The sequence below is a fragment of the Sessilibacter corallicola genome (assembly GCF_021290925.1).
GTDB classification, from domain to species: domain Bacteria; phylum Pseudomonadota; class Gammaproteobacteria; order Pseudomonadales; family Cellvibrionaceae; genus Sessilibacter; species Sessilibacter corallicola.
Window position 1 is genome coordinate 1499460 of record NZ_JAJSLX010000001.1, and the last position, 57671, is coordinate 1557130.

Consider the following 57671-nt stretch of genomic DNA (forward strand, 5'->3'; position numbering starts at 1 on the left):
CAACTGTCTATGAGTATCTATAACGGGGTGAGTTCACTACTTGAAACATTATGGACTATTGGAGTCAGCTGTGCGGTTGGTCACCTATCTGCCTAAGTACATTCACAGTTAACGTATATTAATTTTTACAACAGCCAAACATACATTCTGGATTTTTCTCTCAATACCACTTCAAACTTTTTTGTTGCTCTAACAAAGTTACTGATTTCTTGTAACCGTTGCCTTCCTGTGAAAACAGGGCATCACTTTTCAAGCACATAATCACTTTACTTAGATTTTCCCAACCGTCTTCTTCTAATCAATTAATAATGCAATGCGTTTTTTCTCAGGCATTCCTTGGCCCGCAAATTAATCACTTATCAATAAGGTTGGCTATCAAATGGGGATCATGATACGTCGGGCCTACAGCCGATTTACCGGTATTACTGCTTATCATTGGAATATGGTACCAAAGTGCTATACAGGGCAATTACCGATTTGGTTTACTGTAACTATCGAATGATTCACAGAAACAGGAGACTCCACTGCATGAGCAAAGATTATGACACCTATCAGGAAGGGCTTAAAATTCGGCGCGAAGTGATGGGAGATGCCCATGTAAACCGTGCAATGGATAATGCATCGGAATTTAGCATGCCACTGCAGGATATGGTGATCAGAAATGCCTGGGGTGAAGTTTGGGTTCGCGACGCTATTAGTAAAAAAACACGAAGCCTGGTTACCGTTGCGACCCTCGCAGCGTTGAAAGCTTCCACGGAGCTAAAGGGTCACGTTAGGGGTGCTCTGCGAAATGGATGCACAGTGGAAGAAATTCAGGAAGTATTACTTCATTCAGCGGTTTATTGCGGAATGCCGTCGGGCATTGAAGCTTTTCGTGCGGCCGAAGAAGCCATCATCGCCTGGCAGGCAGAAGTCGAGCAGGAGTCTGACCAGAACACCTAACTAGACACTTTAAATAAAAAGGAATTCACCATGCTAAATGCGGCTGCAAAACCTTTTGTAAAACTGGTAGAAAAATATTTGCCAGACCCATTTGTGTTTGTACTTATCCTGACAGTGCTGGTTATGGGATCAGCCATCCTGCTGGAGCAACAACCAGTCACCGTCGTCTTACAGCAATGGGGAGGCGGGTTTTGGGGATTACTGACCTTTTCTATGCAGATGCTACTGGTGTTGGTTTGTGGCCACATGCTGGCCAGTACTAATCCGGTAAAAGCAGGTCTGAATAAACTTGCCGCATTGGCCGCCTCGCCGGGCCGGGCAATTATCCTTGTCACCGTGGTATCCATGGTTGCCAGTTGGCTAAACTGGGGTTTTGGCCTAGTAGTGGGCGCCTTATTTGCCAAAGCAATCGCCAGGCGTGTTCAGGTTGATTATCGCTTGCTGGTTGCGAGTGCTTACTCAGGTTTTGTGATTTGGCATGGGGGCCTGGCAGGCTCCATTCCACTGACCATTGCTACTCCCGGACATTTTAGTGAAGACACCATTGGCGTAATCAGTACCAGTGATACGCTGTTTTCAACGCTTAATTTAACCTTACTGGCTATTCTTATTATTGTTATCCCGCTGGTGAATCGAGCTATGATGCCGCCAAAGGACGAAGGGATATATGTTGATCCGCAGCAGTTGGAAGAACCGCAACTGAATAAGCAGGAACATGAACTAAATCCGGCTGAAAAATTAGAGCAAAGCCGATTGTTAGGTGGGATAGTCGGTTTAGCAGGGATCGCCTACCTAGCGTTTTATTTTAATGACGGCGGTTCGCTTAATCTCAATATTATTAATTTTTTGTTTTTATTTTTGGCGATCTTACTGCACGGTTCACCGGCGCAGTTACTGCACAGTTTACAAAAGGCGATTCAGGGAGCTACGGGTATCGTTCTGCAGTTTCCTTTTTATGCTGGCATTATGGCGGTGATGGTGCAATCAGGTTTAGCCCGCGATTTATCTCAATGGTTAATCAGTTTTGCCACGGCAGACTCCCTGGCAGTATGGAGCTTCTTAAGCGCGGGTATTGTTAATATGGTCGTGCCATCGGGTGGCGGCCAGTGGGCAGTGCAAGCGCCTGTTATTTTGCCTGCCGCAATTGAGTTGGGTGCAGATGTTAACAAAGTTGCCATGGCGGTAGCCTGGGGAGATGCCTGGACTAATTTGATACAGCCATTTTGGGCACTGCCTGTGCTGGCGATTGCTGGATTAAAAGCCAGAGACATAATGGGATTTTGCCTAGTTCAGTTAATCATCACAGGCGCCATTATTAGTGCGGTGTTTATCGCCATGTAAGTAACTGGGCATATCGTTGCGCCAATCAATCATGCCATTGACCGAATCAGTTATTTACCTTGAAGGTTAGCTTTTTATCGGGAGAAATGTAGGGTGTGATTGGTTTGGCGCTTACCATTAACCTTTTACAACAGCCGAATATACATTCTAGATTTCTCTCTCAATACCACTTCAAATTTTTGTGTTGCTTTAACAAAATTACTGAGTTTTTTGTAACCACTGCCTTCCAGTGAAAACAGAGCATCACTTTTCAAGCACATACTCACTTTACTTAGATTTGCCCAACCGTCTTCTTCTAAACAATTTAGGGTAGCACTTTTTAGTATATGAATAGCCGATTCCATGTGTTCAACGCTATTGTTCACGCGTACGTTTATGTCTGATTTACTGCTAGGCAACTCAATATTATCGTCGTTATTTTCTATGTAAATAAAATGCGAACAGGCTTCAACGAATGAGGGTAATGTTTTCTTTTCTCCAAAGCCGTAAACGGTTTTACCAGATTCTTTCAGCCGAACTGCCAATGCCGTAAAATCGCTGTCGCTACTCATCAGAGCAAAAACATCGATGGAGTTTAAATGCAAAAGATCCATAGCATCGATAATTATTGCGCCGTCGACGGTATTCTTGCCAGTAACGTATACCGGTGTTTGAATTTGACGAACTGCGTGTGAATTCAGTGAATTCTTCCAATGACTGTTAGAAGGTTGGCTCCAATCTGCATGGGCGTGTCGTACATCAATTCTACCCAATTTAGAAAGCTCATTAATGACGCCATCCAATGATTGATGACGAGAGTTTTCACAATCAATTAATAATGCAATGCGCTTTTTCTCAGACATTCATTGACCCGCAAATTAATCACTTATTAAAAAGGTGGATTATTAAAGAAAATAACTTGCTATAAAAGATGTATTCGTCGCTAAAAGCGGGGCAGGAAGCACGGGGTAATCCGCGCTTAAACTTGAGGGCTGATTTTTCATAGCAAGCAGATTGATTACCGTTGTAATTTCGACACCCAAAGGATGGTGGTTAATTATTGCTAATCAATCTGCTAGTTTTATCAGTATTTACCTAAAACGAATATCTCCTAAATGAAGAGAACGATAACGAATTCGTATATGTAATTTTTTAGATATTAACCAAATTTAATTTCTGTTAATGCTGAGCTGATGGGTGCATTTAACAGAATCAATCGTTTGCTGTTCGATGACTTATTCATAGCTTCCATCATTTCTAAACCTTCTTGCGCCGTATTTAAACTGTATGCGCCGTTATACAAATCCAAATCGTTCATTGGGTAAGAACGATGATTTTTTCGGTAAATAACAGCGTTAGCAAAGTCTGTGTACAAGTTACCGAAGGCCTCAATAAAACCCGAAGGATGTCCCGGTTTGTAGCGATTGTATCGCGGCGCGTTGGCGGTATAGCAAAAACTGCCACGCTCAACGATTTCTCGGCGGCCATCGCTGTAATTAATTAACAAGGTTTCGGGTTCACTTTGCTGCCAACTCGCCGAGGCGTGTTCACCGTATATTCTAAACGACAATCCATTTTTCGAACCCAACGCAGACTTACTCACCCAAGTACGCGCGTGAAAGCAGTCTTCGTATTCAATCAAGGATGAAACGTCATCTACCACATTGGGATAGCGGCCAAAATTATTTTGCTCGGCTCGCACTGAAATCGGATGCCTTTTGGTTAAGAAGTAAATCATCTGATGAACGTCGGTGGTTAAATCCAAATGAATGGTAGGAATATCACCATCGCAGGCGTGCCAAGATTTCGATTCCGAAGGCTTCGCGCTTTTAGCGCCGCGTATCATTGATTCTTGCGGCATTTCTATTTGAATTTGCTTGAGCTCACCCAGCTCCCTGCGCAAAATTCGGGTACGCAATTCTCGCACCATTGGGTAGGCAGAATAGTTGTAGGTCACACACAAAAAACCGTTGGTTTTTTCCAACACCGATTTTATGCGGTATAAAGAGGCTAAATTATAAGTGATGGCTTTTTCACAAATAACCGGAATACCTAACTTTAACGCCGCAATTACCATGTCTTCGTGTTGGGGCGTAGGCGATAAAATGGCTATTGCGTCTATATTGCCAACTTCTTGATTTAACAGCTCTTGCCAACTGTCGTAAACCCGATCTTTATCGACACCGTAGTGTTCACCGCTTTCAGCGTTGATAGAAAACTTTGAACTGAACGCGCCGCAAGTCAGTTGCCACGCCTTATCCATTTGGCTAGCACACACGTGAGTGTAACCAATGGAAGAATTCACACCGCCGCCAATCATTCCTAACTTGAGGGTATTTGTATTCATAAATAACCTTTAAAAAATAGCTAGATTGATAATATTTTTGAATTCACCTACCTAGAAGGGGGAGGTAAAAATCGCTGCTACATTGAAATTTATTATTGAGAGCTTGCTCTGAAAACATCTTGTGTATTATTAGGTTCGCATTTATCGGGTCAGACAAATGCGAGAATTCTTTAGACGATACGAATGGAATGTAAAAGTATAGGTGAGTTTGAAATACTCGCCATTGCTGATTGATAGAATTTACGAATTAAAAAACACTGGTTATGACATTGGTTATTAGGTTTAGACACTTCAAAAACAACGCCAACGCTCTGCCTGGAATATCGCCTGAACTAGCATATACTTATTTATGTAAAAACACATTGCATTCTTCTTTCACTGTTGATTCACCAATGCAGAAGCAACTTCATGAACTTTAATAATAAAAAATATTGTATCTACGGCACCGGAGGGTTTGGTCGAGAAGTGCTGGCGTGTTTAACTGACCTATTGTCTAGCACCGGCAGCAACACAAAAGACAACGCAGTATTTATGGTAGCCGATCAATTTTATAATCAACCCTCAGTTATGAATGTACCCGTCATAAAGGAATCTGAGTTTACCGCTGACAAGTACAAAGTGATTATCGCAGTGGGTGATCCTCACGCCAGAAAAAACATCGTCGAACATTTACCACAAAATACCGAATACACCACTCTTATTCATCCGAGCGCCGTTGTTTCCCAGTGGGTTGAAATCGGAGAGGGCAGTGTTATCACCGCCGGAGTCATCATAACCTGCAACATAAACATAGGCCGACATGCGCATTTAAACTTACACTCCACCGTTGGTCACGATTGCAATATCGGCGACTATTTAACAACGGCACCAGGGACTAACATCAGCGGTAATTGTACGCTGGGTGATTGCGTTTACTTTGGAACAAACTCTTCGGTCCGCCAAGGCGCCAGGATTTGCGACAACGTTACTGTCGGGATGGGAGCCGTGGTGGTAAAAGACATCGATGAACCAGGAACCTATATTGGCAACCCGTTGAAAAAATTAGAGAAAAAATAACGCCAAATATTACGACGCTATTCCTGTTTTACTGACCGAGCTTATCAGCTGTTCTCGATCAGAAACGTTCCACAGTTGTTTATCTTCTGCTTGAATAGTTTCGTGGTTTTGATAAACCCAATAACACAGCTCAGCAAGGTCTTCGACAACATCGTCGTTGCTGGCATCAAATAAAAACTGATCAATGTTTTTATCCAATAAATATTGGCTTAGCTCAATGCGTAATGCTTCATTCTCTATTAATTGAATCGCCGCTGCTTTGTATTCATCGATAGAATTGGCGCGGCAAAACTCAGGCAAACCAATTCTAGAGCTGAGTTCGGAATCAATATGACTGTGTGTTTCCGGTCCGTCTAAGCAAATCACTGGAATAGCCAAGCGCGCGCAGTCGATAAATCCATTGGTATTACCAAACGGAAATGGACTGAAGGCAATATCACAATTACTAAGAACGGCCATGTAGTTTTTGTAGGGCATATTTTCATACACCGTACACGGCAGTATTTCGGTTAAACGCAACTTAATGGCCGCGTAGTTGATGCCCGACATATTTGGAAAAAAATGAAACTCAACATTTTTCTTAGTGGTTTCATAAACATACTTACAAATGCTCAGCACAGCCGGGTTCAGCTTGTAAGCAATGCTCGGTACGGCTATTTTTAATGTCTCTGGATTCTTATTAATGTGTGGGTAAATATCGCAATTGAGCGACCCCAAGCTGAACGCGAGAGTTCCCTTTTTAACTTCCACCCCGGTTTCACTCCAACGGCTTGCATCACCGGTAAAGCCTTCTTCGCCAACAAAATAGTCGATATTCTCGCAATGACTGGTTGCCGGATGTCCCATGGTCATCATTTGAATCGGCGCCAACCGATATTGCGCACAGCTTACCACCCAGGCTTCCATACCAATGCTGGGATAAAAAATAATATCCGGTGCCTGTTTTACGATGGCGCCGATAATCGGTTTGATGTCTACTACCACCCCTTTGTTTTCTAAAATGACGGTTTCGTCAAAATCGGCGATGGATTTTTTATCGAATCGTTTGGGCAGCGACATAAAAACCGTTTTAAAGTACTTATTAAGTTTTGAAATAGCACGACCGTAACACCGATACATGGCGTGATCCGACGTATAACGCTCGCAGACAACTAAGATTGTCGGCTTATCTTTTAAGACACGCTCTTTAGAAATAAACGGTTGTTTTGCTCCATTTTTTTGGCAGTAGTTTTTTACGATCTTATTGAGATGGATTTTAATGTTGTGCTTTTCTGGATTGTTCATATAACTGCAAAACATCCAGGTATTTACCAGACGAATCATCGCAGTATCGGACGGTACGATGGAAGCAAACTTCTCGCCGTGATGGAGCAGCGAATTGCGAGCGTGATCGGACGTTTCGGTCAACACCATCTCGTTATCGAGTAAACTTAACCAAAACAAGAAAGCCAACTCTTTTGGCAAAGCATTCAGTAATTCAGTCAAAATCTCAGCGCCGGAGTTGGCGCTACAGGCGACCATGACTTTTAAGAATTCAGATTCATTTTTATAAGATACTTTGTCATCAGCGGTTTTTTCACCGATGAGCGCAAGTATATGAGACATGTCGGCAAAATCGGTGGCAGCAAACACGGTGTCGAGATACCGCTTAAACAACATCAAATACTCAAAACCTCCGCGACTGAGCACCAATCCCGGATCAGATAGCAATGCAGTAACGGCCGCACAAAAGCGCGTCAAAAGAATTTTAGAGCGGCTTTTGTTTCGGTTTCTAATTGCGCCACCGTCGTCTTGCAGCGTGACAAAATCCCACGTTTTTTGCTCAAACCCTTGCAAGGCTTTTAGCAGCAACAGTGTTGCGTTCTCGTAATCTCGGTTGTATACCGCACGCTCTAAATCTTCAAGGTCGTAGGTTTTCTCACAAACGTGTGTGTCAGAACTCATGGGCCACTCTCGGTAAGCGTCAAGAAACTGCCGTTTAATGTTAAAAATAGAAGTTTAGGCGTTAGAGCAGCATCTATGCCACGCAACCAATGGCCGCGATATATCAGGTTTTAATAGTATTTAATCGCGAAGTACTCTATGGTTGGAGGCCCTTTTTATCGGTTTTTAGAACCTATTCAAAAACGAACTCAACCAGGCTGTAGTACCTTCATCTTAATAAGGTAGTTTGATGATCGCTGAATTTTCTTATCAGATTTTATTACTGTTGTTTTTTGCCGCCGTATTTGCAGGCTTTATTGATACATTAGCCGGTGGCGGCGGATTGATTACCCTACCAACTTTGATACTGGCAGGGATTCCGCCCATTTCGGCACTGGGCACCAATAAACTGCAAAGCAGCATGGGCACGGCAACGTCTTCATTATTAATGTTAAGAAAGCGAAAGGTCACATGGGATGAAGTCAAACCATTAATGCTAACGGCATTTATTGGCTCGTGCTTAGGTACGGCAGCCATTCAGTTTGTCGATTCACAAGCATTGTCTTTTATTATTCCGGCGGCACTTTTAGTCATTGCGATTTATTTTTTATTTTCGCCAACACCAACGCAAGATAAACAAACACCCCAGGTATCTCAGTCAACCTTTAAAAACGCGATTGTACCTTCGGTGGGGTTTTACGACGGTTTCTTTGGTCCAGGCACTGGCTCATTCTTCGCGCTCGCCGGAGTTACCGCCAACGGTAAAGGATTGATTAAAGCCACCGCGATGGCAAAACCTCTTAACTTCGCCACCAACATCGCCTCGCTGACTATTTTTATTGTACTTGGAAAAGTCGTGTGGGTGGCGGGATTATTGATGATTACCGGTCAGGTACTCGGCGCTTGGGTGGGTTCGCATTTCCTGCTAAAAACAAAACCTATTTATATTCGAGGTTTAATTGTATTAATTTGCTCAGCCATGCTCATTCGATACAGCGTTGATCAGGGCTGGCTGAGCAGATGAGTATAACTACCGAGTTTTATACGGATTCAAGCACTTCGCTCATTTCATTTAAGGTGAAATTAGCCACTGCGCCGTCAACTGCTTCCATATACGCTTTAAGGTGATCGTTGTTCATGTGTGCTTGCCACAACTCACGGGATTCCCATTTTTCAAAAAATAAAAATATTTCTGGGCTTTGGTTGTCTTGATGCAGATCGTAGGTAATACAACCTTGCTCGGCTCTGGTTGGTTGAATCAATTTAATAAGTTCGGTTTTTACCAAGTCGACTGCTTCAGGCTTGGCTTCAATTTTCGCGACAATGGTGAGTACGGTATTCATGGTTAATTCTCTAAAATAAAATTGAAAAGATTATGATCAAAAACCTTCAAGAACAATTTTTCCAACGGTGGAATTTGTCTCAAGCTTTCGATGTGCATTTTTTAGATTCTCGGCATTGATGATTCCACCGTGTTCACCTACGGTGGTTTTAATATGCCCGGCATCAATTAATTGAGCCAGCTCGGTGAGTAACTCGTGCTGCTTAATCATATCGTGGGTATTGAACATTGAGCGCGTGTACATAAATTCCCAATGCAACGATATGGATTTTAGTTTCAGTTTTTTAATGTCGATGGAATCAGCAGGGTCGTCAATCAGTGCGAGCTTTCCTTGCGGTGCCAGAACATCAACAATTTGATCAAAGTGTTGATCGGTTTGATTCAAGCTAATCACATGGGTTACTGAAGGTATATTCAACGCGTTTAAGTGCTCTGAAAACGATTTATGGTGATTAATCACATGATCAGCACCCAAACTTTTCACCCATTCCACGCTCTCGGTACGAGAAGCCGTACCAATCACGGCAGCGTTAGTCAGTTTTACGGCCAGTTGGGTCAAAATGGAACCCACGCCACCGGCTGCGCCAATAATTAAGATGGATTCATCACTTGTACCTTTTGGCGCAGAAGGTTGAATTGCGCTGATGTTTAAGCGATCAAACAATAATTCCCACGCGGTAATCGCCGTTAAAGGCAAGGCGGCCGCTTCGGTATCGGTGAGCGTTTGCGGTTTTTTACCGACAATGCGTTCATCCACCAATTGATATTCGGCGTTCGATCCCGCGCGCGTCAAATCACCGGCATACCACACCTGATCACCCACACGGAAGTTTTCCACGAGATCACCAATTTCCACCACTTCACCAACGGCATCCCAACCCAAAATACGATACTCATCGCCGTCGAGAGGCGCCATAGCTCTGCGCACTTTGGTATCAACAGGGTTCACCGATATCGCGTTCACCTTGATTAACACATCACGCCCAGAGGCTTTGGGTGTCGGCAGTTCAATATCAATAAGGGATTTGTCTTGGTCGATATCTCCGGGGGAACGGTAGCCAATCGCTTTCATGGTGGTATCTCTTTTGTTAGTTGAACAACGGGTAAGCACGGTCTGACTGTGCAATCACGGGATGCCGCTATTATCAAACGCCTTTTACGTGCTATAAATAGGGTAATCATTGATTAATAATCAAAATATTTTTGATAATGAACCTAGAAGACCTGTCTTTATTCATTCAAACCGCCGACAGTGGCAGCATTACCAAAGCCGCCGCCAACTTAGACATCAGCACGGCAGCGGCCAGTGCCGCCCTTAAACGTCTGGAAAAACAACTTGGTGCCACCTTGTTTATTCGCTCTACTCGGCATTTGCGCATCACCGAAGAAGGCGAGCGCTATTTAGTGCACACCCGTAACGCCCTAGAGAGCCTCAGACTCGGCCAGGAATCAATGCAATCACTGAAAGGTGAAATCTCGGGGAAATTGCGTATTTCGGTACCTTCGGATTTAGGCCGCAACCTGTTAATGCACTGCTTTGATCGTATTATTGATCAGCATCCGAAATTATCGGTGAATTTAATTTTGGGCGATTCCATTACCGACTTTTTTATTGACCGTGTTGATCTTGCCATTCGCTACGGAACCCTTGAAGACTCTTCATCAGTAGCCTTTAAACTCGCCGATCTAGAACGCGTTTTATGCGCCGCGCCCAGTTATTTGGCAAAGCATGGCATGCCAAGAACACCTGAAGAGCTTCACAATCACAACTGCCTTTGCTTTCAATTAAATAATCGTATTTACAATCAGTGGGAATTTTCTCAAACCGCAGAAACTGACACTAAAAAAATTATCGTAAAAGTTTCTGGTAATCGAACCGCCAATGATGGCGAGCTGGTGAGACGTTGGCTTGTTAACGGTAAGGGGATTGGTTACAAATCCAAATTTGATATTGCCGAGGATTTAAAAGACGGGAAACTGGTTCGGTTATTACCCAACTATAAAACCGCAACAACAGAATTAAATTTAATTTGCCCCAATAAAAATCGAATCACACCATCTGTATTACTCATTCGCGATTTATTAAGAGAAGACTTTATTAAATTATAATTATCAAGCACAAGCTTTATATTCATTTACAAGTCATCACGAAAAAGAAAATCACGCCAAAATAAAAACGTTAAAAATAATTAAACCGTCTTACGGTTAACACTTTAAATAACTGTAAGAAATTGAGTTTAATCATATCGTTATTTTTACATTAGCTCATTTCAAAAAATTGGCTGTAACATTTGACAGCACTGTGCATAACACACCTCATACACAATTTTTTTTGTTTTAGCATTTTTGCAATCCTGTTGAGAATAAACGCTCATGGTTATTTGACGTTGTCCCGGCAAATTGATTAACAGAGCGAAAAATGACGATAAACAACGAAAGACGATTATTCGAAAATGCCATTCAGGCATTAGAAGCAGAAATTGCCAATATTGGCGCACATTTAGTTATTGATTCGTCTGCGCGCCAGTCTTACTCCAGAAAAATAAAAGCGATGGCGAATGAACTTAGAGTACAAGCATCTTCTGGAAGAATATCTTGGGTGGACGCGGCAAATACAGCGAATGAAACTCGCAACGCGATAATGGAAATAACAAGAAGAAGGAGTACGCCTGTCGGTAAAGCGCTGGCTCATTCAATTAAACAACAGGGTAAAACATTAAATGAAATAATCGCCAAAAAAGTCATTAAAGTTTATGGACCTAAAGTGTCGTTTCATGACTTGACCGCGCAACAGCAAAATGCGATTTATGCCGAGGTCGTAAAGTCAGCCGGAAAGTCTAACCCGAAAGTTAGCGCAACCATGAAAAAACTCTCGTATGCAGGACGAAGTTTAATATTTCTTTCAATTGCGTTATCTGTATATACTGTTGCGACCGCTGAAAATAAAGTAGGAGCGGCCGGTAAAGAAGCTGCATTAACTGGAGCTAGCATTGCCGGAGGGATCGCTGGTGGCGCAGTGGCTGGCCTGGCTTGCGGTCCAGGTGCACCCGTCTGTGTTACTGTTGGTGCATTCGTCGGTGGCGCTCTAGCAGCGATCGGAATAGGTTTTGCCTGGTAGTTATCAGTATGAACATTATAGAATCATCGCAAATTAGTTCTGCGTTAACTCGCGAAGCCACCGAAACCGAATCACCCAATATTCAAGTTAGCATCGCTCAGGCAGCACTAGACGTTAATATCGAAGGCGCTTGTGTAGAAGCCTGTATTCAACTCCAAGATGAATATCTGATCTTTACCACCAACGATTGCCCGTTCGAAGAAACCTTAAATATTTATTTAATTGATGCCGAAAACAACGTTGTTGATTCAGCATCGATTTATTGGATGTATTCAACCGGCATGTTTTCGGACTTAACCATAAAGAACGCTAACACGATTGGATTTACATTTTTTAAAGATACACCGTGGACTTTAGAAGTCTTCGAAAAACCCCAAATGATGGTGCCGTATATTTCGGAGCCTAAAGGAGTTTTTCGAAAAATGAAGTTAAAACGTCGGTTTAGAATTTCTGAAAAACAGTAAATGTGGCTTGGTTAGCTGTGATGTTTATTGAACTTACATCTCTTCTTTAACAAAAACCAACAACTGATTATTCGCAGGCATGGCGTTATCTTCCACTAACTTTAAACCTTGCTCTTTGGCCAGCTCTTGAATCGCTTCTATATCGCGAACACCACTTTCTGAATTTCGATTTTTCAACCAAATATCAAACTTTGCGTTACTCGGTGTGGTAAATTCGCCGCTGTATTTAAAAGGTCCGTAGATAATGAGTGTTGCGTTTTCATTGAGAACATTAGAGAGACCAGCAAAAAAATGTTTTACCGAATCAAAACTCATAATGTGTAAAGTGTTGGCCGTGTAGACGGCATCGACTTTTAATTCAGGCCAACTGCCGGTTACATCAAGTTCTAATGGACGAGAAATATTATCGCCATTGTATTCACCTAACCACTGATTAATACCGGGATGATTTTCTGTAAGGTCGGATGTGTGCCAATGCAGATGAGGTAATTCACCCGCGAAATAAACGGCGTGTTGGCCGGTGCCAGAACCGATTTCCAGCACGGATTTTTTATCGGATAAAAGCCGTTGTAATTGAGCAAAAATCGGTTCGCGATTATTAATACTTGCTTGGGAAATCGGTTTTTCTAAAATCACAGTGTTATCTCTTTTCATGAGCCAATATTAAATGGCGCTCTGATTAATTCATGACATTTTATTCTGGCGTATCGCGAGTGAATACCCAAGTATTACCTTTGGAAAGTTCACTGTTGTATTGATACCCTTGAACGTTAAAATCTTTTAATCCTTCCGCCTCGGTTACTCCGTGCTGAATAGCCCAAGCACTCATTAAGCCTCGAGCTTTTTTGGCGTAGAAGCTGATAATTTTGTACTCGCCATTTTTTAAATCTTTAAATGCGGGCGTAATAATCTCGGCGTTGAGTACTTTTTTGTTCACGACTTTAAAGTACTCATTGGACGCTAAATTTACCAAGGTATCGGTTTTGAGTTTTTTCAATTGCTCGTTTAGCGCTTCGGTGACTTTGTCACCCCAAAATTCGTACAAGTTTTTACCGCGACGATTATCAAACTTGGTGCCCATTTCCAATCGGTAGGCTTGCATTAAGTCTAACGGTCTAAGCAAACCATAGAGACCCGATAAAATCCGCAGGTGTTTTTGCGCAAATTTAAATTCTTGTGCGTTGAACGATTCTGCCTGTAAACCTGTGTACACATCGCCTTTAAACGCAAGTACGGCTTGCTTGGCATTGTCTTTGGTAAACGGTTGCGACCAGTCACGGAAGCGATCAAAGTTAAGCACGCCAAGTTTGTCGCTGATGCTCATCAAGGTTGAAATGTCGTGCGGAGCGAGTTCACGCAACTCATCGATAAGTTCGGCTGAGTCTTCCAAAAAGTCGGGTTGGGTCGCTGTTTTGGTCACAGGCGCGGTGTCGTAGTCCAGCGTTTTTGCCGGTGAGATAACCATTAACATAGTGATGAATTCCTGGTGTTATTCGGGCGCTAGAATGGATTGCCACCAATTTAATGGCGTGGTGCCGTCTTCGGGATCGTAGACGTTACCGTACATCCACATGCCTGTGTCGGCCACGTATTTATTGAGCAGCTCTTCTATTTTTGTGAATCCGCAGGATACATGAATGCTGTAGACGTAAAATCTGGGGGTTTCGATATCCAACTCACCACCGAGCTTTTCCAATGCTGGCGTCAGCTCTTGGGAAATGTCTGCTAGCTTGTCGCTGTAGATTCGAATGCACAGATTGCCGGAGCGCTTGACCAGCTCGAAGGAATCGCCGTTGCGTTTTAGGGTATCGCCGCGAGCGATGCCTTTGACAAAGGCCGGGGAGGTAACCAGTTGGCAGGTGTCGTCTTCGTTGATTTTCACTCGCAGACGCTCAACCACGGTTTCTCCGTCGGGGCGGGTTCCTGCGAACATTTCGATGACTTGCAGTGCTTGCATATTGCTCTCTTGAAGGGTTTGTGACCGCGAAAAACCAGCGGCGCGAAAAATTTACCGATATTATACCGATTGCTAAAACAATCTCGCACAATCCGGTCTAAAATAACGGATTGGTTTTTTAGGTATCTGATAGATAAGTACAGAAAAAGAGGGATCAGACAGTGCGTTTACGCAAGCTTATCGGTGCGGGTTTAATCGCCTTAACACCATTCATTCAGAGCTGTACGGTGAATCCGGTGACCGGAGAACGTCAGTTCAGCATACTTTCTCAGTCGCAAGAAATCTCCATCGGTGAACGCCAGTACATTCCTGGCCAACAGAGCCAAGGCGGTGTCTACACTCTCGATCCAACTCTGGGTCAGTACGTCTCTCAGATCGGCCAAAAATTAGCGCGAGTGAGCGATCGCCCTGATTTGCCCTACGAATTTGTGGTCCTGAACAACGATGTCCCCAACGCCTGGGCACTACCGGGTGGAAAAATTGCGATCAACCGGGGGCTTCTGTACCACATCACCGATGAATCGCAATTGGCTGCGGTTATCGGCCACGAAATTGTTCACGCCGCCGCTGGTCACGGTGCGACTCAGCACAGTCAATCGATCTTGCTCGGCGGCTTGGGTTCTGTGATCCAAGCGGTGGGCAGTAATTACGGTTACGGCAGTTTGACCCAACAGGGCGTTGGCCTTGCCACCGCTGCGATTTCAGCACAATACGGCCAGGGGCAAGAACTGGAAGCCGACCGCTACGGCATGGATTATATGGGTCGTGTCGGCTATGAACCACTCGGAGCAGTAGAGCTGCAAAAAGCGTTTGTTAAATTGTCAGAAGGGCGTAGCACTAATCCGTTACAGGCGTTTTTACAAAGCCACCCCCCGTCACAGAATCGCGTTGCCGCCAACTTAGCTAAAGCACAAACCATGGAAAGCGGCGCCCGCAATAAAGCGGCATACGACAGAGCGACCGCTCAAATTCGCAAAGACAAACCTGCGTACGACTTGCATACAAAAGCGCTATCGCTGGCGGGTGAGAAGAAATTTGATGAAGCCCTAAACCAAGTCAACCAAGCCATCAAAAAACAGCCCAAAGAAGGTTTATTTTGGACAACCAAAGGCCAAATTGAGCTGGAATTAGAGCGTAAAACATCGGCCAAAAAATCCTTCGATAAAGCGATCTCTTTGAATAACCAATATTATGCGCCGTATTTGTACCGTGGAATCGTTTCCGTTGATCAGAAAAATTACGCTGCCGCGCGCAGTGATTTAATTCAAAGCAATCAATGGTTACCCAATCCGTACGCGACGTTTTATCTGGGCGTTAGTAATGCCAAGCTTGGCAATATCGAACAGGCCCGAAGCAACTTTACCGAAGTCCAGCAATCCGGCGGCGAACTGGGCGAAGCTGCTACGCAGCAGCTAGAGCAGCTAGGTAACTGATCACTTTCTGCTCGAACTTTTCTGGAGTTCGAGCAGATTCGTTTTCTTTGTCGTTATTGGTCTGTAATCTTTCAACACCAATCGACATTTCTCACCCCCTTATCTCTCAAACAAACACCCATCAACTTTATTATCAATAAAAGCTTACTTTCAGCTTATTTACTCACTGGCATTCCCCGTTAGACTCAGCTTGCTTGTACCACTAACCATGATGAGACTTTACGATGAGAATTTTATTGGGTTTACTTTTTGCTGTCTGTATTTCTAGCGCACACGGAGCATCAGAGATTGTCAGCACCGTAGATACGGTGCGTGTGGATAATAATGGCTGGGCATTCATTCGATTCACCTCGCCGCTGGGAATGGAACCTGCCAGCTGTATCCAGGATCACCCCAATCATTTATCGTTCGATACGAAGACCGATGCAGGCAAGGCTATCTTGAGCTTGGCGCTAACCGCGCACTCCACCGGCAAGCGAATTTTCGCGCGAGGCACAGACACCTGCGAAGGCTACGGAGTGATTGAAAATTGGAATTTCGGCTGGATCATGAACGAATAAACCGCTTCTAACACAAGGTTATTTCAAAAATTGATGCAATTCAGACAGGAACTTGTCGTCTTCGAAGATCGAGTTATGGCTTGCTCCATCGATAACCGTGAGCTGCTTTTCGACGGCTAGAGCATCAAACGTGGCTTTTGAATGCTCTGGCGGAATGGCTTTGTCTTTACTGGCAATAAAGACCTGGGTTGGTGCCGAGATTGACGGTGCCAACCCATACAAATCGAACTTGTGTTTTAAATATTGTGCAATAAAAGATGAAAACTGGCTTTGAACAATCTTTTCAATACTGAATAACGGGCAAACCAAGACTAACTTCTCAACGCTTTTATTAGCGGTTACATACCCGGCTACCGCACTGCCCATGCTAAAACCCACCACCGAGATTTTCGCGCTTGGGTGCTCGGCTTTCACGAATTCATAAATGCTCAACCCATCTTGATAAAACTTTTCCTCGCTCGGTTGCCCCTCGTTTAACCCGTAACTGCGGTAATTAAAGGTGTACACACGACTCACTGGTAGCTGCTCCAGCACAGACTTTACCGACAGAACATCTTGGGCATTGCCTCCAAAATAGATCAGCACATGTTCGGATTCATCGAAACTAGCGGGCAGATTCCAGCCCATCAAACTGATCTCGTCATCAACCGCCAAATCAAGACGATACTGTTCATTGGCTTGGTAGGTTTCGAGGTTGGGGCGAAATCCTGGGAATATGAGATGTTCTTGATTTTTAACAACCCAAACACCTAAAAAAACCAACATCGTAACAACTGCAAACAACACCCAGAATTTCATTTATACTCCGCACCACTTCAAAACCGAACACCAATAAGGGATGTATTTTACTGGCCGTTCAAAGAGGAACATGTTTTCAATTTGAATACAAATATTTTTAAACATGAATGTTTTATTGAAATGAACGATCTTTTAGAGCCTCACCATTATTGGGGTGGACTATTCTTTTAGTCTGTCGATGTTCGTCATAAATCTTTCATCAAAACGACACACAATAGGCCTTATTTAGATTCAATGCTTCCAGCTGGAAGTCTTCGCAGACGTAATTAGAAACGATTCAATTTATGACAACTGATACATCCGCAAACAACACGCCCAATTCTCAACCAATTCAATCAAACTGGCGTGAGTGGGCTTTCGTTGCCGCTCTTGTCTATCTTCTGTTAGTTGCTGTTTCGTTAATTGGCGGAGGGTTCAAAATATCCGCAGGGGAGCGCGCAAAGGAGCTGTTTGAATTTGCCAGCAACCCAATCACCGGATTGGTGATCGGCACCGTAGCTACCGCACTCATTCAATCATCGAGTACCGTAACGTCGATTATCGTCGGGCTGGTTGCCGGCGGCATGCCGGTGAGCATCGCCATTCCGATGGTGATGGGTGCTAATATTGGTACCACCATTACCAATACCATCGTCAGCTTAGGTCATATCAAGCAAGGCGAGGAGTTCAAGCGCGCGTTCTCGGCAGCAACAATTCACGACTTTTTTAATCTACTGTGCGTGGTTATCTTTCTTCCGCTCGAAATTGCTTTCGGCTTTTTGGAAAAAATAGGGGCCTATTTTTCTACCATGCTGGTTGGCGGAGATTCAGTCTCGATGAGTGGATTGAATTTCATGAAAGCCATTGTTAGCCCACCGGTTGGCCTCATTAAAGGCTCGATATTATCGCCACTGCCAACCACTGCTTCCGGTATCATCATGATTATTCTCGGAGTGGTACTTATTTTTGTTTCGATTACTTTTATTGGTAAGTTGCTCAAAGTATTAATGGTCGGCAAGGCCAAAGAAATATTGCACTCTGCGGTGGGTCGAGGTCCGGTTGCAGGCATCGCTTCGGGAACCGCTATGACGGTACTTGTGCAATCTTCATCAACTACCACAAGCTTGATTGTTCCCTTGGCCGGAACCGGCGTATTTTCTATTCGCCAAGTTTATCCATTCACTCTGGGTGCTAATATTGGTACTTGCATTACTGGCCTGCTGGCTGCAACCGCTATCTCTGGACCAAATGCAGTTTTTGCGATGGAGATAGCATTAGTGCACCTATTTTACAATTTACTTGGTGTTATTCTGATTTACAGCATTCCTGTCTTACGAAATATTCCGATAATGTGTGCGAATTGGCTTTCAGATGCCGCCGTCAAAAATAAATTTTATATTCTTTTATATATTTTCACCGTGTTTATGATTATTCCTTCTGTTTTGGTATTTGGAAGCAAGGTGATCAGCGCATAGATAAAGAATAACCAATAGGAGTACTGTGATGGATTCTCTAGAACAACAAAAACTAGACCTACATGAAAAAATCGCTATGTTAGAAGGTACTCTCGTTGAATTAAAATCAAAACTCAATGAGATAGAAGAACAAGAACAACACGAAGCGATCGACCATCTGGAAAAATACTTAGAAGAGCTAAATCATCATTATTCTCATTTACAAAGTGTTGGCCAAATACTGGTAAAAGAGTTGCACAAAGTTTTTCATTAATTTTATAAGCCGCCTAATTCAGGCGGCTTTTTATTTCTCTAAACATTCTAAACACCTCTCAATTTAATTCGCATCTTTCATAGCTCGTCACTAAACACAAACGTTACGCCTTAATTTTTTAACGCATACAAGAATCAGTTAGATTTTTTATTCGTTTTCATGTCGCACAGTTATTTCAAACGAATCCTCCGTATACACAGTAAGATGAAATTCAATGGGCCGACAACACACCTGGCAATCTTCAATGTAATGGCAGTCGCCATCGGACGGATCGATAATAACGACTTGCGGTTCACCACAGTAAGGGCAGTAAATTGTTTGCTCGGGTAACTGTTGCAATTAACACAACTCCTTTAGTGACTGATCGTTATTTAATTTATTCACCGCTTTCGATATTATTTGGCAGACGCCAATACTAATATTCATTGGAGCCACGCTCTTCTATTTCGATTCGAACAAATATCGAAACCATTAAAAGTACCATTTCGATTTTATACATTATTAATATTTTTACATCGCGATTGTTTATAAGTTCTAACACAGTTTTCAACGCAACGAATAATTACTTTTTTTGCGCCCAGCGATTTAGGCTGCCGCAAAAGCCATTGCTATAAATAAGGATAACAATATGGAAATGACCAAACTTATTTTGGATTTTATTAAATCATCGCTTTGGCCAATTGTCGCGGTAATCGCATTGATCAATTACGGCGAACAATTAATGGGCATAGTATCGACGCGTGAAGTGGATGTTTTTGGTGTAAAAATCGGGCAAAGCGTTTCGGCACTATCGACAAACCATTCCCAAGAAATAGCTGATTTACGCAATCAAATTTCTCAACAAGACGGCAACTTTAACGATAAAGACAAAGAATACTTATTGAGCCGATTGGAGCGTCTTAATAATCACGTCCAAGAAGAATTATTTGCGCTGCAATCGCAATCAAAAAATACAACACCAACGCCTGAGCAAACCACGCAACCATCTAATGATCGTACTCTGGCAAAAAATGCGGAAACCCGTGGCTTTCAAGCCTTGTTAGACCGAGACGTAGTGGCCGCCATTGGCGCGTTTGATGAAGCCCGCAGACTTTGGCCGGATTATCACAACGTGAGCGAGATCTACACGTTGCTTAACCACGAACGCGAAGAGCTGTCCTCAGCCGCAGGCTGGGGGCAAGTGTGCGAGATTATTTTAGAGAAGTACGCCTGGGGAATGCCGGTAGAATTTCGAGACGCGTTGCGCCTGAGCATTAACAATTAATAGTCAGGTCAACTAATGGGCAGGTCAACGCTAAAATATTAACGCGGATTTAATAAAACACTAGAGCGTTTTTCGCTCCAGTGTTTATTGCTGGCAGTAGCTTAAGATTCGCTGACTTGGCGTTCCATCTCAGAAACACTGGTATGACGAACGTCCAATCCTTTAACCAAGTAAATAATGTGCTCGGCAACATTGCGGGCGTGATCGCCAATACGCTCTAGGGAACGCAGCGCCCACATCACATTCATCACGCGACCGATCGAACGCGGATCTTCCATCATGTAGGTGATCAATTCACGGGTGGAGGATTTGTACTCCCGATCCACCAGTTTATCTTCACGAACAACGGTCATTGCTGCATCAACGTCAAAGCGAGCAAACGCATTCAGCATTTGATCGACCATCAACAACACGCTTTTCGCCAAATGGCGCAACTCGACGTAACCCTGCGAACTCTGGCCTTCGTCGACCAGGGCAATCGCCATGGTGGCGACTTTATTGGCTTCGTCGCCCATGCGCTCAAGGTCACGGGTGATTTTGGATACAGCTAAAACCATGCGCAAATCCGATGCCGCAGGCTGGCGACGCGCTAAGATTAGGGTGCAATGCTCATCCAGTGCAATTTCGCGAGCATCGACTTCATCTTCGACAGTGGTTACCTTTCTGGCCAAGTCACTGTCGGCGTTACTGATTGCGGAAATAGCATCTCGGATTTGCTCTTGCACCATCCCGCCCATTTCCAGCAGTTCCGTACGCAAATCTTCGAGATCGGCGTTGTACTGGCGGGAAATGTGTTGGTCTAAGTGCAATTTATCCATAGCTTTAATAGCCTCTTTTTTTAATTATTAGCCAAATCGACCAGTGATGTACGCTTCGGTCAACTGATGATCTGGGTTAGTAAACACCTTTTCAGTCTCATTTACCTCTATCAACTTACCGAGGTGGAAATACGCGGTGCGATTTGATACACGCGCGGCTTGTTGCATGGAGTGAGTCACAATCGCAATGGTGTAATTTTCACTCAACTCTGCGATCAGCTCTTCAATTTTTGCTGTCGCGATCGGGTCCAATGCGGAGCAGGGCTCATCCATCAAAATAACTTCTGGGCTTACAGCAATGGTTCTGGCGATACACAAACGCTGTTGCTGACCGCCGGAAAGTCCGGTGCCTGGCGCGTCCAATCGATCTTTCACTTCGTTCCACAAACCTGCTTTTTGCAGGCTGGTTTCGACGATTTCGTCCAGCTCTGTGCGCTTAGACACCAAACCGTGGATTCTAGGTCCGTAAGCGATGTTGTCGTAGATCGACTTAGGAAATGGATTGGGTTTTTGAAACACAATTCCGACCCGAGCCCTTAAAGGTACCACATCTAACTTGGCTCCGTAGATGTCTTCGCCCTCAAGATTGAGATCGCCTTCAACACGACAGCCTTCGATGGTGTCGTTCATGCGGTTCAAGCAGCGTAAAAACGTTGATTTACCACAACCGGACGGGCCGATCATCGCCATCACTTCGTTGGTACCAATATCCATACCTACATCAAAGATAGCTTGTTTTTCGCCATAAAAAACGTTGACGTTTCTCATGCTGAGCTTTGCATTATCAACAAACGGAGTGCCAACGGTTTGATGATTGTCGCCGATTGTCTCAGCAGTGTTGGTTGCCATGTTCATAGAAACTGTTCTTAACCTTTTAACGACTGTCTATTTCGTAATTACGTCAAATTTAAACTCGTGTTACCAGCGTCGTTCCAAACGACGGCGCAACAACACTGCGATGGTGTTCATTAAAATCAAAAATGCCAGCAATACTATGATGGCACCAGAGGTTCGTTCTGTAAAAGCGCGCTCTGGACTGTCTGACCAAAGATAAATCTGTACCGGCAATACTGTTGCTGGGTCCATAATTGATTGAGGAATATCAACGATAAACGCCACCATACCAATCATCAACAGCGGTGCGGTTTCACCCAACGCCTGCGCCATACCGATGATGGCACCGGTTAGCATGCCCGGCATTGCCAGCGGTAAAACGTGATGCAAAATAACCTGCATCTTGGACGCCCCCAAACCCAAAGCGGCTTGGCGAATGGAAGGCGGCACAGATTTGATCGCCGCGCGCGAGGAAATAATAATCGTCGGCAAGGTCATCAAGGTAAGCACAAGACCACCCACCAGCGGAATCGATCGTGGCATGCCAAAGAAATTGATGAAAATCGCCAAACCCAGCAAACCGTAAATAATGGAAGGAACCGCAGCTAGGTTGTTGATGTTGACCTCAATGAAGTCGGTAAATTTGTTCTTCGGTGCGTACTCTTCCAAATACACAGCGGCGGCAACGCCAATAGGAAAAGACAGTACCAGCGTCACTAACAGGGTATACAACGATCCCAACAAGGCGCCTCGAATACCGGCCATTTCTGGCTCGCGAGAATCGCCCGAGGTAAACAGTACGCGGTTAAAGCGAGACTGCATTTCGCCAGAATCGAGTAGGGTGTTTACCCAGCCAATTTGCTTATCGTTGAGGCGACCCGTAAAGGGCTCGGCGTCGTTTTTACTTTTTGCGTAGGTATCAATGTCGTCGTCGGCCAACACCCAAAGGGTGAGCTGTTCGCCGAGCTTTTCCGGGTCGTTTTTCAGAATCTCCTGTAATCGGAAGCCGGCACTGTTACTCACCAAACCGTAGAGCTTACGACGATCACCGCGCTTTTTAACGTCGGGGAATTTATCGCGTAAGGCTTTGCGAACAACGCCCTGATAATCCGCCAGCGCCAATTGGGACTCATCGGTTATGTCGGTGATGTCCAAATCATCGGGGTCTAAATTGACCGTCAGTTGAATGTAGTGACTGGTGAATGCGCCCGCGCCTTTGCTGACAATGTCGGTAAAGAGCACAAGTAGACAGAGTAATCCGAAACCAATGGAGGCAATACCAAAGATTTGGAAACGCTTCTCAGCACGATACCGCTTTTGCAGGTTGCGGTTAACCAGATCGATAGTGCTTGGTTTATTGCTATTCATATTGTTCTCGGTACTTCTTAACTACGTGGAGGGCGATGAAGTTCAACGTTAATGTCACCAAGAACAACACCAAGCCTAAAGCGAATGCCGCAAGGGTTTTCGGACTGTCAAACTCTTGGTCACCGACGAGCAAGGTAACAATTTGCACAGTAACGGTGGTTACCGATTCGAGAGGGTTAGCCGTGAGATTCGCAGCCAGGCCCGCGGCCATCACTACAATCATGGTTTCACCGATCGCGCGACTCACCGCCAGCAAAATACCGCCGACGATGCCGGGCAGAGCAGCTGGGATAACCACTTTTTTAATCGTTTCCGATTTTGTTGCCCCCAAACCGTAAGAACCATCACGCAGTGAATTTGGCACCGCGTTAATTACGTCATCCGATAGCGAAGACACGAACGGGATAATCATAATGCCCATCACGCCACCGGCAGCCAATGCACTTTCAGAAGAGACATTCTCAAAGCCAACACCTTCTAAGAAACTGCGAATGGTAGGAGCCACGGTGAGTGCGGCAAAAAATCCGTAAACCACTGTTGGAATACCGGCGAGTACCTCAAGCATTGGTTTAACAATGGCGCGAACACGGCGATCGGCGTACTCGGACAAATAAATCGCCGACATAAGACCGGTTGGAACAGCAACCAACATGGCGATGGCCGAGATTAATAAGGTACCGGCAAACAGAGGGACCGCTCCGAATGATCCAGAACCGCCAACCTGGCCGTCGTGGATTGCCGTTTGTGGGCTCCAGTGAGTGCCAAACACAAAATCAGTAACGGGAATAACGCTGAAGAAACGCAAGCTTTCGAACAGTACCGAAAACACGATGCCAACCGTTACCAGCACGGCAACAAAAGAAGAGAGCAGTAATAAAGACTGGAAGACTTTTTCGACAAACTGTCGGGCTCTAAGCTCAGGACTGACTCGCGTCCAGGCAATAGCACCAAAAATAACGCCGAAAATAAGCACCAACAGCGCGCGCGCCATAGCGTTAACGCGGTTTAAATCAACGAGTCGCTCTGCGGCTTGAATGATTGCAGGATCGCTAACTTCAGTGAGGGAACCAGGATTAGCAGCGTAGTTTTGAATGGAATTAATCAGCAAGCCAAGCTCGGATGATGTCAATTCCGACGAATTCGGCAGCGACTGAACAATAATGCGCTCAATAATAACGCCGTCGAATATCGACCATATCACCAGCACCGAAATCGCCGGTAATGCACACCAAAGGCAAGCCATCATACCGTAGTACAAAGGCAATGAATTCAAATGGTGTTGGCCACCAAGCGCTTTCGCTTTTGACAGCGACCGGCGACGGGACGTGTAAAAAATCGCCGCACTGAGCGCCACCAGGGTCAGCAGTAACGTGGTTAAATTCATGGTTCCTCAAAAATTGTTGCCAATCAAATCGTCTTTAGCACTCAGACAATATTGCGAAAAAACTCAAGCTAAGCTGTTTTCTCGTGTTTTCTGAAAGGTGTCATTTAACTGGAGTTCAAGCTTTTAAAACAAAACAAAGCCCAGTGCGTGAAATCACTGGGCTTTGGCGGCAATTCAAATTATTGCACCTAACTGCGTAAGGGGTAGCAGCTTATAAAACGAGATTGTTCAATTGCTTAACATCGCTACCAACGGCTTTTCGCTGATCATCTGGCAGAGGGATCATACCTTTTTCAGCCAAATAACCTTCTTCACCCCAAGCTTTGTTGCTGGTGAATTCAGCGAGATATTCTTTAATGCCAGGAATGAACTTGATGTGTTCTTTCTTAACGTAAAAGTACAGCGGGCGAGAAACTGGGTAGTCGCCATCAGCAATTGCATCAAAGGTTGGCTCTGAGCCATCCACCAATGAGCCCTGAATTTTATCAGCATTTTGGTCTAGGAAGCTAAAACCAAAAATACCGTAAGCGTTTGGATTGGCGTCGAGTTTTTGAACGATTAAGTTATCGTTCTCACCGGCCTCGATAAATACGCCATCTTCACGAATGGTATGACACAACGCCTTAAATTGGTTTTTATTTTCTTTTTTCAGTTTCGCCAACCAATCAAAAGACTTACAACCGGACTCCATCACCAACTCTACGAATGCATCGCGTGTACCTGAGGTCGGCGGTGGTCCCAATACTTCAATTTTAGTATTAGGTAATGAAGCGTCGATATCGCTCCACTTTTGGTAAGGGTTATCTTTAAGCTCACCCGGAGAACCTTCAACCGGTATCTGCTTAGCCAGCGCTAAGAACAGGTGCTTGCGTGACACATTAAGCGCGCCGCCTTTGATGGAGTTACCCAAGACGATACCGTCGTAACCGATGAGAACTTCAACAATATCGGTAACGCCGTTACCCATACATTGTTTAAATTCGCTTTCTTTCATACGGCGAGAAGCGTTGGTGATATCCGGAAAACCGACGCCCACACCTTGGCAGAACAACTTAATGCCGCCGCCAGAACCTGTCGCTTCGATTTTTGGCGTTTTAAAGTTAGTAGATCGACCAAAACGCTCCGCTACCACGGTTGAGAATGGGTAAACCGTAGACGAACCAACAATTTCAATATAATCACGCGCAGCATTGGCTGTGTTCACTATGCCTGCGCAGGAAGCGGCAAGAATAGCCGCCAAAATAGATTTTCTCACCGAGGTGCTCCTAAATTTATTTCTTATTGATACCCAGTTTTTGATCGATAGATAAAACAAAGGTATTAAAACTTCGCGCAATTTGCGGCAAATATATTTCAGAAATATTAAAGTAATGTTACAGCCCTGCAATAAAGCAAAATATGTCTAAAAATCTGCGTTAAGCGCTACTGGGATTAAGCTAAAAACCCATAAAACGGAGAACTAGCGCCCCATTTATTGAATCACTAATTACAGAGCAGCACGTAAAACCTGTGCCAAGGGAAAAATAGCAACTTTTTACGACACTATTGTGTACTTTTTCAACCCAAAACCCTAAATCGCTCGCACCTAGCACTCATGACACGAGAACACACCAGTAAGAGTCACTTGTCTTTGGGGTTAATTGTCGGTTCCTATATACTTTCGGCAACAATTGCGGCCAAATTTCAGTATTGAGCAAACCCATTCAATCGGCCCTCTAGAATCTTTGTGAAAAGCAGCAAACTATGGCTGAACAGCTCTCGAACACCCCCAAACTAGCAACGTCTTTGATTCAGCTACTCGATAAATTCGCCTCAATCACCGGTCGAGTCAGCGCCATAGCCATCGCGTTTATGGTGATTATTACCGTGGCCGTTGTGATTTTAAGGTACGGTTTTTCGATGGGTTCGGTCGCCGCACAAGAGTCGGTAACCTATCTCCATGCCTGGCTGTTTATGTTGGCGATGTCCTACGGGCTTAAATCCGACTCCCACGTACGCGTCGATATTTTTTATCGCAATTTCAGCAAAACATCGCGCAATTGGGTGAATGCTATTGGCGGTTTAGTGTTTTTATTGCCGATGTGCGCAGCACTCGTTTATTACGGCTGGGATTACGCCGAACGCAGCTGGGCAATACGAGAAGTCTCTGTAGAAGCCGGTGGTATACCGGCGGTTTTCTTATTGAAATCGCTGATTCCAGTGGCCGCCTCTTTACTGCTGCTGCAATGCCTAGCCGAAGTACTGGCGAATACGCTGGAATTAATGGGCTACGCTCCCGAACGCAGTGCCATCGAACGCTAATCAGTAATCCCTAATAAAGTCGCACCAATACCGCACTATTTATTTGTCGAAACGGAATCCTGCTTACCTTGATCGAATTTATTCCCGTTCTTTTATTTATCTGTGTTTGTCTCGCCTTGATGTTCGGCTACTCAGTCGCGTTCACTCTAGCCGGGTGCTCACTGATTTTTGCAGGTTTTGGTATTGTCACCGGCACCTTCGATCCAGCGCTGTTAAAAGCCTTGCCCGATCGAGTTTTCGGCACCATGACCAACACCACTTTAATTGCGGTGCCGCTGTTTGTGTTTATGGGGATCGTGCTCGAAAAAAGCCAAATTGCCGAAGATCTCCTGAAAAACATGGCGAAAGCCTTTCAGTTTTTACCCGGTGGCTTGGGTTTATCGGTTGTTGCCGTTGGCGCCTTATTGGCAGCATCAACCGGCATTGTCGGCGCAACTGTGGTCACAATGAGCTTGATGTCGCTGCCAACGCTACTTAATCATGGTTACAGCAAATCCTTAGCGACCGGAACAATTTGCGCAACCGGCACGCTCGGACAAATCATTCCTCCGTCGATTGCACTGGTCTTGCTGGGCGATATTTTGTCTTCGGCGAATCAGCAAGCACAAATCGCTCAAGGCGTATTTAATCCCACACCGGTGTCGGTTGGAGACCTATTTGTTGGCGCGGTTATTCCCGGGGTATTGCTGGTTTTCGCCTACGGCGCCTATGTGTTGTTCAGCGTTTGGCGCTCGCCGGTAAAACCGACGCTTGGAAGCGACAATCACGCAGCGGGTTCGGACGAAATTCATTGGTCAGAAGTGATAAAAGCGCTGATTGCGCCTATCACGCTGATCACAGTGGTACTCGGCTCGATTATTTTCGGGATCGCAACCCCAACCGAAGCCGCCGGAGTCGGCGCCTTTGGTGCCATTATGATGGCGCTGGCGAAAAACCAGTTATCGTTCAAAAAACTTAAAGCGATTGGCTTGGCGACCACGCGTGTGACCACGATGGTTTTCACGATTTTGATTGGTGCATCGGTGTTTTCTCTGGTGTTCCGAGGCTTTGGCGGCGAAGAATTAATTAATCATGCGTTTCAGTCACTGCCGGGCGGATTGTTGGGAGCGACTGTGTTGGTGATGGTTGCCATCTTTTTACTCGGCTTCATTTTGGACTTTATCGAAATTACTTTCGTAGTTATTCCATTGGTTGCGCCGGTATTGATCACACTCGGAGCCGATCCTGTGTGGCTCGGCATCATGATTGCTGTGAACTTACAAACTTCCTTTTTGACGCCACCATTTGGGTTTGCATTATTTTACCTGAGGGGTGTAGCACCAAAGTCTGTACATACTTCAGACATCTATTCTGGCGTGATGCCATTTATTGTGCTCCAATTGGCGCTTCTTTTAGTGTTAGCCGTGTATCCAGAGCTGGTAACATGGTTACCAAACACACTAAACTCTGCAAAAGGGAATTAGACTTTAGATTAACCTTGAGCATGGGTCGATAAAGACAGATCATTCACGCTCGATGATAGTAATGTCCGAATAATCAACAATAACGAGACAACAATGAGCCACTCATACAACGAAATTGATGAAACACCACTTCCGACCGGAGAGCTGGCACTGCAAACCGTGGCCATGCCGCATTCCACCAATTCGCAAGGGGATATCTACGCCGGTTGGCTTCTGTCGCAAATGGACATCGCCGGTTCTACCGTGGCACAAGAGTACGCTCATGGCCGAGTCACCACCGTTGCCGTGGGCTCAATGGCGTTTTTAAGACCGGTTCCGGTGGGATCTCAAGTTCGCTGCTACGTAGAGTTGTTGGAGATTGGCCGTTCTTCCATCAAAACCCGCGTTGAAGTGTGGTTGAAACAGGTCAGCAGCAATGAGCTTATGAAGGTCACCGAAGGTGAATTCGTTTATGTTGCCATTGATGAAAACGGCAGAACCCGCTCCATCAAAGACTGATTAATTCCTGGGAAAAGGTGGTGCGCTAGATAAAAATAATGTCGTTATAAATCGCAATGTAATGACAACAGCTGCCACCTAAAACAAACAAATGCCAAACGGAGTGAGCAAACGGTAAGCGATCCAAAATATAGAACACCACGCCAACGGTATACACAATCCCACCGGCAAGCACTAAATTCAGTGTCATCGGCGCCAGTTTCTCTAATAAAACCGGCGCAACAAGAATTCCAATCCAACCCATCACAATGTAATTAATCACATGTAACCAGTGGTATTTTCCCTGGCGAGTCAGTTGCAAAACGATGCCGATAATACCGAGCGTCCACACCAGAGCAAACAAACTCCAACCGGCGGTTCCTCCCAAACTGACCAACAAGAATGGCGTGTAGGTTCCGGCAATAAGCAGATAAATTGCACAGTGATCAAACAAGCGCAGCACACGCTTGGCTCTGGGAAACGGAATGCTGTGATAAAGCGTGGAGGCGAGGTACAGCAAGAACAGACTCGCCCCGTAGATAGACACCGCTACAATCGTCCAAGGATCAGTTTCAATACTGGCCATGGTGATCAATAGCGTCACCGCGGAGATACTCACCAGCGCGCCAACACCATGAGTAATGGCGTTGAACACTTCCTCAGGTAGGCTCTGAGGGCGTTTTTTTCTGCGCTTTTGGGCAGGGATTTCCGCTGGCAGTGTCGCGATATCGCTCATATCAAAATCAACCAATGAGTTAATTGACGGGAGAATTAAGCTTAGCAGTCACTCTCAGGGTAACTGAGAATGATTTACCTTGTAACTATTTAGACGGCATTTTGCGCTAAATATTTTACAGGTCTCACAATTTGACCGAGGAAATCCATAGCTTGAAGCAATCAACACTAGGTGAGAGCTAAAACAACGTTATGATTGACCCACCAGTGGCATCGACAGATGCTGGTGAACGATTTTCCAGCGGTGCTCGCTTTTCTCCAGCGCGAAGGTTGCTCGCACGAAGTTTTCGAAGTCGCTGCCGTCTTCAAGCACACCGCCACAACGAATGATGCCGTAGGCGAAGGCTAGGTCAGTATCGGCCTTGATGCTCAATTCGACGAACTCAAAAATCATGGCGCCTTGGTTCTCAAGGTGCCAGTCATCCCAACTCTTACGGTAAGCGTCGGCACTGTCGTACTTCAATGGGGGGAGAACATCGTAAACCACCAAATCCACTCGGTGATGCTCTAGAATTTTATCCTCAACGCCCATTCGGGTGCAGATTGCCCATTCTTGCAGAATATTTTGAATGGCTTGTTCTTCATGCTGCATGGTTGTGGATCTCAAATTGACTGGGTTTTAGGGTTGTTCGCCGAAATACTCGCGTGACTTGTACCAAGACTGCTCCGAGATCAGGTGATAATTCTGCGCCTCCAGACGAAACTTGGTATACGCCTTGTAGATTCGGGCGAACTCAGGATCGCTTGCTGCCAGCTCATCATAGACCTCAAAGGCGGATTTTCGAAGCGCTAACAGCACCTCTTTCGGCAGTTCACGAAGTTCCACACCGTGGGTTTCAACCAACTCTGTCAACGCGGCATTGTTGCGACTGGTGTATTGATCCAAAGTCAGCTGGTTGGCGACGATCGCGGCACGATAGACGAGCTTTTGCAGATCTTCCGGGAGGGACTCGTAGGCTTCCTGATTGATGATTAGCTCAAGGGTCGGGCCCGGCTCATGCCAGCCGGGATAATAATAGTATTTGGCAACCTGATAGAAACCCATCGCCAAATCATTGTACGGCCCCACCCATTCAGTGGAATCGATCACCCCGGTTTGCAGCGACGTATAAAGCTCACCGCCCGGAATCGTTACTGCGACGCCACCGGCGCGATTCCAAACCTCACCGCCCAACCCTGGGATGCGCATTTTCATGCCTTGAATGTCATCAATGGAATTGATTTCGCGGTTGTACCAACCCGCCATTTGCACGCCGGTATTACCAGCCGGGAAGGGTAATAAACCAAAGGGTTCGTAGAGATCCCGCCACAACTGCCAGCCGCCGCCCTCGGTGATCCAGGCATTCATTTCCTGGGCGTTCATCCCGAATGGAACGGTTGTGAAAAACACAGACGCTGGAATTTTTCCTTTCCAATAATAAGAAGCGCCGTGCCCCATTTGAGCAACACCGCCAGAAACCGCATCGAACACACCCAGTGCTGGCACCAGTTCACCCGCGCCGTACACTTTAATTTCTAGCCGACCGCCACTCATTTCATTGATGGATTCGGCAAATTCGTTGGCAGCGGTTCCGAGGCCCGGAAAATTCTTCGGCCAGGTAGTCACCATGCTCCAACGATAGACAGTTTGGTCGGCGGTTTGGGAAGAATCAGAAGGCGCGCTTTCAGCAAAGCGATCCGAAGAGGCCGTGCTCGCCACTTCCATAACGTATAAACCAAACAGCAACACAACCAGCGCTACCAGCGCGACAACAATCGCTGGCAGAATCGTGCGAGACTCCGCTCGATGAGGCTCCGACATAACAGCTTTCAATCCTTGTTATTGTTTTTAGAATCTCTTAAACGGCTTCAAGCTTAGCGTATTGCAGCACCAAGCGCTTGGTTCCGGCGTCATCAAAGTTAATTTCAATGTGAGCGTTCGGACCAGAGCCTTCAACATGCAGAATCACGCCCTCACCGAAAATGGGGTGAGATACACGCTGTCCCAAATTAAAGCCTAAACCCTCGGTCGAATCGCTCAAACGCGCGCGCGCAGGTGGACGGTTGTATTCAATCGGCCGTGTTACCGTCGATTTCACTCGCACTTCTTGCAGACATTCGGAAGGAATTTCCTTCACAAAACGGGAAACGGAATTAAAGCTTTCTTTGCCGTGAATTCGGCGAGTTTCGGCGTAGGTTAAATACAGCTTAGTCATTGCTCGGGTAATGCCAACATAAGCCAGGCGACGCTCTTCTTCGAGACGGTTTGGGTCTTCCACCGACATTTTGTGCGGGAAAAGATTTTCTTCCACACCGGCCATGAATACCAACGGGAATTCCAAGCCTTTGGCCGAGTGCAAAGTCATCAACTGAACCGCATCTTCGAATTCGTCGGCCTGCTCTTCACCGGCATCGAGCGCGGCGGACGCTAAGAAATCAACCAAAATGCTGGTGTCTTCATCGTCACTGGTGGGTTGATACACGCGGCAGGCACTGATGAATTCGTCCAAGTTTTCCTGTCGAGCTTGGCCCTTTTCACCTTTTTCTTTTCCGTGAAATTCTTTCAAGCCGGTTAAAACAATCGCTTTTTCCGCCAACTCGTGCAATTGCAGACTTTCAACCTGGTCGGCCAACGTTTGTACTAAGCTCATAAAGCTCGACACCGAACTGGCTGCGCGATTCGATAACGCCTTGTTGGTAATCATTTTTTCCGCCGCAGACCACAGCGAGCAACCCTGTTCACGGGCGAACAAACGAATGCCGTCAATGGTTTTGCCGCCAATGCCACGGGTGGGCGTATTGATCACGCGCTCAAGTGCGGCATCATCGTCTCGATTAACCATCAAACGCAGATAGGCGAGAATGTTTTTAATCTCGAGTCGATCGTAGAAACGGTGGCCGCCATAAATGCGATAGGGCACCGATTCGCGCAGTAGCGCTTCCTCTAAAACACGCGATTGCGCGTTGGAGCGGTACAAAATGGCGATGCTGTCACGACGATTGCCTAAGCCAATCCACTTATCAATTTGACTGACAATGAATCGGGCTTCGTCTTGCTCATTAAAACCGGCGTAAAGTGAAATAGCCTCGCCCTGCTCGCCTTCGGTGTGAAGGGTTTTGCCCAGGCGACCAAAATTATGCTCGATAACGCCGTTTGCGGCCTGAAGAATGGTGGCGGTAGAGCGGTAGTTTTGCTCTAAGCGGATGGTGGTTGTGCCGGGAAAATCCTGGTCAAATTGCTGAATGTTCTCGATTTTTGCCCCGCGCCAACCATAAATCGACTGGTCATCGTCGCCGACGGCAGTCACCCAACATTGCTGACCGGCCAACACTCTTAACCACGCATACTGCACGGTGTTGGTGTCTTGGAACTCATCCACCAAGATAAACGGAAAGCGCTCTTGATAGTGACGCAGTAAAACCGGATTGTTGAGCCACAACTCGTGTGAGCGCAGCAATAACTCACCAAAATCCACTAAGCCTGCAGTCTGACACGCCTGCTCATACTCGCGATAAACGCTGAGCATGGTGCGCTCGTACAAATCGGACGTTTCAATCACATGATCAGCGCGACAACCCTCGTCTTTATGAGCGTTGATGTAAGACGCCGACTGCCGAGCGGGCCAGCTTTTTTCATCGAGATTGAGCGCCTGATGAATGCGCTTTATCAAACGCAGCTGATCATCGCTGTCGAGGATTTGGAAATTCTGCGGCAACTTCGCCTCTTGCCAGTGCGTTTGTAACAGGCGATGCGCCAGGCCGTGGAAGGTTCCAACCCACAACCCTCTGGGATTCACACCCAGCAGTTGTTCCAGGCGAGCGCGCATTTCTCGCGCCGCTTTGTTGGTGAAGGTCACCGCCATAATCGAATGCGGTGAGATACCTTGCTGCTGAATCAACCAGGCAATGCGATGAACCAGAACGCGGGTTTTACCGGAACCGGCTCCAGCTAGAATTAATTGGTGGCCTGGCGGTGCACTGACAGCCTGAGCTTGAGGGGGATTGAGATGATCGAGTAATTGGGAGCTATTCATGCGGCGGCATTGTAGCAGAGCCAAACCTAATTAGAGACTTCGCTGCTCAAAAACCTCGATTTGCGCCAGCTAAGCAGAATCGGCAAAAACACAACCGCGATTTCAACTTCTGTAAATTTGGTTCAAGATTTCTTCGAGACGAAGGTTTAAGATCAATAGATGCCGTAACGACTGGAGTCAAAATCAAGCATTCGAGAATTTTTAGCTGAAATTTGTGTAATTTTACTACAAAATGACGCTATATTTTATAAGAACTCCGGCGCCACCTGGGCACAGAAACAATAATCAGAATATTTGGCAGAGAGAAGTCTTGACCTTAAACCCCTCTGAAGTGACACAGAACATTACCGATTGTATTCCGACCATGCGCAAATCAGAACGCAAGGTCGCCGAGTACGTGCTGGAAAATACCCGCGATGTCATTCACATGCGTATTGTCGATCTGGCGAATGCGGCGAAAGTGAGTGAGCCGACGGTAGTGCGTTTTTGTCGCGCGGTAGGGTGTAACGGCTTCCAAGAGTTCAAACTCAATTTAGCGCAGCAGCTGGCCTCGATTCCCAACTTTGTTCACGTCGCCGTCACTCGCGCAGACACAGTCACCACATTCTCACAAAAGATTTTCGATTCTACCGTCGAAACCTTGCTCCAAATTCGCGATCAGCTCGACCCAATTCAAGTGGAATCCGCCATTCAGGTAATTTGCAAAGCCTCAAGAGTGGAGTTTTTTGGTTTTGGCGCCTCGGGCGCGGTTGCCGCCGACGCGCACCACAAGTTTTTCCGCTTGCAGTTGGCCACCGCAGCCTATTCCGATCATCACATTCAGCACATGTCAGCAATGAGTATGAAGCCCGGTGATGTGGTGGTGGCGATTTCCCAAAGTGGCCGAACCAAATCGCTGCTGGATTCGATGGATTTGGTAAAACAGCAAGGCGGGATCGTCATCGGCATATCGCCCAGTGGTTCACCTATTTCTCAGGAATCCACCGTAGCCGTTGACGTCAATGTCGATGAAGATTTGGATATCTACACGCCGCTGTTGTCGCGCATTGCTCATCTTATCGTGATCGATATTCTCGCCATTGGTGTGGCCCAGCAAAAAGGCGAGGGCTTACATGAGCATTTGTACAAACTGAAACAAGGTCTCGTGCCACTTCGAGTGTAGGGGCCTTTTTAACAGAGCCCTTGTTCAAGTCGGGGATTAGTTGAGCGGAACTCAGCTCAACCGCGCTTTATTCAGATCGCTGTGCCATTAAAATAAATTCACGATTGCCGTCGCCACCTTTGATTGGGCTGTCGATAGTCGCATGCACCCGCAACCCCAACGCTGCAACTTCTCCTGAAATTCTCTCCAAAACCTGCGCGTACAGAGATGTATCGCGAACCAAACCGCCTTTACCGATGTTGTCACGCCCCACCTCGAATTGCGGTTTCACTAACGAAATTAACCAAGCGTTGGTTTTCATAAGCGCGGGAAGGTTCGGCAATATCAACGATTGAGAAATAAACGACACATCCATGACCACCACATCAAACCCCGACGGAGAATATTCCAACAGAGATTTCGATGGCAGATCGCGTGCGTTCACTCCTTCTAAACAAGCAACACGCGGGTTTTCTCGCAATTTAACGGCAAGCTGATCGTGGCCAACATCGACGCCCACCACCTGATTAACGTGATTTTGAACTAAAATGTCAGTAAATCCGCCTGTGGACTGACCTACATCTAAAGCGTTCATTCCTGTAACATTCAGCTCCAAATGATCCAAGGCCGCTTTTAGCTTCAATGCTCCGCGTGATACATACTGAAATTCTTCACCAGCATTCACCTTGAATTGTGTCGCAGCCTCAAGTTTTAACGATGGTTTTTTCAATAACTGCCACTGACCGTTGTTAAAATAGTGAATACACTCACTCTTGATCAGCCGAGTGGCGAGTGCACGGGTACTCACCCAGCCGCCTTCGACCAGTAAAACATCGGCGCGTATCATGTGTTTGTCATACTCCAGCGTAGTAAGGAGAAAAATTTGATTACCATCGTTCAAATCCGAGCTAATCAAACTCACCAACTTCGCCAACAGCTGCTTCGTCCGACGCAATCAGTAAAAGAAATGGATTTTCCCGGTGACCGAGATTCTACCACCAAGCACTTTGGTGCCGTAGAGGGTACGGGCGAACTGGTCGGAATCGCTTCGGTTTTTTATGTGCAACACAATCATTTAACCGACGCGCATTGGCAATTGCGAATGATGGCAACGATCTCCCGAGTGCGGCGATACGGTGTTGGTAAAGCGTTGGTGAGCGAAATTGAATCCTACTGCAAATTGCAGTCACAGGCCCCTTGCATTATTTGGGCAAATGCACGAGTCGGTGCGTTAGGGTTTTATCAATCGATGGGTTATTTGTCAGAAGGTGACGAATTTGAGTTGCCCCAAATTGGTCCACATCAATTAATTTACAAACAGATAATTTAGCGCGATTAAGCTTTTAAATTTATTTATGAAAAAATGCCAAAGATCACAGAAAAGCCGTGTTAAAAAAATTAACCTGAATACGATATTGGTTTTCAATTCTAAATTATTCGCTTTAAGAAATTGATTGTTCAAAATATAAGGCGAAGAAAATGATCGCCTCTTGCGTTTAACTGCGCAAATTCTTTTTACCTGATTGTAAAATACCTATTAACCCTTAAGCTAAACTAGCAAGCTGATCAGCTCAGCGAATGTTGAAACTTATTCATGCTCAAATTTTACCTTGCCGTTGTTGTATTTTTCTCCGTTACATGGCTTGTCGAGTTTATTTACGGCGCAAAGAAAAAACGTAACACCTACAATGGCAACGAATTTTTTTCAAATCTAGCACTCGGTTTAACCAGCACACTCACCAGCGTTTGCGTAACGTTATTGAGTGTGCCGCTTTATCTTTGGCTCTATAAAAACTTTTCCATTGAGTCGCTTAAAGGGACGTCGCTTTTTCACATCGTTTTCGCCGTCATCGCTTACGACTTTTTGTATTATTGGAATCACCGCTGGCACCATACCGTGACCTTTCTCTGGCTCGGCCACTCCGTCCACCACTCGGGGCAATCGTTTAATTACAGCACTTCATTGCGCCTTGGGATTATTGCATCGCTAACGAGCTGGGTTTTATTTATGCCTCTGGCTATGTTGGGTGTAAGTATCGAAGCTTATTTAGGAATTTACGCAATACAATTGGTGTATCAGCACCTCATTCACACTCAACACATCCCAAAGCTCGGTTGGCTGGAGCATTTTTTTTATACCCCATCCCATCATCGCGTTCATCACGCGTGCAACAAAGAATATCTTGATAAAAATCACGGCTGCTTTTTTATTGTTTTTGATAAACTGTTCAACACCTTTGCCGAAGAGAAAACTTCGGTTCCAACACGATACGGAACCACGCACCAAGTTAGTAATCACACACCTTCTTTAATTAATGTATTTGAGCTTAAAAGACTGTTTCGATATTTAACGCATCCTAAAATGTCGGCGACAAAAGCCATTCATGCATTTTTTAATTCACCGGATTACGAATCAACGCACAGTGAGCAACCGTTTAATCCACGAAAAATGCAAGACTATTCCAATAGTCTCGATTTTATGTCGGTCGCTTTTTTTCTATTAGGGCTGGTTGGAGCAATTTATATTGCGGTCACATTTATTGAGAACGTGCAAGAACTTGATCTTACCTGCGTGGTACTTTTTTTATTATTGGCGATTGGATTAATCGATCTTGTCTCTTCTCATTTGAACAAGAAAACACATACTGGCTGGCTAGCGATTGCTACCACGGCATTAATTTTTGTAACCTTAGCTTTACAGTGCCAATCTTACTTATCAAATCTTGCGTCTTTTTATTATTACACTTTAATGACATGCAATTTATTATATCTCCATAATAAACAATACAAGTATTCTAAAGCTTGAGACTGCCATTATGACTTCCTTTAAAATCAACGATTTAACCTCCGGCTCTCGCACCTGTAAATTTATATTATCGAGATATATCAAGTACAAGCAAAAAGGTTACTCTGCGCTGGTCTCGAGAATTTTCCACGGCGTACCAGCGAAAAATGCCAAGGTCAGCTATAACACAGTAGAATTCACAGACCCGTCTAATCCAAGTTACAGCGACGAAATTAAAGACGTTTTGCACTTGGGGTCTTACAACTATTCTGGCCTCAACGGCAACACCGAAATTATCGATGCAGCAAAAGATGCGTTGGATCAGTACGGCACAACAACCAGCGGGGTAAGATTGCTCAACGGCACTTCTAACCTGCATATTGAGTTAGAAAAGAAATTGGCTAAGTTTTTGGGTTACGAAAGCGCGGTAACCTACAGCAGCGGATTTGCAGCGAATCTCGCCGTGTTTGATACCTTGTGTGATGAATCCGATGTAATTTTCTCCGATGAACTCAATCACGAATCTATTTTAAAAGGCATCAAATTGTCGGGGGCTGTCTGCGAAACCTACCCTCACAAAGACGTTGCCGCACTGGAGCAACTGATTGCGAAATATCCCAAAGATACTCGCAAATTTATTGTTACTGATGGCATTTTCAGTATGGACGGCGATTTAGCACCGCTACCAGAATTAGCGCAATTAGCCGAACAATACGGTTGTTACTTAATTGTTGATGACGCTCACGGAACCGCTGCTATTGGCCCCAATGGTCGCGGCAGTGTTGCTCACTTCGGGCTCGAAAAGAAAGTCGATATTATCACTGGCTCTTTGAGCAAAGGTCTGCCCGGCATCGGCGGTTTTATTGCCTGCAATAAAAAAATCGGTGTTGTATTACGCACCGGATCAGCACCTTATATTTTTTCGGCCTCGATTCCACCGGCAACGGCCGCAGGCGTAACAAAAGCCATCGACATTCTTCAGAAAAATCCGGCCATCATTAATCGATTGGATCGAAACGCAAAATTTGTTCGCGACAGTCTCAGAGCCGCAGATATCGATATTTTACAGAGCGAAACGGCGGTGATACCGGTTATTGTCGGATCAGACCACAACGCTTATACCCTGGCAAAAAATCTTCACGAACGGGGAATCTACGCCAACCCAGTTGTTTTTCCTGCGGTAAAACGCGGTTCCGCTCGAATCCGACTGAACGTCAGCGCAGATTTAAATCAAAATGAATTAAACTTTGCCGTAGACGCCATTATTCGAGAGACCCACAACATACTGAATATACCCAGCGCAGCAGGAGCAGCGTAGCGGAGTATGGTGCAAGCAACTACATTTAACGTTCAATGGTTTGACAACATTGACCAGGTGTCGCTTGCCGACTGGCAAGCCTGTTTTCCCGAAGATGACATTCTGCGCTCATACGATTTACAGCGCGCGTACGAAACCTCTAATTTCCGTGACGTCAATTTTCACTACTGCGTGGTTACACAAGAAAATCGTGTGGTAGGGATTCTTCCATGTTTTGAATATCGAATTTCATTAACCGACGTCGCCAGCGTTAGCACTCAAAATATCGTCGCTCGCATACGCAAGATTTACCCAAATTTTTTAAAACTGAAAGCCTTTGTTGCGGGCGCACCGATTTCCATCTGCGATGATTTAATCGGCATTCATCAAGACTGCCGCTCGGATCTGCAATCGATTCTATCGGTAGCTTTCTCAGCCATTGAAGAGCGCTGCAAGCAAACCAACAGCACGGTTACGTTAATAAAAGAAATCAGAAACCGATACCAATCGGTGTTATTTCAGCAGATTAAAGAAGACTTTGTCATCGGCGAAAGCCCGCCAACCACATTTACTTATGTGGGTGAAATAAACGGTGAGCCGTATTTACAGCGCTTGAGAAATCGCTATCGAAGCTCGATAAAAGGTTACCTCAATAAATTTTCCAACAGCGGCTTACGCTGGGAATTGATTTCCGATTTTGGTGATTTGTCGGAAACGCTTTGCGAGCTGTACTTAAATGTCCTCAATAGATCCAAAGTAAAATTTGAACAATTAACGCCGGATTTTTTCAAAAGCATTAATACTGCCTTGGGCGAACGTTCGGCGGTGCTGGTCGGCTACCACCAAGAAAAAATTGTCGCCATGGAATTGATTCTACAAGGCCGCCAAATGCACCCCATTTATTTGGGTATGGATTATCAGTACCTAAACGACGCCGGGCTTTATTTCAATTGTCTGGTAAAACTGTTGCAAGAAGCGCAAGACAGACAATGCTATACGGTAGAACTTGGTCAAACGAGTTACGAGGCAAAATCTAATTTCGGCATTGAGTTAGAAAAACTGTACGTAGCAATCAAGCACAAAAATCCGATAATCAATAAACTATTACGGTTGTTTAAACACCAAGTACTGCCGCCGTACCCAGAAATTCCGGCACGCAATATTTTCAAAGATTCCAATGCCCATTCTGCTCATTTAGATCAAGCGATAATTCCCTCCCGCGCAGGTTATTAGTTTGAATACTGTAATTGACAATTTTAACATTCATGTTGCCACGTCAATAAACGAGTTAGACGCCGACTTATGGGACCAAAAAATCGGCTTTAACCACGCCGCCAAGTCTCATCAATTTCTTCAAATTATCGAAAGCAGTTTTCCCGCAAGGCAGTATTTCTACTTTTCGGTTTATTCCGCCACCGACAGCAGCAAACCCATCGCTTTATTTTTTAGTTGCCAATACCGACACGACTTATTTCAAGGCGCTCAAGGATTGACGGAATCTTGCGTCAATAGCGTTAGACATCTTCTGAAAAATTTTGGCGCAATTTCTATTGCCATGACAGGCAATCCGGAGTGCCACAGCCAAACTTGGTGGTTCGACGATCAAGCCATTACAGAATCTCAATTTTTTTCTCTGAGCACTCAATGCCTAGAACAGCATCACCCTAAAGCCTGGCTGTTGATTGTCAGAGACTTTATGATTCAATCGAACAGTGACAGTCACTTTTACGATTTAAAATCAAAATTTGGCCATTTCTCGTTTACGTCTTTACATCCAATTGCAGCGCTTTCTATTGGCGATCAATCGGCGGAATCTCACAAAAGCCGGTTAAAGCGTAATTATCGTCGACTGATTCGCAAATCCTTGACCGATCTCACTCAGCAGCAATATCGCGTTGAACGGCAACTGGATTTCAGCCAATTAGTCGATACGTTTTATTCGCTTTATCTCAACGTTCATCATCGCGCGCAAGAATACGTACGCGAGCCTTTCCCAAAATCATTTTTACTGGATTTGGCGAAAAACCCATTTTCCGAAGCAACGGTGATTTACGACGACGATTCACGAGTTGCAGCGTTTACGATCAGCATATTCAGTTCAACCATCTACAATCCGTATATTTTCGGAACCCGTGAAATTAAACCTGACGATCCCAATTTTTATTACGCGTTAATGTGGTTTGACCTAGAAAACGCCTGTCACCGACGTATGACTCACATGGACATGGGCATCACCAACTATTTTCCCAAACAAAACTTTGGCGCTGAACTGCTGCCCTTAGCGATGGCCGTTTCAGTTCGAAAACCCTTCCGATGGCTTTCGACATTAATTGCCAAAGCCCTTGCCGAACCCCAACCGCCCATAAGGTCTGGTCTTAAATAAAACTGTGGTAATCTAAGCGCATCATTTTGAAGAGGTATTTAGCCATCAATACTGAAAATTCCGCGCGCGCGCAAATCACAGAAAAGCTGGAGCACTATACTCAGCAGGTGGCAAAACACAGCCAAGCGCTGGCGTTACTGTCTCGCTACCGAACAGTGTCTTTTATTGGTTTTGTGATCACGTTATTTTTTGTCGATCGCTACCCACTTCTTCTAATACTCAGCGCCGCTGTATTGACAGTGTTCTTCGGCTTTGTCGCGCGCTATAAAAAAGTCACAGCGCTTAAGCACAGCGACGAAACACTGTTAGCTATCAATCGGCGTTCGATGGCGAGAATGAATCGCGATTGGAAAAATCTAGAAGCGCCGGAACAAACTGAATCTAAAACGGTATTTTGGCAAGATTTAAATATCGGCGGCACGCGATCAATTATTTCGTTGTTAAGCCATATATCTTCACCACTTGGGCTCAACACGCTAAAAAGCTGGTTAGAAAAAACGCCTACTATCGAAGACATTACCGAAAGGCAGGCTGGGCACCAAGACCTTAAAAACCAATTAGGCTTCCGGCAAACCATTAATGCTCTCGGATTGCAGATTAAAAATATCGGCCAGCTCAACCACTTAGTTGACTGGTTACAATCGGAATTTACGCTGGTAAAAAAACCAAAGCAAAAACTGATTGCTCTGCGTTGTTGGAACGGCTTAGGTGCCCTGTTGATTTTACTGGTAGTTACCGGCGTACTTTCAGCAATAAGTGTTTTAGCATACGTCATTATAAACGCTGCGTTACTGTTAAAGTTCAGGCAAGCCGTTACTGAGCTCTATTATCAAATCAATATCAAACCTGAGCAAATTGAGAATTTAACTAAGCTAAGCCAAGAAATTGAACAGTATAAAAGTCAGTCGCCACTCATTAATCATTTACAAAGCGAACTGTTTTCTGCCGAAAAAAACGTTCCGTTTTCCGAGCAACTGTTAAGCTTGTACCGCTTAATTTTATTATCTGAATTACGCTTGAGCGCGATTCCTTATATTTTGGCGTCGTTGTTTTTGGCCTGGGATTTACACGTCTTTTTAAGATTGCAACATTGGGCGTCTAAGAACACGCACGCATTCGATCAATGCATTGATGCAATTTCACAATTTGAATCCTTATCGATTCTTGCGGCGGTAGCTTATGAGAACTCCACATGGACCTTACCGCACATTCAGAAAGACAGATCGTCTGAAATCGTGATGGAACACGGCGGGCATCCTTTATTAAAACAGGATGAGGCAATCAGGAATTCTCTAACATTAACGCCGAACGATAAAATTTGTGTTATTACTGGCTCTCACATGTCGGGCAAGACGACGTTTTTACGCACGCTCGGTGTTAACGCTAAGCTCGCTATGATTGGCTCCGTGGTTTGCGCGCAATCGCTGTCAATGCCGCGCTTGGACGTTTTAACCAGCATGCACATCTCGGATTCGCTGTTAGACGGTGTCTCACTGTTTATGGCCGAAGTTATTAAAATAAAAACGCTGATCGATATTTTAGAGAAGAACAAACAATCCGATAACATTAATACGTTATTTTTGTTGGATGAAGTTTTACGAGGATCTAACGATTTAGAAAGAAAGCTGGTGTTCACTCGTTTGCTCAACAAGCTCGACACTTACGGTGGCTACGGATTGATTTCGACCAACGATATATCGATCGCTAAATCGGATGAAGTAAACCAAATTGTCAGTCAATACCATTTCCAAGAATCACTGAGTCACCAAGAGGGCTCTGTCGCGTTTGATTTTGACTACAAACTGCGTTGCGGCGTGGTTGCACAAACCAACGCCATGCAAATTTTGCAATCTATGTCGGTTATTTAACGTTTTCGTTATGCGTATTATTTTAGGCGTATTGCCAAGTGTTTATTCTCTGTATTTCATCAACCATTATTTGCGAGTTCAAAAATGCACTTTAGAGGCTGTCGTCGTATCAACAAAACCCGTTGTCATTGATCGTCGTCCCGTGCTCGGAATTCTCGATATCAATTTTCTTATTCAACGATTCGGGTTCAGTTATTTTGGTTTTTTACTCGCAAACCAATGGTTACTATCTAAGGTTAACCGTCAATCCGAGCAAGAAAATGAATCTTCTAAATTGTGGAATTTAAATCGTTTGAGTGATGAATACGGCTTCTCGCTAATTTATGCCGACGACTTTAATTCCGACGACACCATTAACATCATCAATGAGATTAACCCGAACTACTTTTTGATTAATGGCTGCGATCAAATACTATCGCCTAGGTTTTTAAATCGCAGCCGCCCGCAGGCCATTAATATTCATCCGTCTTTACTGCCGGATGATCGTGGTGTTGATCCAGTTTTTCAAAAATTATTGCGCGGGGATTTCACCTGCTCGACCTCGTTGCACCAGATATCAGCAGAAATTGATCGCGGTCCAATTTATTGCCAGTCTCGACAAAACCTTGGTTCTGTCGGCAGCTATTTAGAGTTTTCTATGGCCCACGCGGTATTGGCGTCAGAGATTTTGCAGGCGTTTTTGCAAAACCCAAATGACCTCAAACCGCAAAAAGAAAACGCACAACACCCCTATAAGTCTTGGCCCCAGAAACACGAGATACAGCAGTTTAAGCAAAAGGGGGGGCGTTTTTTATCGAAAGCTGCGATCCATCAATTTTTAAACTTCACCTTCACCCACTGTTAAAGTAGACGGTGGTATACTCACTGTAATTTCAATACTCCAAATTCCGAAGGGGGCGTATCCATGATTGTTTTCCACCGCCAGGCCGGAGCAAAAGCTAACTCACACTAAGCAGTGAATTTCTCTGCTACTGGTTAGTGCCCGGCTTGTGAGCCGGGATTCGCACGAATCCCAAATTATCAGCGCAACACACTGTGTTTGTGCGGCTTTGCTATGCGTAATTTTGGGAAAACACTCATGTATTTTCAGCACCTTTCCGACCTCGGTTGGAACAATTACTTTCAGTCTCAACTGACCTTTGAACAACTTGATACACAACTTCCTTTTCGAGTTATTTCACAACACCGCAGCCAAGTGGAATGCGTCGGCCTCAACAAAAACGGGCAGCCGATCGACGTAGCGCTGGGCAGTCATTTTTGGCGTAACGCAGACACTTACGAGCGCCCAACCGTTGGCGACTGGTTGATGCTCGATGAACACCTCCAACCTCAGCAATTGCTTGAGCGCAAGTCGTTGCTGAAACGAAAGAGCGCCGGCCAGACTTCAGCACTTCAGCTAATCGCAGCCAATATCGACACGCTGTTTATCGTGACTTCGTGTAATGACGATTTCTCGCTAAACCGGCTGGAACGTTATCTATCGATTGCTAATGAGTCAGCGATTCATTGCGTGGCGGTGATAACAAAAGCGGATTTGTGCAGTGATACCTCGGTGTTCGTGCAGGCGATCGCCAACGCCCATCCTTCGCTGGCAATCGAGACCTTGAACGCCACCCATACCGACGAACTCGACTCCCTCAAACAGTGGATTGGTGTGGGCCAGACAACCGCGTTGCTGGGTTCTTCTGGAGTGGGGAAATCAACCATCATCAATGGTCTAACCGCTGCTAGCGCTCAGAAAACCGGAGCCATTCGAGAAAGCGACAGCAAAGGAAGACACACGACAACCGGAAGAAGTTTGCATCGATTATCCGGCGGCGGTCTGCTAATTGATACGCCCGGAATGCGTGAGCTGCAAATGGTTGATAGCGAACACGGCATTAAAACCACGTTTCACGAGATTGAAATCCTGGCCGAAAATTGCCGCTTCAAAAACTGCTCACACACCACAGAGCCAGGCTGTGCGGTGTTGCAAGCCGTTGAGTCTGACAAACTGGAGGCGCGATTATTGGATAACTACCACAAATTGCTGTCCGAGCAGGCGCGTAATAATGAATCCGTTGCCGAAAGACGCAGTAATGATCGTGCCCTTGGACGTTTTTATAAAAACGCCCAGAAAACTTCCAAAAAGTTTAAATCCAGAGACTAGGCACTCAGTAAGGAATCGACACAGGGACGTGTCGACTGTGAAATTGAAGTATCCGAGGTTAAACGAGTTAAAACAGTAACGAGTGCATATAAGGAAGCACGAAAGCGCTGACCGTTCCCGTGATTCCCATACTTAATCCTGCAAGAGCACCACAGCGAACACTGATTTCAAAACCACGCATGGTGCCAACACCATGAGCAAGGGTGCCGAGCAACAAGCCTTGAAGACGGTCGTCGGATAAACCCACCCATTTAAAAATCGGCGGGCCGAGCAAAGCACCAACAACTCCGGTAAACACCGTAATTGCCGTCGACAGAGCAACAATGCCACCGATCGATTCGGCAATGCCATAGGCCATCGGACTGGTAACCGTCTTGGTCATCATACTGACAAGAATTTCGGTGTCACCGCCAAACAACCAAGCAAAACCTAACGCCGATAGAGGTGCAATCACACTGGCAACAATAATCATCAAGCTGGCGGGAATGACCAAACCGCGCAGCGCTTTTAACTCCAATCGCAATGGCACCGCCAAAGCCACAGAAACCGTTCCCAAAAAGTAGACCAACAAGGTACTGCCTTGTTTGTAGGTTTCAAACTCCATGGGCGTAATGGCGATAAAACCTGCCACCAGGAAAGAACCGGCAAGTACGGGGTGCATCCAGACCTTTCGTCCTACTCGTTCGTAGGCCATGAAGCCAAGCTGAAATCCCAGCAGTGTAATGAACACTGAAAATAGGGGAGTTTCTAATATTTCTTGAATGGCGGGATCGAAAGTCACAGCTTAGTCATCCATTTAAGGAGGAGGGCACAAATTAAAATGGCGACTGCCGTTCCTAAAACCATACCGGCGAGAAGCGCGGGCCATTGCCCTAGAATTTCTTGCGGTAAATAAAATAAACCAACACCGGCCGGCATAAAAAATACACCGAGGTAGCGGATTAGGTGATCACTGACGACTTTTACTGACTCAGGCAGAGGAATAAATAAGAAGGTCACAAACAACAACATTAAACCAATGACCGAACCCGGAATAACCAAGCCAAATGAGCGGGAAACAAACTCCCCCAACATTTGGAAGCCAAAAAGTAATACCAACCCGCGAATTACCACTGAATAAATCCTAACTGCGTCGCAGAAGCTGCCAAATATTAATAAGAACAAGACCGGCGAAAGCCACCAGAGTCCAACCGGGAATACTCAATCCCAAAAATGTCCAAGAAACCTCAGCGCAATTACCGTCACCACGCAATAAAACCGTTAACGCTTCTTGCAGAGGAAATGCTTCGATTAAATAGTCGAATGACGGTCCGCACGCGGGCACCTGATCTTCAGGAAGACTTTGTAACCACAACTGACGCGAGGAGAAAAAGCCACCTGCGATAGCGCTGATAATCGCCAAGAAAGACAGCACCTTTCGGGCTGTCACTGCGTTGTGAACAACAAATGCAATTAGCGCCCAAGAACCAGTGGCTATAATGAAAATACGCTGGGTAATACACAGTGCGCACGGCACCAGATCCATAAAGTATTGCATGTAAAGGCCGACAGCCATTAAGCCAACGCAACCTAAAAATACGATGAAATTGGTCAGTCGAATACCCGGCAACCAGAAAGATGAAGCAGACAAAATCAGAATTCTCCTAGTTTCTGCGACCCAAAGCGACATTTTATCCTATCGATTGCTTTGGTGCTGTTGAAATTACTTACGCCACTTTCGAGGATGCGACGATGACGTTTCTCTACCGCCTGATCATGTCACTCATAATTTTATGGGTGGCTTCAACACCTATCGCTTTCGCCGAGGAAGAAGCCGCAGAGGGCGAACCCATCGCGGCAATTTACATCCCCATAAAACCGTCGTTTGTGGTCAACTACGGTGGACCAGGCAAACTCCGTTACATCAAAGCGGACATATCAGTTCGAGTAAAAGACAGCGCAACAGCCAACCAAGTTCGACACCACTTACCTTATCTTAGAAATAACATTGTGCTTCTTTTGAGCAAACAAACCAACGACGCTGTTGATACCCAAGCGGGCAAAGAGTTACTCCGCCAAGCTGCACTGGAAGAAGTCCACGCGGTTCTAGAGGAACAAGAGGGATCAAGCGGTGTTGTCGATTTGTATTTCGATAACTTTATTGTCCAGCGCTAATACTTTTCCAAGACATATATTCAGGTCTATCCACAGAAATTGTGGATAGATTTTCTCTTAAATTGACCACTATTTGGCCCGTTTTCGGATTTCAGTCACCACCTCGCCGCCAATTCCCCAGTTGTCGGTTTCGACCTCATCAATAACCACAACGGTGGTTGCCGGATTCTTATTTAAGGTGGTTTGCAACAACTCAGTAACCCCCTGAATAAGCTCAGCTTTCTGTTCGGCGGTGGCACCTTCATTGGTAATTTTAATATTGACGTAAGGCATGATTTCTCTCCGTAATTGATTCTGTTAACGCGCCGAATAAGCGGCAATCTCGTCGATTTGTCGATCTTCTTTTGTGTCTAAATATTTCAGCAAAATAAATAAACACAAGCCAACCACCATCACCAACGCCGCCATATAAAGACCCACGTTGTAGTTTCCGGTGTACTCGGCAATGATTCCTGTTACCGCTGGCCCCACAATTTGAGCGACACCATAAGCAACCGACATTTTGCCCATCATTTTTGCGGGTCGAGTGGGGAAGTAGTGACCACTCATGGTTAACACCAGCGACACCAAGCCGATAAACGTCGCACCAAATAGCACACAACCGAGCAGAACAAAGGGCAAGCTCGGCATCATCACCGGCAGCAGAATTCCGGCTATTTGCAGCAAGGCGGCAGCGCTCAGTGAAGCAAAATAGCCGATGCTTCTTGCCACCCGATCCCACAGAAATGCTCCGGCTGCGGCGGCAAGACCCATCACCAAAAAGCCCAAACCGCCTTTGCCTTCCATGCCGGGTAAACCATCGATAATGGCAACAATAAACGTCACACTGACAACGTAGCCGACACCAGCACAACAATAGGCGGCCAAAAATAATCTGAAAAACAACGGACTCGGCGGGTGATCCTGGGTCTGCTGCTTCGCGACCGGCTTTTCTGTATCCGGCGACGGCAGCCAAACCCAGGCAAGCACCGCCAGCACCATCGATAGCAGCGTCAAACCCAGCCATTGCTCACGCCAATCAAAATAGGCACTCATCGACTCAATAACTAGGGTGACAATAACCACGCCCAAACCAACGCCGCCGTAATGAATGCCCAGCTCCCCCCGGAAACCGTGCTGCACCAGCCAGTGTAATATCAGGGCAGCTGAAATAATCATGCCTGCGGTACCGCTGAGCCCGGCAAGAAATCGAAAAAACACCCACAACCAAAAGTTGTCCGACAGCGCCATACCAAGCGTACTCAGCACACCTAATATTAGTGCTATGCGATAAAAGCGGTCTTTTGTGCGCAAACTGGTTATTTGGCTGGCCAATAAAGCACCGGCGAGGTAACCCATGTAAATAACGGCGGCCAACCAACCGCCGCGCGACAACCCAAGCCCGGTTTGCTCTTGCATAACTGGCAATAAAGGCGTGTAAGCAAAGCGGCCGATACCAATGGTAAGCAACACGCACATTACTCCAGCGGCCATCACGCGATATCTGAGTGCCGAAGATTCCATACACCACCTAGTTGTTTAATTCGCGCTTACCATAAATAATATGCATATTCTCTTCAAACGAATAATAGAGAACCTTTTGTTCTCCATTTGAGATATGAGCTTTTTAGGTACAACTATGGAAATTCAGTCATTGCAAACATTTCTGGCAGTCATTGATGAAGGCGGCGTGCAAGCGGCGTCAAAGTCCCTGCACACGGTCCAGTCGAACGTCACCTCGCGCATCAAACGGCTGGAACAAGAATTAGGGACAGAGTTGTTTTACCGAAGCGGTCGACGGCTTGAGTTATCACGCTCGGGACGAGAGCTGGCAAAGCACGCCCGTGAACTGCTGCAAATGCACAAACACGCCCACCAAGCAGTACAGCAAAGCAATTCTTTGACGGGCGAATTGCGAATCGGAACCATGGAGACATTTGCCTCTTTTCGTTTACCCAGTGCCTTAAAAGCGCTGCGAAGCCAGCACAATGGCATTAAGCTGCGAGTAGAAACCAACACCTCTGAGCACTTGATTGAAAAGTTGCTACAACACAAACTCGACTGCGTCTTTATTGGCGGCCAGTTCGATCACGAAGACCTTGTCGCCACACAAGTATTGATCGAAGAACTGGTATTGGTGCGAGCCGCCGCCGATGACAATCCAGACACACCGCTAATGCTTTTTCGCGAAGGTTGTGCGTACCGCAATCGGTCATTGCAGTGGCATTCTCGACTCGGCAGACCCACACAAGAAGTCATTGAATTGGGAACTCTCGACGGCATATTGGGGTGCGTCAGCGTTGGGTTAGGCATGACATTAATGCCGAAATGGGTTGTAGAATCGAGCCGATTTCGATCGGAATTAGTCGTTGAGAAATTGCCCGAAGAAATCGCAATGATTCCCACCATGATGATTTGCCATCGTCGGGACGCCGAACTTCAAGCGATGCAAACATTGAAAACCGCGGTGACTTGTCAGCAGTAAGCCTCGTCGTACTCCGTTGATTTTTCGATGAAATATACGAAAAAAGTTCATCCGCCCAAGTGGCATAATTTTTAGCGTTTCTTCCACCTAAATTTTGGAGAGTTTATTTTGAAACGCTTTTTTCTACTGCTAGTACTGGCGATATCAGCCGCACCAAGTTTTGCCCAAACCACCCGAGTTACGGGCCTTATTAGTGACATCTGGTTTTTCAGTAACAATTTTTCGACCTACAACCAAGCCGGTGATACAGCCCTAGCTGTATTTTATATCGATTCACCAGAGCTACTACCCGCATGCGGTGATGGTCCACCACGAATTGCTATTTCGACAGATCACCCGCTCTATGACTCAGTTGTGTCTGCCGCATTAGCCGCAAAAATCTCTCAAAAGCGTGTACAAATGTGGCACTTACCAACGTGCAATATTAGAGAAAATTCTTGGGATTTCGCGCTATTTAGTTTCGCGGATTAATACCAAAAGCGGCGGGAAATTGGTTGTTGAGCACGTTTGATTGACGAACAATATCCGGAAAAAGATCAAAAAAGCGTTTTTCCAATAATGAGTATTGGCTGACGCCCGCTTCAAATGCCGCCGTTAACCCCAGAGGTTTTCTGCGGCGCTCATCCATAGAACGGACGATATTTTTAAGCTGTTCTAATTCGCCATAGCCCATCAATAAATCTTTTTTTTGCGCATAGGTGAGCCAGTTTAAAGCTCGTTCGGGCAAAAAGGTTTCTCTTGTGGATAAGTCTTGATAGAACTGCCGGGAAAATTCGCGCAGCGACGTGTTGTGGAATTGCTGCCAGTTACGACAGAGAAAGTGGTCGATGAATAAATCCAACAAGATAGGTGCCACACGGCGATGTTGCTCACCAAATTCGGCGGCACATTCGCGCATACCCTCGTGTTGATTGCTCCAAGCGTCTAATTGTCGGTGGTGCCATATACCTTGCTCGATGTGCAAAGGTCGTTCAGTGGAAAGGGGACCTTTGACAAAGTCCCCTAAGAAAGCTCCGATCTGGTGGTCGGGGTTCGAACCAACCACCAAAATATGCGCTAAATAATTGATAATCTATCTCTAGAACATTGCATTAAGCGCGAGCACAGAAGTCGTACTGCGCGTAATAATCTTGCAAGTAGTCTTCAAAACTCAGCTTATCTTTCACTTCAATTTTTGCCTGCTCAAGCAAAGAATCCTCAGCCATATCCTGCAATCGCTTATAGGAGGATTCATCAATGCCCACAGTTTTGAAGTACTTAGAATGGGATTGCGCTAAAGACATAACATGCTCAAAGAAGCTTTGATTGTTGTCTTTCATCGCCTGGAGAATTTTTGCCGATGGCGTCAATTCTGGGTTTTCAATCAGAGCACACTGGCTTTCAAGGGCAGCCATGTAACCTTGATTACCACAGGAAATATCCAACAGCTCCGCCACTGGGTGCATCGATTCGAGCAATTGCTGCCCCCATTGGCGCAGCGGCTTTTCACTGCCATTGGCAATGAGTTTTAAATTCGGATCGCGTCCTTCGTACACGGTGCGTTTTTGATTCTCCTGAATCGCGCGGAACTCTTTTTCAAAGGTTTGCGGGCTCGGCTCCAATAAGCAATACAGTAAGAACGTATCCAAAAACAGCATCTGGTTACGGGAAATCCCGAGCGGCTCATACGGGTTCAAGTCCACACAACGCACTTCAATGTATTCAACACCACGATAAAACAGAGCCGTTAACGCCGTTTCACCGGTACGTGCCGTACGCTTAGGACGAATGGCACTGTAGAACTCGTTTTCAATTTGCAAAAGTGAGGCGTTTAATTGCTGATAATCACCGGCACCATTCTGAACACCTAGATCGGTGTAGTCCTTGTAAGGTGTGTTGATTGCACGACACAAAGTACGCAGATACGAGCCGAGATCGTTGTAGTCGACCAATAAGCTGGATTGCGCGTCACTCTGATACCCCAAATCACCCATTCGCAGCGAAGTTGCATACGGGCGATAAAAGGTCTCGCCTTTTTGATCCCACTTATCGAGGTTGTGATCTTTCCCTTCCACAAAACAGCCGCACACAGCCGGAGAAGCACCGAACAAATACAATAGAATCCAATAGTAGCGGCGGAAGTTGCGAATTAGATCGAAGTAACGTTCAGTTCTGAATTGTTGAAGATCTAAACTGGTTTTTTCTCGCCCATGCAAATAAGCCCAAAACGGACTCGGCAAAGAAAAGTTATAGTGAATGCCCGATATCGTCTGCATCTTACGGCCGTAGCGATGCCCTAAACCCTGCCGATAAATAGTCTTCATGCGACCAACGTTCGAATTGCCGTACAAGGCAACCGGAATATCTTCGTCTTTGTCCAACAGGCACGGCATACTCGCAGGCCACAGATGCTCACCGTTTAGCGCACCGTGGGTGAACTGGTGTGTCGCCATGAGGTTTTCAATCACAGAGCCCACCTGATGCGATGGCGGCGTAATGAATTCGAGCAGGGATTCGCTAAAATCTGTTGTAATCTGTGAATGAGTCAACGCTGACCCAAGCTCTTTCGGATGGCGTGTTTTGGCAATGCCACCGCCGGTATCGACACGCAGGCTCTCTTTCTCTAAACCGCGCAAAATACCGTACAAAAGCGGCGAATTCTCTGGCTGTTTCAGGTCCTCAATGAGGGAATTTATATCTGCCAAGGGGCCTCCTCAGGGCGTTATCAGCAATCAATGGTAGAGCTGTTGCTCAATACTTCATCACCACTTAACTGAAGCGTGATTAAGCGCCTTCTTTTTCTATTGTGTCAAGCTCAGCACCGTCAGATTGAGACGGCTCAAAACCAGGTAACGTCAAAGCTAATTCGTCATCGGTGGCTTTTGACGCTTCTGTGTTGTCAGATTCAGCGACGGGTTCTGCTGATACAGCGTCGCTTTCTGGGTCGGGCTCTTCGCCGTGGGTTGGCTCTGGCAACTCTGAAATCCAGGAGGGATCAATGATGGGAACACCTTTTTCGGTCGCCTCAGTTTCGACGACCGTAATGCGCTGGTCAAAGTCACGAGCACTGATCTCAAAGATTTCATTGATTGCTTCGTCTTTATTTACTACCCGATACAAACCTGCCGGTTCTTTTCCGCTCACCCATAACCCCTGGCGGCTGAAGAAAAACTTGTTTTGGTTTTGTAGTAGATAAACTGTGCTCATTAATTACTCCAACGTGCGCACTATTCAATCTGGAATTGTCAAAGCGCTAGTCAATGACCTGTATATACCGCAGACGTGATAAAAAGTTTATCCGAATGTGCGGTTAATCCAGAAAAATACAAGTCAAAGGAAAACTTAATGCCACCTTTCGAGAATTATGACGCCAAACCGTCATATTTCTGTAGCATTATTCGCGCTCCGAATGTAAAGCGGATTGTTTTTTGAATTTAGGTTTAGTTGTGACATTTTAACGATTAGTAAAAATCTGTCATGAACTTTACGTCAATGCCGAATAAAATTTAGTCGAGTACATCAGGAATCTTAAAGCTATTTTATCCACTGATGCTTCTCATCTAAACTTAAACTAAATACTCAAAAATCAATTCTAAACACCGGATTTGCAAGGAAGGCAGTGGCAGTTAGTACTGTATAAAAGGTATGATTGGCCGCTTTGGTGATTTCGTCACCTTTAATTAAGAACCAATTTGAATTTACAACATCTGACTAAAAGACTGACGTTAGGGAAAAACAGACTTATCTCTCATGAGCCAAGCAATAAGCCAATTACCAATGATGGTAAAACAAAACCTGGGTAAACCAGGCACCGTTATTTTAGCCCGCAACCTTCTTGTTGTAGTGCTTTTGGTGTGGGCGTGTTTCAACTTGGCCACATTATTCTGGGCACTGTTTCCAGCCCCGCAAATTCCAGAGCCATCAAGCGCAACACCACGCAATGCCGTCGTCGAAGCAAAGACCGGCTCATCGGCAAGTCAATCTGGAATCGATATCGACGCTTTATTGGCCGCAGAACTGTTCGGTTCTGTCGATCCCGAAGAGGAAGTTGCCGAAGTTGCCCCAGTGGCGAGCGAGTTAATTCGCGATGTTGAAGAAACCGATCTCAACTTAACCTTAAAAGGCGTCATTTTAAGTTCCATCGCAGACAATTCAGAAGCCGTTATCGGCCACGGTCGCGAAGAAAAATTTTATCAAGTCGGGGCAAAATTACCCGGCGGAAATAATGTCAGATTGGTACAGGTACAAACTGACCAAGTGATTTTGGAAAACAACGGTCGCAACGAAGCACTCAGACTCTTTGAACCCAGCGACAGCGTCAGCAGCGCACCGGCACCGGTTAGATCGAGAAATTTATCACTCGGCAGCTTAGGCAGAAATCCACGCGAAATTTTTGATGAAGAGTTAGCCAGAGCGGGCGTTGATCCCGATAACATTGAAGAAGACGAGGACGAAGAGCCAACACCGCAGAATCGACGCCGTGTCGTGTCTCAAGCACCAAAATCCTTAGCCGAAGTTATTAAATTTAGCGTCCATCGAGACCAAGGCGAAATTGTAGGTTACAAGATTCGTCCCGGACGCAACCGCGAATTTTTTACGCAGCTTGGCCTGCAACCTAACGATATTGTGACCGAAATTAACGGAATTGCGCTCAACAATTCCGGTAGCGTCTCTCAGGTATACCGCGAGATGCGAGAAGCAACCAGCGCGAGCATTACTTTGGTTCGCGACGGCCAAACTGAGTCATTAAATATTACGCTTGAAGACTATTCCGAGGAGTGAGGATTAACGTGCGCCGATTTTTGTTAGCAGCGCTCCTACTTTGCGCGAGTTATGGAAACGCCCAAAGTACCGAGCCTGAGAAGCTGACTCTCAGCTTTAACGACGCAGACATTGTGGAAGTCATCCGTTTTGTTGCTGAACAGACCGATAAAACCGTGATCATCGATCCGCGGGTAAAAGGTAAGGTTCAGGTATTTACCAACGGTGAAGTTACTCGTGATCAAGCCTACGCGTTGTTGTTATCGATCTTAGAATTGCACGGTTTTACCGCCTATGAAAATGGCGATGTAGTCCGCGTTGTTCCCAACAAAGAAGTCCGTTCATCACCCATTCCGGTAATGAAAGACGTGCCATCTCAAGCCGGTGATGAATACATCACCGAAGTGGTAACGTTAAAGAATGTTTCGGCTGCGAAAATTTTGCCTGTGTTGCGCCCATTGGTTGCACAACACGCGCATATGGCGGCCTATGATCCCAGCAACTCCATCGTAATTTCTGATACCTATGCCAACATCACGCGTGTTAAGCAAGTTATCTCGCAAATTGATGGCGCTGCTGTCGCACAAACTGAAATCATTCAATTAGAGTTTGCACCGGTTACCGAAGCCATTCGCATGCTGCAGCAACTGCTCAGTGGTGACGCAGCCAATGACACCGGCACCTTAAAAATGATTGCCGATGTCCGAACCAACTCTATGTTATTGAGCGGCGACCAACTTCAACGCACACGCGTTAAAGATCTTGTCGCCCGCATCGATCGTCCACAGGCACAAACCGGTAACGTGCGTGTTATTTATCTTGAATACGCCAACGCCACAGAAGTTGCTCAAACCTTGCAACAACTTCTGCAAAACCTGCAACAAGGTGGCGGTGGCGGCGCTGAAGGCGGCTCCAATCCTACCAGCAGTGTTCGTCCTTCCGTCGAAGCTGACGAATCCACGAATGCGCTGTTGATTACCGCAGAAGGCGACACTCTTGATTCATTACTCCAAGTTGTTGAGCGTCTGGATATTCGCCGAGCCCAAGTGTTGGTTGAAGCGGTTATTGCAGAGCTTGAAGATGTTGACGGTAAAGATTTAGGTATTCAGTGGTTATTCGCCTCTGAAGACGGCGGCTTTGGCGCCAATTCCCTTGGCGACGGTGTTCTCGCAGGCGCAGGTTCCATCGCGCTTTCTGACGATGACGACGTTATCGAAGACTTAGCTGGCGCAATCGGAACCATCACAGGTACCACTTTTGGTATCGGTGATTTCGATGGTGACAAAGGTTTCCTCGCACTAGTGAACGCACTGAACGAGAAGACCAACTCCAACATCCTTTCTACGCCGAGCGTACTGACAACCGACAACCACGAAGCCGAAATTTCAGTCGGTCAGGAAGTACCTTTCGTTACCGGTAGCTTCACCAGTACAGAAGGCAACGTGAACAACCCGTTCCAGACCATCGAGCGTCAAAACGTTGGTATTACCTTACGCGTCACACCTCAGATCAACGAAGGCGATAAAATCGTTCTCGATATCGAACAAGAAGTATCAAGCTTGACCGGTGAAACCAGCGCTTCTGACGTAATCACCAACGAGCGCTCAATCACCACCCAAGTTCTCGCCAGCGACGGCCAAATCGTTGTTCTCGGCGGCTTGATGCGTGACAACGTTCAGACCTTCCAGTCTCGCGTTCCAGTACTTGGCAGCATCCCACTGGTGGGCCGATTGTTCCGCTCAAACAGCGATCGTGTGACCAAAACCAACTTGTTGGTATTCATTCGCGCGACGGTCATTCGCGACGACGAAACACTCACCGGCACAACCGCCGAGAAGTACCGATTCATTCGCGAACAACAGCTTAAAGCACGTCGCCAAAAAGGCTTGTCGCTTAAGAAAGATTTACTGCCTGTGGTTCCTGAGTGGCCAATCGCTGCAGATCAAGATCTTTCAGGCTACGAGACAATCGCCGACCAACTTGAAGCAGAACGCTTGAAGAAAGAAAAGAAATAAAGCTCCAGGACGCAGCTATGGCAGAACAAGCCCTCGACAATGATGAGCAGGACCTCATAGACAACCAAGAGGCCCTTGACCAGGAAGCCGTGGACGACGAAGAGTCCACGCGCGCCTTACCGTTCCATTACGCCAGTAATCACGGTGTCATTTTAAAAGACGGTCAGATCTTTCATCGAGGCCGCTTGAGTCTGCCGCTCATACTGGAATTGCAGCGTCATTTAGGAAGCGGCTTTATCACCGTACCGATCAATGACGATGAGTTTCAAAAACAGTTAAAAGAGATGTACCACGGCTCCAGCGGCTCCGCCCAACAGGCGGCCGATGAAGTTGTTGACGATCTCGGCAGCGACATTGATCTCGGCTCCCTTGCCGACGAGCTGAGCGACGACCAAGAACTGCTTTCAGGCAACGATGATGCCCCCGTTATTCGTTTGATTAACGCGGTATTGTCCCAAGCGGTTCGCGAAAAAGCCTCGGATATTCACATTGAGCCCTACGAAGACCGAGTTGCGGTTCGCTTCCGTGTCGACGGTGTCCTCAATGAAATGCTGTCACCGAAAGCGGTTCTTGCGCCACTTTTGGTGTCGCGTTTGAAAGTAATGGCCAAGCTCGATATCGCCGAGAAACGTCTGCCGCAAGATGGTCGTATTACTGTGAAGCTTGCCGGTCACGGTCTCGATATTCGTTTATCAACCATACCGTCCGCGCACGGCGAACGTGTGGTACTGCGTCTGCTCGACACCACGGCCGGTCAGCTGTCGCTCAAGCAAATCAACATGCCCGCTCAGGTTCATAACGGCTTTTCCCAAGCCTTACACAAACCTCACGGCATCATTCTGGTTACCGGTCCAACCGGTTCCGGTAAAACCACAACGCTTTACGCCGGTCTTTCCCACATCAATGATCGCAGTCGTAACATTTTAACGATTGAAGATCCGGTGGAATACGTTCTGCCCGGCATCGGTCAGACTCAGGTTAACAGCAAAATCGATATGACCTTTGCCCGCGGCCTGCGCGCAATTCTTCGACAAGACCCGGATGTGGTAAT

59 protein-coding genes (2 of these 59 cut by a window edge) are annotated in these 57671 nt (G+C 45.9%); 31 read left to right on the forward strand and 28 right to left on the reverse strand.

Annotated elements, in window-relative coordinates; translation table 11 throughout:
- From LU361_RS06270 to LU361_RS06280, 3 genes are all read left to right on the forward strand, one after another.
- A protein-coding gene (locus LU361_RS06270) for a hypothetical protein (protein ID WP_233087962.1) crosses the window boundary here: on the forward strand, window positions 1-23 show its end. Its footprint begins 298 nt before the window's first position; 23 of the gene's 321 nt are visible here — the last part of the coding sequence; its start codon lies beyond the left edge, outside the window; its stop codon occupies window positions 21-23.
- A 559-nt stretch (window positions 24-582) separates the two neighbouring features.
- A complete protein-coding gene (locus LU361_RS06275) occupies window positions 583-942 on the forward strand; it encodes a carboxymuconolactone decarboxylase family protein (RefSeq protein WP_233087963.1) in 360 nt (119 codons plus the stop codon).
- Between the two features lie 30 nt (window positions 943-972).
- Window positions 973-2283: a short-chain fatty acid transporter gene (locus LU361_RS06280; RefSeq protein WP_233087964.1), complete on the forward strand. Its 1311-nt coding sequence runs from the start codon at window positions 973-975 to the stop codon at window positions 2281-2283.
- A 125-nt stretch (window positions 2284-2408) separates the two neighbouring features.
- Here LU361_RS06280 and LU361_RS06285 read toward each other — a convergent pair whose 3' ends face one another.
- Both LU361_RS06285 and LU361_RS06290 read right to left on the reverse strand, forming a co-directional pair.
- Window positions 2409-3125, reverse strand: a complete 717-nt coding sequence (locus tag LU361_RS06285) for an NYN domain-containing protein (RefSeq protein WP_233087965.1) — start codon at window positions 3123-3125, stop codon at window positions 2409-2411.
- Window positions 3126-3421: 296 nt separating this feature from the next.
- Entirely contained in the window at window positions 3422-4609 is a 1188-nt protein-coding gene (locus LU361_RS06290; RefSeq protein WP_233087966.1) for a Gfo/Idh/MocA family protein, read from the reverse strand.
- 408 nt (window positions 4610-5017) lie between these two features.
- On the opposite strand from LU361_RS06290, the gene LU361_RS06295 reads away from it, so the two are divergent.
- A complete protein-coding gene (locus LU361_RS06295; RefSeq protein ID WP_233087967.1) occupies window positions 5018-5665 on the forward strand; it encodes an acetyltransferase in 648 nt (215 codons plus the stop codon).
- 9 nt (window positions 5666-5674) lie between these two features.
- On the opposite strand, the gene LU361_RS06300 is transcribed toward LU361_RS06295, so the two are convergent.
- Complete coding sequence (locus tag LU361_RS06300; RefSeq protein ID WP_233087968.1) at window positions 5675-7609, reverse strand: hypothetical protein; 1935 nt, start codon at window positions 7607-7609, stop codon at window positions 5675-5677.
- Window positions 7610-7838: 229 nt separating this feature from the next.
- Between LU361_RS06300 and LU361_RS06305 the strand changes: the two genes are divergently transcribed.
- Window positions 7839-8612, forward strand: coding sequence for a TSUP family transporter (locus LU361_RS06305; protein ID WP_233087969.1), 774 nt, complete (start codon window positions 7839-7841; stop codon window positions 8610-8612).
- Between the two features lie 16 nt (window positions 8613-8628).
- Here LU361_RS06305 and LU361_RS06310 read toward each other — a convergent pair whose 3' ends face one another.
- Entirely contained in the window at window positions 8629-8931 is a 303-nt protein-coding gene (locus tag LU361_RS06310; RefSeq protein WP_233087970.1) for a putative quinol monooxygenase, read from the reverse strand.
- Between the two features lie 36 nt (window positions 8932-8967).
- Window positions 8968-10002 carry a zinc-binding alcohol dehydrogenase family protein gene (locus LU361_RS06315; RefSeq protein WP_233087971.1) on the reverse strand — a complete coding sequence of 345 codons (1035 nt, stop codon included), beginning with the start codon at window positions 10000-10002 and terminating at the stop codon, window positions 8968-8970.
- Between the two features lie 137 nt (window positions 10003-10139).
- On the opposite strand from LU361_RS06315, the gene LU361_RS06320 reads away from it, so the two are divergent.
- The 3 genes from LU361_RS06320 to LU361_RS06330 all read left to right on the forward strand — a co-directional run bounded on the left by LU361_RS06320 (window position 10140) and on the right by LU361_RS06330 (window position 12512).
- Window positions 10140-11039: a LysR family transcriptional regulator gene (locus tag LU361_RS06320; RefSeq protein WP_233087972.1), complete on the forward strand. Its 900-nt coding sequence runs from the start codon at window positions 10140-10142 to the stop codon at window positions 11037-11039.
- Between the two features lie 310 nt (window positions 11040-11349).
- Window positions 11350-12048, forward strand: a complete 699-nt coding sequence (locus LU361_RS06325) for a hypothetical protein (RefSeq protein ID WP_233087973.1) — start codon at window positions 11350-11352, stop codon at window positions 12046-12048.
- 8 nt (window positions 12049-12056) lie between these two features.
- Window positions 12057-12512 (forward strand): hypothetical protein, encoded by a 456-nt coding sequence (locus LU361_RS06330; protein WP_233087974.1) that lies wholly within the window; start codon window positions 12057-12059, stop codon window positions 12510-12512.
- Between the two features lie 33 nt (window positions 12513-12545).
- Here LU361_RS06330 and LU361_RS06335 read toward each other — a convergent pair whose 3' ends face one another.
- Genes LU361_RS06335 through LU361_RS06345 form a run of 3 tightly spaced genes read right to left on the reverse strand, consistent with a single transcriptional unit; the run spans window position 12546 to window position 14469 of the window.
- Window positions 12546-13148 carry a DUF938 domain-containing protein gene (locus LU361_RS06335; protein WP_233087975.1) on the reverse strand — a complete coding sequence of 201 codons (603 nt, stop codon included), beginning with the start codon at window positions 13146-13148 and terminating at the stop codon, window positions 12546-12548.
- Between the two features lie 58 nt (window positions 13149-13206).
- A complete protein-coding gene (gene yaaA / locus LU361_RS06340; RefSeq protein WP_233087976.1) occupies window positions 13207-13983 on the reverse strand; it encodes a peroxide stress protein YaaA in 777 nt (258 codons plus the stop codon).
- Window positions 13984-14001: 18 nt separating this feature from the next.
- Complete coding sequence (locus tag LU361_RS06345) at window positions 14002-14469, reverse strand: DUF4265 domain-containing protein (RefSeq protein ID WP_233087977.1); 468 nt, start codon at window positions 14467-14469, stop codon at window positions 14002-14004.
- 161 nt (window positions 14470-14630) lie between these two features.
- On the opposite strand from LU361_RS06345, the gene LU361_RS06350 reads away from it, so the two are divergent.
- Together LU361_RS06350 and LU361_RS06355 are read left to right on the forward strand one after the other, a co-directional pair.
- On the forward strand, window positions 14631-15902 hold the full coding sequence (locus LU361_RS06350; protein ID WP_233087978.1) for a M48 family metalloprotease: 1272 nt from the start codon (window positions 14631-14633) through the stop codon (window positions 15900-15902).
- Window positions 15903-16126: 224 nt separating this feature from the next.
- The gene (locus tag LU361_RS06355) at window positions 16127-16462 is read left to right on the forward strand and encodes a hypothetical protein (protein ID WP_233087979.1); all 336 of its coding nucleotides are present in this window, start codon (window positions 16127-16129) and stop codon (window positions 16460-16462) included.
- An 18-nt stretch (window positions 16463-16480) separates the two neighbouring features.
- Here the strand turns inward: LU361_RS06355 and LU361_RS06360 are convergent, their stop codons facing one another.
- The gene (locus LU361_RS06360) at window positions 16481-17260 is read right to left on the reverse strand and encodes an alpha/beta hydrolase (RefSeq protein ID WP_233087980.1); all 780 of its coding nucleotides are present in this window, start codon (window positions 17258-17260) and stop codon (window positions 16481-16483) included.
- A 284-nt stretch (window positions 17261-17544) separates the two neighbouring features.
- On the opposite strand from LU361_RS06360, the gene LU361_RS06365 reads away from it, so the two are divergent.
- Window positions 17545-18714: a Na/Pi symporter gene (locus LU361_RS06365; protein WP_233087981.1), complete on the forward strand. Its 1170-nt coding sequence runs from the start codon at window positions 17545-17547 to the stop codon at window positions 18712-18714.
- 28 nt (window positions 18715-18742) lie between these two features.
- Window positions 18743-18967, forward strand: a complete 225-nt coding sequence (locus LU361_RS06370; RefSeq protein ID WP_233087982.1) for a hypothetical protein — start codon at window positions 18743-18745, stop codon at window positions 18965-18967.
- Window positions 18968-19114: 147 nt separating this feature from the next.
- Here the strand turns inward: LU361_RS06370 and LU361_RS06375 are convergent, their stop codons facing one another.
- The gene (locus LU361_RS06375) at window positions 19115-19306 is read right to left on the reverse strand and encodes a CPXCG motif-containing cysteine-rich protein (RefSeq protein WP_233087983.1); all 192 of its coding nucleotides are present in this window, start codon (window positions 19304-19306) and stop codon (window positions 19115-19117) included.
- 289 nt (window positions 19307-19595) lie between these two features.
- On the opposite strand from LU361_RS06375, the gene LU361_RS06380 reads away from it, so the two are divergent.
- The gene (locus tag LU361_RS06380; RefSeq protein ID WP_233087984.1) at window positions 19596-20231 is read left to right on the forward strand and encodes a hypothetical protein; all 636 of its coding nucleotides are present in this window, start codon (window positions 19596-19598) and stop codon (window positions 20229-20231) included.
- 101 nt (window positions 20232-20332) lie between these two features.
- Here the strand turns inward: LU361_RS06380 and phoU are convergent, their stop codons facing one another.
- The 5 genes from phoU to LU361_RS06405 all read right to left on the reverse strand — a co-directional run bounded on the left by phoU (window position 20333) and on the right by LU361_RS06405 (window position 25890).
- Window positions 20333-21049, reverse strand: coding sequence for a phosphate signaling complex protein PhoU (gene phoU, locus LU361_RS06385; RefSeq protein ID WP_233087985.1), 717 nt, complete (start codon window positions 21047-21049; stop codon window positions 20333-20335).
- 27 nt (window positions 21050-21076) lie between these two features.
- Window positions 21077-21904: a phosphate ABC transporter ATP-binding protein PstB gene (pstB, locus tag LU361_RS06390; protein WP_250647558.1), complete on the reverse strand. Its 828-nt coding sequence runs from the start codon at window positions 21902-21904 to the stop codon at window positions 21077-21079.
- A gap of 63 nt (window positions 21905-21967) precedes the next feature.
- Window positions 21968-23251: a phosphate ABC transporter permease PstA gene (pstA, locus tag LU361_RS06395; RefSeq protein ID WP_233087986.1), complete on the reverse strand. Its 1284-nt coding sequence runs from the start codon at window positions 23249-23251 to the stop codon at window positions 21968-21970.
- The gene (gene pstC, locus LU361_RS06400; protein WP_233087987.1) at window positions 23244-24635 is read right to left on the reverse strand and encodes a phosphate ABC transporter permease subunit PstC; all 1392 of its coding nucleotides are present in this window, start codon (window positions 24633-24635) and stop codon (window positions 23244-23246) included. Before pstC ends, pstA begins: the two co-directional genes overlap by 8 nt.
- A gap of 211 nt (window positions 24636-24846) precedes the next feature.
- Window positions 24847-25890, reverse strand: coding sequence for a PstS family phosphate ABC transporter substrate-binding protein (locus LU361_RS06405; protein ID WP_233087988.1), 1044 nt, complete (start codon window positions 25888-25890; stop codon window positions 24847-24849).
- Between the two features lie 488 nt (window positions 25891-26378).
- On the opposite strand from LU361_RS06405, the gene LU361_RS06410 reads away from it, so the two are divergent.
- The 3 genes from LU361_RS06410 (at window position 26379) to LU361_RS06420 (ending at window position 28897) form a co-directional block, all read left to right on the forward strand.
- The gene (locus tag LU361_RS06410) at window positions 26379-26936 is read left to right on the forward strand and encodes a TRAP transporter small permease subunit (RefSeq protein ID WP_233087989.1); all 558 of its coding nucleotides are present in this window, start codon (window positions 26379-26381) and stop codon (window positions 26934-26936) included.
- A gap of 68 nt (window positions 26937-27004) precedes the next feature.
- Complete coding sequence (locus LU361_RS06415; RefSeq protein ID WP_233087990.1) at window positions 27005-28399, forward strand: TRAP transporter large permease; 1395 nt, start codon at window positions 27005-27007, stop codon at window positions 28397-28399.
- Between the two features lie 93 nt (window positions 28400-28492).
- Complete coding sequence (locus LU361_RS06420) at window positions 28493-28897, forward strand: acyl-CoA thioesterase (RefSeq protein WP_233087991.1); 405 nt, start codon at window positions 28493-28495, stop codon at window positions 28895-28897.
- A gap of 25 nt (window positions 28898-28922) precedes the next feature.
- Here the strand turns inward: LU361_RS06420 and trhA are convergent, their stop codons facing one another.
- The 4 genes from trhA to uvrD all read right to left on the reverse strand — a co-directional run bounded on the left by trhA (window position 28923) and on the right by uvrD (window position 33624).
- Window positions 28923-29612 (reverse strand): PAQR family membrane homeostasis protein TrhA, encoded by a 690-nt coding sequence (gene trhA, locus LU361_RS06425; protein WP_233087992.1) that lies wholly within the window; start codon window positions 29610-29612, stop codon window positions 28923-28925.
- Window positions 29613-29801: 189 nt separating this feature from the next.
- Complete coding sequence (locus LU361_RS06430; RefSeq protein WP_233087993.1) at window positions 29802-30203, reverse strand: YybH family protein; 402 nt, start codon at window positions 30201-30203, stop codon at window positions 29802-29804.
- A 27-nt stretch (window positions 30204-30230) separates the two neighbouring features.
- On the reverse strand, window positions 30231-31412 hold the full coding sequence (locus LU361_RS06435; RefSeq protein WP_233087994.1) for a TRAP transporter substrate-binding protein: 1182 nt from the start codon (window positions 31410-31412) through the stop codon (window positions 30231-30233).
- Between the two features lie 37 nt (window positions 31413-31449).
- Entirely contained in the window at window positions 31450-33624 is a 2175-nt protein-coding gene (gene uvrD / locus LU361_RS06440; RefSeq protein WP_233087995.1) for a DNA helicase II, read from the reverse strand.
- 310 nt (window positions 33625-33934) lie between these two features.
- Here uvrD and LU361_RS06445 point away from each other — a divergent pair, with 310 nt between their 5' ends.
- Window positions 33935-34786: an SIS domain-containing protein gene (locus LU361_RS06445; protein WP_233087996.1), complete on the forward strand. Its 852-nt coding sequence runs from the start codon at window positions 33935-33937 to the stop codon at window positions 34784-34786.
- Between the two features lie 67 nt (window positions 34787-34853).
- Here LU361_RS06445 and LU361_RS06450 read toward each other — a convergent pair whose 3' ends face one another.
- On the reverse strand, window positions 34854-35612 hold the full coding sequence (locus LU361_RS06450; RefSeq protein ID WP_233087997.1) for a TlyA family RNA methyltransferase: 759 nt from the start codon (window positions 35610-35612) through the stop codon (window positions 34854-34856).
- Between the two features lie 36 nt (window positions 35613-35648).
- Here LU361_RS06450 and LU361_RS06455 point away from each other — a divergent pair, with 36 nt between their 5' ends.
- From LU361_RS06455 to rsgA, 8 genes are all read left to right on the forward strand, one after another.
- Window positions 35649-36095 carry a GNAT family N-acetyltransferase gene (locus LU361_RS06455; protein ID WP_233087998.1) on the forward strand — a complete coding sequence of 149 codons (447 nt, stop codon included), beginning with the start codon at window positions 35649-35651 and terminating at the stop codon, window positions 36093-36095.
- Between the two features lie 264 nt (window positions 36096-36359).
- Window positions 36360-37571 carry a sterol desaturase family protein gene (locus LU361_RS06460; protein ID WP_233087999.1) on the forward strand — a complete coding sequence of 404 codons (1212 nt, stop codon included), beginning with the start codon at window positions 36360-36362 and terminating at the stop codon, window positions 37569-37571.
- 10 nt (window positions 37572-37581) lie between these two features.
- Entirely contained in the window at window positions 37582-38868 is a 1287-nt protein-coding gene (locus LU361_RS06465) for an aminotransferase class I/II-fold pyridoxal phosphate-dependent enzyme (protein WP_233088000.1), read from the forward strand.
- A 6-nt stretch (window positions 38869-38874) separates the two neighbouring features.
- A complete protein-coding gene (locus LU361_RS06470; RefSeq protein ID WP_233088001.1) occupies window positions 38875-40080 on the forward strand; it encodes a GNAT family N-acetyltransferase in 1206 nt (401 codons plus the stop codon).
- Between the two features lies 1 nt (window position 40081).
- Window positions 40082-41230: a GNAT family N-acetyltransferase gene (locus tag LU361_RS06475; RefSeq protein WP_233088002.1), complete on the forward strand. Its 1149-nt coding sequence runs from the start codon at window positions 40082-40084 to the stop codon at window positions 41228-41230.
- Window positions 41231-41256: 26 nt separating this feature from the next.
- A complete protein-coding gene (locus LU361_RS06480; protein ID WP_233088003.1) occupies window positions 41257-43098 on the forward strand; it encodes a MutS-related protein in 1842 nt (613 codons plus the stop codon).
- A gap of 10 nt (window positions 43099-43108) precedes the next feature.
- Window positions 43109-43942: a formyltransferase family protein gene (locus tag LU361_RS06485; RefSeq protein ID WP_233088004.1), complete on the forward strand. Its 834-nt coding sequence runs from the start codon at window positions 43109-43111 to the stop codon at window positions 43940-43942.
- 234 nt (window positions 43943-44176) lie between these two features.
- Window positions 44177-45247, forward strand: coding sequence for a ribosome small subunit-dependent GTPase A (rsgA, locus tag LU361_RS06490; RefSeq protein ID WP_233088005.1), 1071 nt, complete (start codon window positions 44177-44179; stop codon window positions 45245-45247).
- 67 nt (window positions 45248-45314) lie between these two features.
- Here rsgA and LU361_RS06495 read toward each other — a convergent pair whose 3' ends face one another.
- Genes LU361_RS06495 through LU361_RS06505 form a run of 3 tightly spaced genes read right to left on the reverse strand, consistent with a single transcriptional unit; the run spans window position 45315 to window position 46877 of the window.
- Window positions 45315-46028 carry an LrgB family protein gene (locus LU361_RS06495; RefSeq protein WP_233088006.1) on the reverse strand — a complete coding sequence of 238 codons (714 nt, stop codon included), beginning with the start codon at window positions 46026-46028 and terminating at the stop codon, window positions 45315-45317.
- Window positions 46025-46360 carry a CidA/LrgA family protein gene (locus LU361_RS06500; protein WP_233088007.1) on the reverse strand — a complete coding sequence of 112 codons (336 nt, stop codon included), beginning with the start codon at window positions 46358-46360 and terminating at the stop codon, window positions 46025-46027. The genes LU361_RS06495 and LU361_RS06500 overlap by 4 nt, the downstream gene beginning before the upstream one ends.
- A gap of 10 nt (window positions 46361-46370) precedes the next feature.
- The gene (locus tag LU361_RS06505; protein WP_233088008.1) at window positions 46371-46877 is read right to left on the reverse strand and encodes a disulfide bond formation protein B; all 507 of its coding nucleotides are present in this window, start codon (window positions 46875-46877) and stop codon (window positions 46371-46373) included.
- A 101-nt stretch (window positions 46878-46978) separates the two neighbouring features.
- On the opposite strand from LU361_RS06505, the gene LU361_RS06510 reads away from it, so the two are divergent.
- Complete coding sequence (locus LU361_RS06510; protein ID WP_233088009.1) at window positions 46979-47401, forward strand: flagellar basal body-associated FliL family protein; 423 nt, start codon at window positions 46979-46981, stop codon at window positions 47399-47401.
- Window positions 47402-47470: 69 nt separating this feature from the next.
- Here the strand turns inward: LU361_RS06510 and LU361_RS06515 are convergent, their stop codons facing one another.
- Both LU361_RS06515 and LU361_RS06520 read right to left on the reverse strand, forming a co-directional pair.
- A complete protein-coding gene (locus LU361_RS06515; RefSeq protein ID WP_233088010.1) occupies window positions 47471-47674 on the reverse strand; it encodes a 2-hydroxymuconate tautomerase family protein in 204 nt (67 codons plus the stop codon).
- A gap of 24 nt (window positions 47675-47698) precedes the next feature.
- Entirely contained in the window at window positions 47699-48904 is a 1206-nt protein-coding gene (locus LU361_RS06520; protein ID WP_233088011.1) for a YbfB/YjiJ family MFS transporter, read from the reverse strand.
- A gap of 115 nt (window positions 48905-49019) precedes the next feature.
- Between LU361_RS06520 and LU361_RS06525 the strand changes: the two genes are divergently transcribed.
- On the forward strand, window positions 49020-49865 hold the full coding sequence (locus LU361_RS06525; protein ID WP_233088012.1) for a LysR family transcriptional regulator: 846 nt from the start codon (window positions 49020-49022) through the stop codon (window positions 49863-49865).
- A 108-nt stretch (window positions 49866-49973) separates the two neighbouring features.
- A complete protein-coding gene (locus LU361_RS06530) occupies window positions 49974-50336 on the forward strand; it encodes a hypothetical protein (protein ID WP_233088013.1) in 363 nt (120 codons plus the stop codon).
- Here LU361_RS06530 and LU361_RS06535 read toward each other — a convergent pair.
- The 3 genes from LU361_RS06535 to LU361_RS06545 form a co-directional block, all read right to left on the reverse strand.
- Window positions 50320-50937 carry an acyl carrier protein phosphodiesterase gene (locus LU361_RS06535; RefSeq protein WP_434064658.1) on the reverse strand — a complete coding sequence of 206 codons (618 nt, stop codon included), beginning with the start codon at window positions 50935-50937 and terminating at the stop codon, window positions 50320-50322. The genes LU361_RS06530 and LU361_RS06535 overlap by 17 nt on opposite strands.
- A gap of 19 nt (window positions 50938-50956) precedes the next feature.
- Window positions 50957-52549, reverse strand: coding sequence for a glutamate--cysteine ligase (gshA, locus tag LU361_RS06540; RefSeq protein ID WP_233088015.1), 1593 nt, complete (start codon window positions 52547-52549; stop codon window positions 50957-50959).
- 79 nt (window positions 52550-52628) lie between these two features.
- Window positions 52629-53051 carry a hypothetical protein gene (locus LU361_RS06545; RefSeq protein ID WP_233088016.1) on the reverse strand — a complete coding sequence of 141 codons (423 nt, stop codon included), beginning with the start codon at window positions 53049-53051 and terminating at the stop codon, window positions 52629-52631.
- 543 nt (window positions 53052-53594) lie between these two features.
- On the opposite strand from LU361_RS06545, the gene gspC reads away from it, so the two are divergent.
- The 3 genes in view from gspC to gspE are tightly spaced (at most 17 nt apart) and all read left to right on the forward strand, a layout consistent with a single transcriptional unit that may run on beyond the window.
- A complete protein-coding gene (gspC, locus tag LU361_RS06550) occupies window positions 53595-54626 on the forward strand; it encodes a type II secretion system protein GspC (protein WP_233088017.1) in 1032 nt (343 codons plus the stop codon).
- A gap of 8 nt (window positions 54627-54634) precedes the next feature.
- Window positions 54635-56620 carry a type II secretion system secretin GspD gene (gene gspD, locus LU361_RS06555; RefSeq protein WP_233088018.1) on the forward strand — a complete coding sequence of 662 codons (1986 nt, stop codon included), beginning with the start codon at window positions 54635-54637 and terminating at the stop codon, window positions 56618-56620.
- Between the two features lie 17 nt (window positions 56621-56637).
- A protein-coding gene (gene gspE, locus LU361_RS06560; RefSeq protein ID WP_233088019.1) for a type II secretion system ATPase GspE crosses the window boundary here: on the forward strand, window positions 56638-57671 show its 5' portion. Its footprint extends 514 nt past the window's final position; the window shows 1034 of its 1548 coding nt (coding positions 1-1034); the start codon lies at window positions 56638-56640; its stop codon lies beyond the right edge, outside the window.

Coding starts and splice junctions, on each gene's coding strand:
- LU361_RS06275 (WP_233087963.1), top strand. CDS start 583: ATGGGAGATGCCCATGTAAACCGTGCAATGGATAATGCATCGGAATTT.
- LU361_RS06280 (WP_233087964.1), top strand. CDS start 973: ATGCTAAATGCGGCTGCAAAACCTTTTGTAAAACTGGTAGAAAAATAT.
- LU361_RS06285 (WP_233087965.1), bottom strand. CDS start 3,125: ATGTCTGAGAAAAAGCGCATTGCATTATTAATTGATTGTGAAAACTCT.
- LU361_RS06290 (WP_233087966.1), bottom strand. CDS start 4,609: ATGAATACAAATACCCTCAAGTTAGGAATGATTGGCGGCGGTGTGAAT.
- LU361_RS06295 (WP_233087967.1), top strand. CDS start 5,018: ATGAACTTTAATAATAAAAAATATTGTATCTACGGCACCGGAGGGTTT.
- LU361_RS06300 (WP_233087968.1), bottom strand. CDS start 7,609: ATGAGTTCTGACACACACGTTTGTGAGAAAACCTACGACCTTGAAGAT.
- LU361_RS06305 (WP_233087969.1), top strand. CDS start 7,839: ATGATCGCTGAATTTTCTTATCAGATTTTATTACTGTTGTTTTTTGCC.
- LU361_RS06310 (WP_233087970.1), bottom strand. CDS start 8,931: ATGAATACCGTACTCACCATTGTCGCGAAAATTGAAGCCAAGCCTGAA.
- LU361_RS06315 (WP_233087971.1), bottom strand. CDS start 10,002: ATGAAAGCGATTGGCTACCGTTCCCCCGGAGATATCGACCAAGACAAA.
- LU361_RS06320 (WP_233087972.1), top strand. CDS start 10,140: ATGAACCTAGAAGACCTGTCTTTATTCATTCAAACCGCCGACAGTGGC.
- LU361_RS06325 (WP_233087973.1), top strand. CDS start 11,350: ATGACGATAAACAACGAAAGACGATTATTCGAAAATGCCATTCAGGCA.
- LU361_RS06330 (WP_233087974.1), top strand. CDS start 12,057: ATGAACATTATAGAATCATCGCAAATTAGTTCTGCGTTAACTCGCGAA.
- yaaA (WP_233087976.1), bottom strand. CDS start 13,983: ATGTTAATGGTTATCTCACCGGCAAAAACGCTGGACTACGACACCGCG.
- LU361_RS06345 (WP_233087977.1), bottom strand. CDS start 14,469: ATGCAAGCACTGCAAGTCATCGAAATGTTCGCAGGAACCCGCCCCGAC.
- LU361_RS06355 (WP_233087979.1), top strand. CDS start 16,127: ATGAGAATTTTATTGGGTTTACTTTTTGCTGTCTGTATTTCTAGCGCA.
- LU361_RS06360 (WP_233087980.1), bottom strand. CDS start 17,260: ATGAAATTCTGGGTGTTGTTTGCAGTTGTTACGATGTTGGTTTTTTTA.
- LU361_RS06365 (WP_233087981.1), top strand. CDS start 17,545: ATGACAACTGATACATCCGCAAACAACACGCCCAATTCTCAACCAATT.
- LU361_RS06370 (WP_233087982.1), top strand. CDS start 18,743: ATGGATTCTCTAGAACAACAAAAACTAGACCTACATGAAAAAATCGCT.
- LU361_RS06380 (WP_233087984.1), top strand. CDS start 19,596: ATGGAAATGACCAAACTTATTTTGGATTTTATTAAATCATCGCTTTGG.
- phoU (WP_233087985.1), bottom strand. CDS start 21,049: ATGGATAAATTGCACTTAGACCAACACATTTCCCGCCAGTACAACGCC.
- pstB (WP_250647558.1), bottom strand. CDS start 21,904: ATGAACATGGCAACCAACACTGCTGAGACAATCGGCGACAATCATCAA.
- pstA (WP_233087986.1), bottom strand. CDS start 23,251: ATGAATAGCAATAAACCAAGCACTATCGATCTGGTTAACCGCAACCTG.
- pstC (WP_233087987.1), bottom strand. CDS start 24,635: ATGAATTTAACCACGTTACTGCTGACCCTGGTGGCGCTCAGTGCGGCG.
- LU361_RS06410 (WP_233087989.1), top strand. CDS start 26,379: ATGGCTGAACAGCTCTCGAACACCCCCAAACTAGCAACGTCTTTGATT.
- LU361_RS06420 (WP_233087991.1), top strand. CDS start 28,493: ATGAGCCACTCATACAACGAAATTGATGAAACACCACTTCCGACCGGA.
- trhA (WP_233087992.1), bottom strand. CDS start 29,612: ATGAGCGATATCGCGACACTGCCAGCGGAAATCCCTGCCCAAAAGCGC.
- LU361_RS06430 (WP_233087993.1), bottom strand. CDS start 30,203: ATGCAGCATGAAGAACAAGCCATTCAAAATATTCTGCAAGAATGGGCA.
- LU361_RS06435 (WP_233087994.1), bottom strand. CDS start 31,412: ATGTCGGAGCCTCATCGAGCGGAGTCTCGCACGATTCTGCCAGCGATT.
- uvrD (WP_233087995.1), bottom strand. CDS start 33,624: ATGAATAGCTCCCAATTACTCGATCATCTCAATCCCCCTCAAGCTCAG.
- LU361_RS06450 (WP_233087997.1), bottom strand. CDS start 35,612: ATGATACGCGCCGATGTTTTACTGGTCGAAGGCGGCTGGGTGAGTACC.
- LU361_RS06460 (WP_233087999.1), top strand. CDS start 36,360: ATGCTCAAATTTTACCTTGCCGTTGTTGTATTTTTCTCCGTTACATGG.
- LU361_RS06465 (WP_233088000.1), top strand. CDS start 37,582: ATGACTTCCTTTAAAATCAACGATTTAACCTCCGGCTCTCGCACCTGT.
- LU361_RS06470 (WP_233088001.1), top strand. CDS start 38,875: ATGGTGCAAGCAACTACATTTAACGTTCAATGGTTTGACAACATTGAC.
- LU361_RS06485 (WP_233088004.1), top strand. CDS start 43,109: ATGCGTATTATTTTAGGCGTATTGCCAAGTGTTTATTCTCTGTATTTC.
- rsgA (WP_233088005.1), top strand. CDS start 44,177: ATGTATTTTCAGCACCTTTCCGACCTCGGTTGGAACAATTACTTTCAG.
- LU361_RS06510 (WP_233088009.1), top strand. CDS start 46,979: ATGACGTTTCTCTACCGCCTGATCATGTCACTCATAATTTTATGGGTG.
- LU361_RS06515 (WP_233088010.1), bottom strand. CDS start 47,674: ATGCCTTACGTCAATATTAAAATTACCAATGAAGGTGCCACCGCCGAA.
- LU361_RS06520 (WP_233088011.1), bottom strand. CDS start 48,904: ATGGAATCTTCGGCACTCAGATATCGCGTGATGGCCGCTGGAGTAATG.
- LU361_RS06525 (WP_233088012.1), top strand. CDS start 49,020: ATGGAAATTCAGTCATTGCAAACATTTCTGGCAGTCATTGATGAAGGC.
- LU361_RS06545 (WP_233088016.1), bottom strand. CDS start 53,051: ATGAGCACAGTTTATCTACTACAAAACCAAAACAAGTTTTTCTTCAGC.
- gspC (WP_233088017.1), top strand. CDS start 53,595: ATGAGCCAAGCAATAAGCCAATTACCAATGATGGTAAAACAAAACCTG.